Below are 57,671 nucleotides of genomic sequence, written 5' to 3' on the forward strand. Positions count from 1 at the left end.
CATTATATTTTAAAGTTAACAAAAAATAAAGTATTTTGTGACAATTTAATAAATTATAAAGGAACCTCTCTTAGGTTCCCTTATATAATATTTGCTTTTATAATATTTTCATTTTTAGTTAAGCTATAAAGTATATCCGTAGAACTTAAATATCTTGGTATAAGAACAGTGTACAAACACCTTTTTACTAGTTCTTCTTCTACAGTTAAATCATCTTCTTCCACAGGATACTCAATATGTGTTACCTTTATACCTTTTCTAGTAAAATAATCCTCCAAGTATTGCAATGTATTATTTCTATTGGTATAAAGTATCTCGAATTTAATCACTTTATGCTTTTCCACAAATCTCTCTTCAAATTTCTTTAATGATACTAGGATTAGCACTGCACAAGCCCCTGCGGTTAAGCTAAGCATATAGTAACCCATACCTACACCTATTCCAATACAACCTACTACCCAAAGACTAGCAGCTGTAGTCAAGCCTTTAATGGAACCCTTTTCATGCATTATTGTTCCCGCACCTAAAAAGCCTATTCCGCTTACTACTTGTGCCCCCATTCTTCCTATGTCAGCCTTGAATGCACTTTCTAATTGAGGATGCTTTAATATCATGTTAGTTACTTCTTCTACACTATATACTTGTATTAGTGAAATAACTGCAGCTCCTAAACAAACCAATATATGCGTCCTTAGCCCAGCGGGTCTGTTGTTAAATTCTCTTTCATAACCTATAGCACCACCAATTAATACCGCTAATAAAATTCTTAGCACTACTTCATAATACTGCACCTCTCACCCCTCCATAACAACTTCAACTTTTATAACCAAAATTAAAAAATTATTTAATTGGTGAGTTCTTCTCCACAGAAATATTGATTATTTCGTTTTGAAATGCTTTTAATAAAGCTTTTTCTAAGACCTTTTCATTGTCAAAGTTGGCAATATCTCTGCATACAGCAAAGACCTTATTGGTATCACCTTGATGATTTCTATATGTTAAAATCACATTAGGTTTCTCATATTCTACATTAATTATCTTTATCCCCCAGGATATTTGAGCATAATCACCATCATAGTTTAATCCTGTTAAGCTTTTCAGCTTTTCCTTTTCTTCATTGGGATTATGAACTATTATTAATTCCTCTCCAACTTTATATTTACTCATATATATTACCTCCTACAATGCAATTAATATTATTATATATAATTAGATATTAAACTATTATATCACTAAAGTACAGTACCCTTAAATTGACTATGCAAATTCTCAGCATTATAATATAAAGTGATTATCAAGTGATTCTTAGCTTCAGATGGACTTACTTAAAAGGAATAATCTCTCCAGCTGAAGCTTAGAAGAACTTATCCAGGAGCTTAGCGCTCATTATACCACCAATTGAATAAATGGGAGGATTAAGAGCGCTAAGCTATCGGATAAAATGGGGGATTTTTTTTATGAATTTAACTAATAAGCTAGGAAAAAAGTTAAAACATATAGATAATAATTTAAAATACTATACCTATAATGGTATTTTGTTTAGCATTATGATTACCCTCTCTAGAACTTATGCTGTAAAGTTTTTAGATAGATTAGGGGGTAATTCTCTTCATTATTCGTTAATTAGCTCACTACCTGGCTTTATTGCTATATTTACCACTATACCAGGCTTAATTATTATGAATAACAGCTCTCATAAGCAAAAGCTCATGGGAGGCATTTTCATAAGCAGCAGAATATTTAATTTACTATTTGCATTAGTGATATTCTTACCTTTACAGTTCCAACCTATAATATTTGTTTTTCTTTATAGCTTAATGAACTTGCCTGAATCTATATCTGCATCATCCTTGCAAAGCTTTACAGGAGATATTTTTCTCCCTGAACACAGAGCAGACGCAATTTCCCTTAGAAATAAGTTTTCCACCTTTGCTCAAGTAGGAGCAATGTTCTTATTAGGACTTATATTAAGGCTTTCATCCACAAATAAAGGTGCTATATACTTGTATGTAATGTTTTTTATTATATCCTTTGTAATTGGAATTATTGAAATAATAACCTTTTTTAAGTTAAAACCCTTAAATTGTAACTGCAACGCTACAAAAATAGCATTTAATTTACAAAATAACATAAAAGATATACTAAAAAATAAAAAGTACATTATTTTTTTGATATGTTCTATACTATTTCATTTTAGTTGGCAAATGGGTTGGTCTATTTTTAATATATATCAAATTAACTATCTAAAAGCTGATGAACTTTGGCTTACCCTTATCAATGTGTCCTCTAATTTAGTTATGGCATTAAGTTTTAATAGCTGGAATAAAATTATTAAGTCTAAAGGTAACAGTTTAGCAGTAGTAATAGCAACTCTAGGTATGGGTATAACTCCTATTTTATACGTTCTTTCTCCTACTTTATTGATATTAACATTAACCAGCAGTATAAGTGGGTATTTTACAGCTGGTACTACCGTAGTAATACTAAATTCACTGCTAGAAGTATCTGAAGAAAAAGACAGGCTTATTTCTATAGGACTTCATAATACCTTTACTAATATAACTTTAACCATAGGACCCCTTATTTCAAATTATATACTTAATAAAACCAATATCATCCTTACCTTAATTATTATAGCTATTATAAGAATTATTAGCAGCGGTGCTTTTTTAATTAGATATATAAATGAAAAGAAAGCACCTGCATAAGAAAGTTATTTCGCAATTGACTTACTTAATTTTAAGTATGATTATTTCAATATATTTACATTGCTTTATACTTAAGTCTTATAGTATTATTACTAAAGGTGTGAGTTTTATATATTAATATTATGCTCTCTTACTTAAGGGTTTCTTTTAAAGATATCTTCTAAAAATAAGACAGGATTATCCTGTTTATTTTTATGATAAAAAAAAAGAACAGCAAGTCTGTTCTTCAAACAAAAAATGAACATGGGCTTTATTGTTAATTCCTTAACAACTTATTTACTATTTTATCAGATTCTTTAGCTCATTACAAGCATGTAATGTGATTTTTAGTTAAAATTATAACAAATGTGTTAATTTTTTATTATGATTGTGAAAATTATTTTTGACAGTTGATAATATTTATTATATAATATAGCTAACTAAATAATAAGGATGGTGTTTATGGATACGATTACTAGTATTTTTAGAGAAAAAAAACTAAAACTAACTCCTCAAAGAATCGCAGTCTATAAATATCTTCAATCAACAATGGAGCACCCTTCAGCGGAGACTATATATAAAGCACTTCAACCTGAATATCCCACAATGAGCCTTGCAACAGTGTATAAAGCTCTTAAAACTCTTGTTGAAGTTGGTCTTGTGTCTGAAATCAACGTTGGTGAAGGTAATTTTAGATATGATGGTAATTCATCTTGTCATCCACACATACAATGTATGTCTTGTGCAAGAGTAGATGATTTATCTGGAGTATGCTTCACAGAACTAAATGAAACTGCAAAACAGAATTCAAATTATGAAATCATTTCTAACAAAGTATACTTTTACGGAATTTGCAGTGATTGTCAGAAAAAACAAAAAGATATAACTAGTAACTAGTTGATCTTAAATAAAGCCTAAAAGGAAACATTTCCTTTTAGGCTTTATTTATACACTTATTTATATGTATTTTCAATAACCTTTCTCCACTGGTCATTGCTGTAACTTCCACCCAAAACCTTCTCAACTTCATTATTTAATGGCAATATCATTTTTTCAGGTAGATTATAAAAAAATAAAACGTTATTTTCATTTGCATTTTCAAAATGGCTTATTATGTTTTGCAAATACCCTTGAAAATTCTTATTTGCTTCTCTGTTTCCTGTTATATAACCTTCATCCGCAATTTTTTTTTGTACACTATCTTCAATGATAAATTCTAAAAACTTATTAATATCTTCTTGATTTTTAGAATTTGCAGAGGCACATATTATAGCATTAACTATTATTGGAGGGTTGACCTTTACTGATGATAGGCTATAACTACTGAGAATGTTTAATGGAAGATCTCTTAGCTCCTTACTTACATATGACATAGCTATAGCAGCTGGGACACTCCCTTTTTCTACATCCTTAATGGCAGAAGTATCTTTTTTTTCAAAGAATTTATCATCTATACCTGAAGCTTTAACTAAGTTATTTAATTCCGAAAAGAAGTTTTGCATATACGTAATATTATTATATTTTTCTTTTCCTACATCGTAATACTTTTCTAGTTCACCTACATTAATGGTATTATTACCTACAAAACCTGCTACTGCTAGGCTAGGGGTTAATTCTTCATTTAATATAACTGGTATCTTTAAATTCTTTTCTTTCATACGTTTAAATAGCATTTCAGTATCATTTAAATTATCAAGTTTGTTTATGCCAAACTGCTTTATAGATTCCTTATTATAAATAATCTCCAAAGAATAGGGTATTACTGGTATTCCGAAATACTTATCTCCTATCTTTCCATAGGCACACACAGCACTATAAAACTTTTGATTTAAATTTACCTTTTCATATATTGATGATAAATCACTTATAATTCCCTTCTCTTTAAGCTCAAGCATAACATTTCTATTAATAACCACCATATCTATATTATCTGATTTGGCCATGTCTTCATCAATCTTGGATTTTGACATAGAATTCATTATGTTTAATTCAACATTTTTATTTTCCTTTTCAAATTCATCTATAATAATTTTAAATACTTCTTTAGTCTTTTCATCCTTTATATCAACATATATGTTTAATTTTTTATTAGAAGAGCTCTTATTTGAAGAGTTTTTCTTACATCCAGAAAAAATAAAAATAAACAAAAAAGAAATTAGTATAACTAAATATTGCTTTCCTTTCACAATTGACCCCTCCTTACAATATAAATTCATTAAATATATTGTATGTAAATTAATTAAATATATTATTGTCCAATAGAATTTAATTAAAACAAAGTTTTCAAAGGTGAATAGAATTTAGTTTTTAATATGTGTATAGAATTTAGTTTTTAATATGTGCATATAATTTAATTAAGATAAATTATATCATTTATATATTATAGGAAATGTAATAAATTTTTATTAAGGTAATTATTTTTTTATTAATCAAGTGATTCTTAGCTTTAGATGAGTTTGCTTAAAAGGAATACTTACAGCTGAAGCTTAGAAGAACTTATCCAGGAGCTTAGCACCCCTTATTCTACCACTTAAAGAAGTGGTGGAATTATGGGATATTAGCTATGGGATAAAAATAAAAGGGCCGCTGGTGCGGCCCAAAGGGGGATGGGGGTTTTTACTGTTATAAATTGCTTTATAACAGAATAGGAGCTTAGCTCCTTATTACATTTTTAGTATTGCCTTATGATAGTACCTTTATACATTAAAAAATAATTTTTTTGGAGGTATTAATGTTTGAAAAAGATTTAAAAAACGATAGAATTGAAACTTTAATAGGAGAAAAATGTTCAATTAAAGGTAATTTAAAAGGACAAGGTTTATTAAAACTAGATGGGTTAATGGATGGAAATATTGATTGGCAGGAAGACTTAATAATAGGTGCTTCTTGTAAAATAAAAGGCAATATTTCCTGCTGTAATGCCTTTGTTAGCGGCTATGTAGATGGAAATATCATTTGTGCAAATACCCTTATTATAGAGTGTACTGGAAAAGTAAAAGGAGATATCACCGTAAAAAATGTTATTATTAGAGAAGGTGGATGGCTGGATGGAAAATGTAATATGATAGTAGAAAAAAACAGCAAGGAGGTATTTGATAATTGAGAATTTAAAATTTAGAATTGAGAATGAATGAGGAAACTCGAAGAGTTTCTTTGAATATATGAAAAAATAAAATAATTCAAAACAAAAAAACTCCCTAAGGAGTTTTTTGCTTTGTACTAGTTTAAAGAAACTGCGCTAGGAGTTTCTTCCTTCATTTTAAATTCTAAATTCTCAATTGTAAATTTACTTATTCATCAAACTCACCAGATAAGTACATATCTATTATTTTATCTACCATTTTAACCTTATTTGGGGGTACAAATGATTTCAATGAATTAAGAAGCTGTACTGTATTGTCTTTATCAGAGGTTCTACCTTCCACCACTTGATTATTTTGATTTTTAATTCCATCTAAATTCATATTATTTATATTAAATCCATTGGTGTTAAGGGAACCAAGTAATGATGAAAGCTGATTTAAATCTACATTTCCTAGCATGCTCATTAATTGATTTGTATCAAAACCTTGGGGACTTCTATCATCTTCCCTTCTGCCTTTACGTTTTGCCATAAGCTATCCTCCTATAAAATAGTATGTAAGAATATTTTTTTATTGGAGGGCCTAAGCCCTCCAAAACATCATTCTAGTTTAGTTAATATTAGCATCCACACCTTGGGAACGCATTAACTCCACCACATAACCAGAATAATAGTATTAGTATGAAGGTATTATCATCCTTTAATAAGCCTGACTTGCTCAGTATTATTAATAAAGGAAGAATGGTACATACATCAAAAGATCTGCAACAGTTCCTCATTTTATACCCTCCTTTCTCAAATGTAAATCAAAGTTTTTTAAATTTTATTTCTTAAGCTTTTTTTAGTTTATTACTTTTAGCAGCATCTATTTCTGCGTTTTCTACATCCACATAATGGATTAGCATCTACTCCACCGCAAAGCCAGAAAAGTAACAATAGAACAAAGGCATTATTATCTTCAAGTATACGAGTCTTCCCTAATATAATAAGCAGCGGAAGTATGGTACATACATCAAAACTATTACAACATTTTCCTCTTGACATTTTAAACCCCCCTTCCTGGGCCATGGTTTTAATATTTATTGTTTAGAAAGTTTTTTAGCTAATAAATTTTAGTTTATTAAAGTTTTTCTTCTAGTCTTCTTCTTCAAAGCTAACTACTGCATGTGGTGTTTCATGACATCTATTATCATTTCTCTTGTTACATAGTAAAAATATGATTATGAGAATGATTAATATTGGACTACATCCAAATCCGCCTCCGCAGAATCCGCCTCCAAAATTTCCTCTGCAGCAGCAGTCGTCAAAGTCTTCACAGCAACAGTCATCTCTGCGACGTTTATGGTGTTTTCTTCTTCTTCTCCTTCTGCAAGGATCGCAACAATCATCAAAGTTATCATTGCAGCAGCAATTATTGCCACCGCCAAACCCCGAGAAGAGAATCAATAGTATTATTATAAAAAATATACTATTATTCTTGCCGCCAATCCCATCTAGAAGCCCTTTCGTGAATCCTGGTGTACCTTCATCATGGAGAGAGCCAGTTAATTCGCCTAATAGTTTGTTTATATCCACTTTACTTCCTCCTTTCCTATAAATTAACTTTTCTTTAAGTTTTATATTATATACTATTCTCTCATCAATAATTTGACACAAAAAAAGCATACTACTGTAATACAAACAGTAATATGCTTAAAATCTTTTTATTAAATACCTTCAAACAATGTGTTAATTAAATCTTCTTTATTCTCTTTTTTAAGTGAAGAGAAAAACAACAAGTTATCACTTTTATTAAGTTCTAAGGTTTCTCTGATAACTTTTTCACTCTTCTTTAAATCATTTTTTGATAATTTATCACTTTTTGTAGCCACAACCATAACTTCATAACCATAGTGCCTAATCCACTTATACATCAATATATCATCTTCAGTGGGTTTATGCCTGCAATCAACTAAAAGTATAACTCTTTTTAATTGATTTCTGTTGTTTAAGTAATTTTCAATAATACCTCCCCAACTAGCTTTTTCTTTTTTTGAAACCTTAGCATATCCATACCCAGGTAAATCCACTAAATAAAAATCTTCATTAATAATGAAAAAATTTATTAATCTTGTTTTCCCAGGTGTAGAGCTAACCTTAGCCAAGTGCCTTCTGTTGGTGATGGCATTTATAATGGAGGATTTCCCTACGTTGGATCGTCCAACAAATGCAATTTCATGTCTTCCATCCTCAGGATACTGATCTCTTTTAACCGCTGAGGTTACAAATTCTGATGTTTTAATAATCATTTAGTTATCACCTACCAATGCATTTTTTATTACGTCGTTAATATTATCAGTGGCAATAAACTTAAGTTTTGACTTTATAGATTTTGGTATCTTATCAATATCCTTTTCATTGTCTTTAGGTATTATCAAAGTGTCTATCCCTGCTCTAAAAGCGGCCAAAGTCTTTTCTTTTAATCCACCTATAGGCAATACCCTGCCTGTTAAGGTTATTTCTCCAGTCATTGCTACATTATGTTTAACTTTCTTTCCTGAAAGGGATGAAACCATAGCAGTTACCATAGTGATTCCAGCTGAAGGACCATCTTTAGGCACCGCTCCCTCAGGAACATGAATATGAATATCTTTCTTTTTATAGAATTCAGGATCTATAAAGTATTTAGAAGCATTAGAACGAACATAGCTATATCCGGTTCTAGCGGATTCTTTCATAACATCTCCTAGCTTTCCTGTGAGCTCCAGCTTTCCGCTTCCATCCATAATAGATACCTCTACTGGAAGAGTATCTCCACCATAAGCTGTCCAAGCCATACCTGTAACTACTCCTATCTTATCTTCTTTTTCCACTTTATCGTAAGAAAAATATGCAGCTCCCAAGTATTTGTTTATGCTTCCTGCATTTATAACAGCTTTCTCTTTATCCTTTTCTAACATATCTGCAATGGCCTTTCTCACCACACTAGAGAGCTGTCTTTCAAGATTTCTAACTCCTGATTCTCTGGTATAACCTTCTATAAGTGACATTATTGCTCCATCTTGAAATGTTATTTTATCTATCACGTTGTGTTCTTTTAATGTTTTTGGTATAAGATGATTTTTGGCAATATTCAATTTTTCTTCATAGGTATAGCCAGAAACCTCTATAACTTCCATCCTATCTAATAAGGGCCTCGGAATAGTATCTAAAGTGTTTGCTGTGGTAATAAACATTACCTTTGATAGATCCATCTCTAATTCTAAATAATGATCTCTAAAGGTGTTATTTTGCTCCGCATCAAGAACTTCTAGTAAGGCATCTGCTGGATCACCCTTAAAATCGCTACTCATCTTATCAATTTCATCTAATAAGAATAATGGATTTTTAGATTTAGCTTGTTTCATTCCATATATTATCCTACCAGGTATTGACCCTACGTAGGTTCTTCTATGACCTCGAATTTCAGCTTCATCCCTTACTCCACCTAAAGACATCCTAACAAAGTTTCTATTAAGTGCCCTAGCTACAGATTTTGCTATAGAGGTCTTACCCACTCCAGGAGGGCCAACTAAGCATAAAATAGGACTTTTCAAAGAATTACTTATCTTTTTTACAGCTAAAAATTCTATGATTCTATCCTTTACATCTTTAAGCCCATAATGATCCGCTTCTAATACTTCTCTAGCCTTTTTAATATCCAGGTTATCCTTTGTTTCCTTATTCCACGGAAGATCTATCACCCAATCTAAATAGGTTTTAATAATACCTCCCTCTGCGGAATATGCACCGCTAGTTTTCAATCTTTCTAATTCATAAAGAGCTCTTTCCTTAGCTTCCTTTGGAAGTTTTGCTTTAGTTATCTTTTCTTTATATAATTTTAAATCTTTTTGATCTTCATCTTCTTCTCCCAGCTCTTCCTGTATTGCTTTTAGTTGTTCTCTTAAATAATATTCTTTTTGAACCTTATCTATTTTTCTTTTTACTTTGCTTCCAATCTTTTTTTCAACTTTCAATATTTCAATTTCTCTGCTTAATATTACCAATAACTTTTCAATTCTCTCTTCTATGTTAAAGGCTTCAAGGAGTTCTTGACGAGAGTTTTGATTTAATAAAAGAAATGAAGCTATGGTATCAGCCAGTCTTCCGCCATCTTCAATATCATCTATTTCCATAAAGGTCTCTAACTGTGCAGTGCCTGATAAAGCAATATATTCATCAAAACTATTTTTTAATTGTCTAATTAATGCTTCATATTTTACAGTTTCTTGAATGTTTTCGCTTTCTTCCAGCTCCACAGAAGCTTTTATACAGTTTTCAGTTTCTAAAAACTCATTTATCCTTCCCCTTTTTATCCCCTCTACTAGTACCCTTACAGTGTCTCCTGGCAACTTCAAAAGTTGTTTAATTGAACATAAGGTTCCTACATTATATATATCTTCTTCTTTTGGTTCCTCTGTTTTAGCATCTTTTTGTGCAGATAAAAATATTTCAGCATTATTTAACATAGCTTCTTCTAATGCAGCTATGGATTTTTCTCTTCCAACATCAAAGTGTAAAACCATGTAAGGAAATATTGTAATACCCCTTAAAGGAATCAAAGGAAGAACTTTAATTTCTTTTTTCATATTTCTCCCCCTCTTTAATTTTGTATAACTATTATAAGCATTTTTATTTTCAGCGTATATTAGACTAATTTAGTATACACATAATAACCTCAATTTTCAATATTATATTGATAATGACTATTTCAATATTATGCTTATTACTATAATACATTAAAAATCGGAGTATTAACAGAAATTTCCCTTGTATTTATAATGATATTACAAGTTTATTTCCCTAGTTAATGCTTGAGCAGAAAGTATATTAGAACCTGATTTTAATTCAAAGTCTTTTTTACTCATGCTCTCTGAAATAAGTGCTAACCTTAATACCTCCTTTATGTCCTCTACAGGTATTATAGTTATATCTTTTTCTAATTTAAAGGATTCTTGATAGTTCTCTTTTGGGATTATGACTTGGGTAACCCCAGCTTTCTTAGCTGCCAATATTTTAGCTGTTATACCTCCAATAGCCTTAACACTTCCTTGAAGGGATATTTCTCCCGTCATTGCCACTTTATTATCAATGGGTATTTTACTAATTGAGCTGTATATGGCGCAAGCTATAGCTATTCCCGCTGAAGGCCCATCTATAGGTATACCACCTGGAAAATTTAAGTGTATGTCATATTCTTTACAGTTTAAGTTAAAGTTATGTTCTAACACAGTTATAACATTTTCTACAGAACAATATGCCGTTCCTTTTCTTTTTACTCTTTTATTCGAGCTAGTTATAACCTCTTCTTCTATTATTCCAGTAACCTTTAACATACCTTTTCTATATTTTACTTTTCTCGAACTAGCCTCTATTTCCATTATAGTTCCCATATTGGCTCCATATACTGCAAGACCGTTTACGCATCCAATCTGAGGCTCTATAGGTATCTTTTTTTCCAACCTAGGTGTGTATTGGCCATTTTCCACTACCCATTCCACATCTTCAGTGGTTATTTTTTCTCGTTTTTCATTTATGGCCATACCTGAACATAATTGTATTAAATTTACTACTTCTCTACCATTGGTGCAGTACCTGCTTACAAGCTCTAAAGCCATATCTTCAATTTTTAAATTAATTTTATTTATGGAATTAGTAGCTATAATTTTAATTTCTTCTTCTGTTAAAGCTCTAAAAAATATTTCAACACATCTAGACCTTATAGCTGGAGCTATTTCTTCCGGGCTTCTAGTGGTAGCACCAATAAGTCTAAAATCTGCTGGCAAGCCGTTATCAAAGACTTCTTTAATATAAGGCGGCATATTAGGATCTTCAGAACTATAATAAGAACTGTCTAAAAATACCTTTCTATCCTCTAGTACTTTTAAGAGTTTATTAAGTTCAATAGGGTGTAATTCTCCTATTTCATCCATAAATAAGATTCCTCCGTGAGCCTTAGTAACTGCCCCTGGTTTAGGCTGGGGTATGCCAGCTATACCTAATGAACCTGCCCCTTGATAAATAGGATCATGAACAGAGCCTATAAGAGGATCTGCAATACCCCTGTCATCAAATCTTACAGTAGTTGCATCTATCTCTACAAATTTAGCATTTTGCCTAAAGGGTGAGTTCGCTGACTTTTTAGCTTCTTCTAAAACTAAACGAGCTGCAGCTGTCTTCCCTATGCCAGGAGGACCATAAATTATTACATGCTGTGGATTTGGTCCACAAATTGCAGCTTTCAAAGCTAATATCCCTTTTTCCTGACCGATGATTTCCTTAAAGGAAGATGGTCTGCTTTTTTCAGTGAGAGGTTCAGTGAGGCTGATGCTTCTCATTTTTTTAAGATTTTCCATCTCTTTTTTATTTTCTCTATCTATAACAATTTTACTGTTCTGCTGTGATTTTGAGGCATTAAAGGTGTTTAAACCTATTATTATAATAAAAACTAATATAAGTATTAATAGAAAATTTGTCATAATATTTTGCATTTAAGTATAAATGCAATCCTCCCTTCATTTCCATAATTCTATAGCTTTTATTATGAACAACTTACCAGTATTATATTCTAATATTTAGCATATAATAATTATTTAGAAAAAAACTGCTGATAGAAATTTTTCCATCAGCAGTTAAAACTTATTATTTTAATGTTTATGCACTTTCAATGCCTTTTTTCTTTTTTGTTTTCTTAGGCTTTAATTGAGGTCTTTTTTCGCCTTCCGTAGCAATTATTTCAGGCTTTTTAGTAGTAATAGTATCTTTATTCACTATTATTTTTACTATTTCTTCATTAGATGGAACCTCAAACATAATATCTCTCATTATGTCTTCAATAATAGCTCTTAGCCCTCTAGCGCCAGTGTTTCTCTCTATAGCTTCATCTGCTATAGTTTCTAAAGCTTCTTTAGTAAACTCTAGCTCTACATTTTCTAATTCAAACAATTTTTTATATTGTTTAACTAAAGCATTTTTGGGTTCGCTTAATATATTTACTAATACATCCCTACCTAAGGATTCTAAGGTTACTACTATAGGAAGTCTGCCAACAAATTCTGGAATTAATCCATACTTTAAAAGATCTCCAGGCATTATATCATTTAGTATTTTACCAATATCCTTTTCGTTTTTAGATTGTATTTCTGCTCCAAAACCAATAGTGCTCTTTCTTGTTCTCTTTTCAATTATCTTGTCAATGCCATCAAAAGCTCCACCACAAATAAATAATATATTAGTAGTGTTTATTTGAATAAACTCTTGATGTGGATGCTTTCTTCCGCCTTGTGGTGGCACAGAAGCTGTGGTTCCCTCAAGTATTTTAAGCAATGCTTGCTGTACACCTTCTCCAGAAACATCCCTAGTTATAGATGGATTTTCAGACTTTCTTGCTATCTTATCGATCTCATCTATATATATTATTCCTTTTTCCGCTCTTTCAATATCATAATCAGAATTTTGAATAAGCTTTAAAAGTATATTTTCCACATCTTCTCCTACATAACCAGCTTCAGTTAATGTAGTAGCATCTGCAATAGCAAAAGGCACGTTTAAAAATTTTGCTAAAGTCTGTGCTAAAAGTGTCTTACCAGAACCAGTGGGACCTAAAAGTAATATATTACTCTTTTGAAGTTCCACATCTGAATCATCATCGTTAGAGTTGATACGTTTGTAATGATTATAGACAGCTACTGCTAAAGACTTCTTTGCATTGTCCTGTCCTATGACGTATTGATCTAAATAGTTCTTAATTTCTGAAGGCTTTGGCAGGGTAGCTGAATCAAATTGTAGTGATTCTTCAAATTCATCTGCTATGATCTCAGAACATAATTCAATACACTCATCACAAATATAAACCCCTGGGCCAGCAATTAATCTTCTAACTTGATCTTGGTTTTTACCACAAAAGGAACATTTGAGCTGCTTTTTATCGTCATATTTTGCCATTAAATACACCTCACTCAGGGTTTAGAATAATATCTATTCAGATTTTTCCTTAGGATTTACCACGGTATTTTTTTCAATTACTTTGTCTATTAAACCATATTCTTTAGCTTCTGCCGCAGTCATGAAATAATCTCTTTCAACATCTTTATTTATCTTCTCTAGTGGTACTCCTGTTTTTTCACTTAAAATCTTATTAAGTGTTTCTTTAGTTCTTAAAATTCTTCTTGCATGGATATCTATATCTGTAGCTTGACCTTGGAAGCCTCCTAGAGGCTGATGAATCATAATTTCACTATTTGGTAAAGCATACCTTTTCCCCTTTGTACCTGCTGTCAAAAGGAAAGATCCCATGGAAGCAGCCATGCCGATGCATATAGTGCTTACATCTGGCTTTATATACTGCATGGTATCGTAAATAGCCATACCTGATGTAATAGATCCACCTGGGCTGTTTATATAAATATAAATATCCTTATCAGGATCCTCGCTTTCTAAGAATAGCAATTGTGATACTACTAAATTAGCAGTTACGTCATTTATTTCTCCACTGAGCATTATTATTCTATCTTTTAATAATCTAGAGAATATATCATAAGATCTTTCTCCTCTATTAGTTTGCTCAACAACTACTGGTACTAAACTCATAAAACTCCCTCCTTAAAATTGAAACAATTAACACCACATGAATTATTCTATATATAAATATAAGTATTTATACTTAAATTATATATAAAAAGTTGCATTTTGTTAATGCTAAATCTCTAAATTAATTGTAAAATAATTGCCAGAAACATTTCTGGCAATCACTATGATGAATATATTACTCTATTATATTAGCATTTTCAACTAGTATTTTTATAGTTTTTTCTGTTACTACATCTAATTTTATCACTTGCTCTTGAGCTTTAAGCAAAAGATCTGCCATTTTTTCTGGTTCTTTATCACTATATTGCTTAGCAAGCTCTAAAGCTTTAGCTTTTAATTCTTCGTCCTCAGCTTCAATATTTTCTGCTTTTGCTATTTTATCTAAAACAAGGTCTGTTTTAACCTTTCTTTCAGCATTTTCTTTCATATAGTCTCTCATTTTTTCTTCAGTATTATTAGTGAATTCATAATATGACTGAAGATCTAAACCTTGATATTGTAGTCTTGACTCTAGATCTTTTAACATTGCATCTACTTCTTTAGTTACCATAACTTCTGGTATTTCAACTTTTGCATTGTCCACTACTGTATTTATAAGGTTTTCTTCGAATTCTCTCTTTGCTCTTAAATCATTGGATTCACTTATTTTACTTCTAATATCATTTTTTAATTCTTCTAACGTATCAAACTCAGAAACTTCTTGAGCAAATTCATCATCTAATGCTGGAAGCTCTTTAACTTTTATCTCTTTTACAGTAACTTCAAAAGTGGCAGGTTTTCCGTTTAGGTCTTCTTTTCCATAATTTTCAGGGAAAGAAACGGAGATATTTTTCATTTCATTTACTTTTACGCCAACTAATTGATCTTCAAAATCACCAATAAATGTTCCTGAACCTATTTCTAGTGGATAATCTTTTCCTTCTCCACCTTCAAATGCAACTCCATCTATAAATCCTTTAAAGTCTATAACAGCAATATTTCCTTTTTCTACTGAGCCTTCAGACTTAACTTCTACTCTTGCATTTTTTTCACTCATAGCATTTAATTGTTTTTCAACATCTTCTTCTGATACTTCATAAGCTACTTTTTTCACTTCTACGTTTTTGTATTCACCTAATTCAACTTCTGGTACTACTACTACTTTAGCCTTGTAGATAAAATCTTTTCCTTCTTCTACTTCTACTATATCAATTTGTGGATAATCTACAGGTTTAACTGAACTTTCATCTAGTGCTTTAGGATATGTTTCTTCTATAGCAAAATTAATGGCATCTTCATAAAGTACTCCTATACCATAATATTGCTTTACCATATTCATTGGAACTTTACCTTTTCTAAATCCTGGCACATTAAAATTTCTTGCATTTTTATTATATGATTTTTTTAATGCTTCACCAAATTTTTGTGCTTCCACTGTTATTTCTAATTCAACAACATTTGTCTCTATTTTTTGCATTTTTACGTTCATTATAAGACTCCTCCTAAATCCGTTAAGTTAATAAGCAATAAAATTTACTAACTACGTTATTATATCACAATACTTGATTTATTTTCAAATATTATTAAACTTATTTTATTTTATAGAAGATTATTGTTAATTTTTACTCCACTAAAGCACTTTTCCATCCGGGCTTATGGTCTTTTTAGCACCATCCACGGTAACTTCTAAACCTTTATCAGTGATATTGCCAAATATTATCTCCTTACCGCTGATATTTTTTATATAGGTATGAGTATTGGTCTTACTATCTACCATCCAAATATATTTATCTGTTTTAAACCAAGGCATTAAGCTTATATAAGCTATGTTATCCTCACTAATATACTTTGGAGTTCCATGCCATATAAATTGAGGATTCTTAGAAAGTGTCTTATCTTTATATATCTTAGACTTATTTTTGGTGGTGTAAAATTTGTAAGTTAAATCTTTAACTGAGTTATCCACAGATAGTTCAAGCATATCTTGAGTAGTTCCATCTAATATTATCATCTTTCTTCCCGATGGGCTTATATCAAAAGAGGCTTTATCATTTCCAGTTAAAAATTTAAATTTAATGATAGAATCACTCTGCTCATACACAGCTCTAGCATTGGTTCCATCTGGAAGCTTTATTTCAAAATACTTCTCTTCAACCTTCTCTTCAACTTTCTTTTCACTTTCATTATCTTTGTCTTTATTGCTAGATAAAGAGCTCTTATTTTCATTATTCTCTGTTACCGTAGTATTCTGATTATCCTTATATTTTGCTTGTAACTCTTTATATAATTGACTTTCAGTAAAGAATTTAGAAACAGGACTCCAGTATAATAAACTAAAGGATGCAATTACTATGAGAAGAACTAGGAAAGCTATTCTCTTTCTTCTTTGTTTTTTTCTTCTTTCGTATTCCTTACTAAAAATACTAGGCTTACCCACGTTATATCCCTCCTAGCTTTAAATTTTGCACTATTATATATTATAACGTAAAGTTATATGATTTAGTAACTATTTTTGCAAATATATTATTACTAAATTTATTTAAGCAAAGTACACGCAATAAAGTACATACAATAAAGTGATTCTTAGCTTCATATGAAGTTTGCTTAAAAGGAATACGCCTCCATCTGAAGCTTAGAAGAACTTATCCATGAGCTTAGCGCTCATTATTCCGCCATTTGAAGAAGTGAGGGGATTAGGAGCGCTAAGCTCATGGATAAAATACCACCTAATTAATTTTCAGATGGTAATTTAAGCTTAATAGTACCGTCCTTTCCCAGACTATTATTTTGCTTTTTGCAGCATCCTCCTCCATTACCACAACACTTACCTTTTTCACGATATATATTATCAGAATAATCTTCATATTCCGGCGTATCCTTGAGCAAAGACTTTTCATTATACATTTTTATCACATCCTTAACCCTAATTTACCATAGAGTAAATTTCAACACAATATTTTTTAAAAAATAACCCATGTAAAAACATCATCTAAATTCTATGCATTTACATGGGTATTTATACTTTTATTTTATATAATTTAATGGGTTTACTGCATCTCCGTTTATTCTTACCTCAAAATGAAGGTGATCTCCTGTTCCTACTCCGGTATTTCCTACAGTAGCAATAACTTGTCCCTGATTAACTGATTGATTTCTTGATACCAACAAGGAATTGCAATGTGCATATAAAGTTTGATACCCATTGCCATGATTAACTATAACTACATTTCCGTATCCACTCATTACCCCTGCAAAATCTACTACCCCAGACTTAGAGGCTTTAATGGGTGTGCCTTTTGGAGAAGCTAAATCTATACCTTTATGCATTCTCATTTCATTATAAACAGGGTGCATTCTCATACCAAAGGGTGAGGTTAATATTCCATTAGTAGGACGTATAAATCCACTATTTTTATCAGGGGAAGTGGGTTTTTCTATAGGTGGTTTCTCCTTATTAGCATTCTCCTCTTTTTCCCTTTTTTCATTTAATTCATTTATGAATTTATCCATCTGCTTTTGAAGCTCATCATTAATATTATCTAAAGAAGAAATTTCTTTTTGAAGTTTCTTTTCTTCATTGTTTAATGAATTGTACTTAGATTGTTTCTCATTTTCTATTGTTTTAAGCTCCTTGGCTTTAACATCTAAAACTTTCTTCTCATTTAATAAATCCAATTTAGTAGCTTGTACACTATTTTGCTCCATGGAAACCTGAGATTTTTGTGCATTTAAATCCTCTACTTTTTTACTCAGGAGTTCCTTATCTTTATCTAACTCTAGCTGTATACTTTTTACTTTATTAATTAAAGACATATCCGTTTCTACTATTCTGCTAATAGTGGCTGCTCTTGAAATAAGATCTCCTAAGTTTTTGCTATTCAAAAGTATAAGTAAAAATTCATCATAAGGATTATTTTTATACATACTTCTTAATCTTTTACCTAAGAGCTCTTCTTTACTCTTTTTTTCAGCTTCTTTTTCTTCGATATTCTTTTTAATTTCATTTATTTTATTTTCTGTGGTATTAATATTATCTTGAATGACGTCTATCTTATTTTGCATTTCGTTAATTTTAGACTGAATCTGATTTATTTTTGTTTCTGAAGCTGCAATTTGCGAAGCTTTTTCTTCCAACTCATTATTAACTATATCTATTTCACTTTTTACTGCATTTTTATTATTATTAACCTCATTCTTTTGCCCTTCCAGCTGCTTCATCTTCTCTTTATTCTGCTCAATGTTTTTTTGCTTGTCCTCTATGTAATCTGGCGCAGCTTGTACCACGCTTATCTGTGTGCATAATATAATTGATGCTACCATTATGGATAAATATTTTTTACTCATAATATATTTCCCCTTATTTTAAACTTTTTATGGCATAATCACCCAACTCCATTATACTATAAATTTGTCGTAAAATATAAAAAATTTGTAAAAAAATTGAGAATTTAAAATTGAGAATTTAAAATGAAGGAAGAAACTCACAGAGTTTCTTTGAATATATAAAAAAAGAAACTCCGCCAAGAGTTTCCTTTTTGATGCTTATAAAAAAACTTCTGTGGAGTTTTTTTATATATTAAATTTAAAATTTCAACAGGAATTTTTTCCTTCATTCAATTCTAAATTGTGAATTTTAAATTGATGAAGAATTTTAAATTTCTGAATTACTTTTTGCTCTTCTTCCTATATACCTTATAAACGATAAACCCTATTGGTATTATGATTACTAAATATGGTATTAATCCTATTATAAATAGGTATAGTCCTTGTAGTATTGTTCCTAGAGAATTTAGGGATTGTTTAAATACAAGAGCTGTTTTTTGCCATATGGATTTTGGCATACCTTCTACTTTGGTTATTTGGGATACTTCTATGACTTCTATATTTACGGTGGTGAGTTCTACTAAATTATCCATTTTCTTTAGGCTGCCAGTTAAGTTTTCTATTTCATACCTTATATTTGAAAGTTCTTTTTCCAGTTGAAGTACATCTTCAAGTTTTGTAGCTTTTTTTAATAACTCTAGCACCCTTTCTTCTCTAACATTTAGGGTTTTAAGCCTAGCTTCTGTATCGATATATTGACTTGTTATGTCTTCTCCATTTACTTGCTTTTGAAGTATATTACTTATGGTGGATATTTTGTTTAAAAATTCATCAAAGTTCTTTTTTGGAACCCTTATGGTAAAATGTGCTCTTCTACTTTGAAAATTGGTATTACCATATCCTTTTCCCATAAGGTCAGAATTTTCAATGTATCCTCCCATAGTTTCAGATAAGTTAGCTATTCCATTTAAAGTTTCATCATAGCCCACGGTTTCCACTGTAAGACTTGCTCTTTTGATAACTTTTCTTGCACTATCCTGTAAAGGCTTTTCTTTAGAATTCTCAGCATTTTTATTTTCTGTAGAAGCTACAGAACCGTCTTTAATACTAAGTTCTTGTTTTGACTTATCCATGGAACTATTTTTTGCTGCTCCAGGGGAAGCGTCTGATTTTTTACTACAAGCGGAGAAAATAAATAATAGAAACAATAAAGATGCAACAATCCTAATCTTTTTATTCATTTAATACACTCCTCATATTTCCTCTTTAAAATGTATACGATTTCTTGACACAAAAGATTACCTTACATATAAAATAAAAAAAGCCAGCATAAAGCTGACTTTTAAAATGTATCATTACTTAATTTGTTCTAAGGCTTTGGCTATATATCCTTTATTTTCATTTAATATCTTATTAGCTTTTTCTTTGTTTAAACCGCTTTCTAACATAAATATAGCTAACTTAACATTGTAATCTGTTTCTTTTAGTATCTCTTCAGCTTTGTTTTCATCTATGTCAGTGGCTAACATCACAATCCTTTTTGCTCTAACTCTTAGCTTCTCGTTAGAAGGCTGAACATCCACCATAAGATTACCATAAACTTTACCAAGCTTAATCATAGCTCCTGTAGATAGCATATTTAACACTAGCTTTTGCGCTGTACCAGATTTCATTCTTGTAGATCCCATTACCACCTCTGGACCTACCACTACTGATATTGGGCAATGTGCTATCTTTGCCATTTCACTTTCATCATTCATGGTAACGCATAAAACTGCTGCACCTATTTCTTTTGCATATTCCATGCCTCCAATTACATAAGGAGTCCTTCCGGAGGCTGCAATGCCACAAACCACATCATTTTCTGTTAGGTTCTTTGCTTTAAGATCATTTTTCCCTAGTTCCTTGTCATCTTCTGCGCCTTCTACAGCTTTAAATATAGCTGTGTGACCTCCAGCAATAAGGCCTTGAACAAGCTCAAAATCAACCCCATATGTAGGTGGACATTCAGAGGCATCTAAAATACCTAGTCTTCCACTGGTACCAGCCCCCATATATATTAGTCGTCCACCTTTTAAAAGCCTTTCCGCAATAATATCTATTCCTTTAGCTATATCTTCTTTAACATTACCTACAGCCTCAGCAACCTTTTTATCTTCTTCATTAATTATTCTAACCATTTCCAAGGTACTTACACTATCTATATTCATAGTATTAGGGTTTCTTCCCTCTGTAGTCATTTTTGATAATCTTTCAATATTCATAAAAACCTCCATATTTACCACTTTATTTTTGTTTTAATATTATATACTAGAAAATTTAAATTTACCAGTATATATACTAATAATTATTATAGGGCAAATACGTTTTTTTTTAAAGTAAATTACTTAATTTATCTATTTAAAACTATTAATTTTATCTATAACATCGTTGATGCTATTATCAAATTTAATATTATACAATTCTTTAAATATGTTGCTAAGTACTTTTATATCTTCTAAGCATTTAATAATTTCTTCTCTTTTTTTTCTTAAGTTCTTATCATTTCCTTCTTCAAATTCTATACCAGACTTTATTTGCAGACATGATAAATTATACTGTTTTATTAAAAAGTCCAGCTTGTAATAAGCCTTTATAAGCTCCAAGGTACTAGATATTAAATTAGCCTCTGCCTGTGTTAATTCATTATCATTATTTCCTATAACATTTATAAGATCTGAATTCATTTTAGTTAATTTCTTTTGAGTTTTTGAATTTATTAGCAGGGGCTCCTTCTCTACATCATTAAAGGTAACCATGCCATGAGATACTACGGGTTTAAAATCCTTAAATTTATCTAAGCTTTTGTAAACCTCATTTACGCTATCTTTTGAATAGTTCCAAACATTATCCCTTACATCTGAAGGTTTAGGTCTAATGTCACATCCCATATAAGAAATCAATAGTATAAGAATAAAGAATAAAAAAACAACTATTATTAAAAATTTTTTATTAATATACATAAATAAAATCACCAAATATATTTTACTTATACATATGCATATTAAAATAAATTAAGAATTATTTTGCTATACAAAGTAAGTTTAAACTTTAAAAATTGCACGCATTTACTGTATGCGTGTAATTTTATTATCAGATTATATTTTCACAAGAAAATTTCAAAAATTATTGCAGACTTCCACTAAAGATGTTAGAATATTTATATAAATATTGAATATTTAATTAATTAGTTAACCCTTATAATATTTACCATAAATCAATTCCTTAATATTTACCGAAAGATCCCCTTCATATGAAGGGGATCTTTTATTATTGTTATATTCAATTATTAAATTACGTTAATGCCATAAAATATTTCAGTCATTTCAATGTCTAATTTTTCCACAATCTCTTCATACTCTTTTAAGGAAAGATCTTCTTCTTTAAGCTCAAATAAATAGTTAGGTAGATCTAATTCCTTAACCTTCATTTTTGTATGAAATATATTGGATTGATATATATTCATATCAATGAGATTATACTTTGATTTGGTATCCTCTGCTATAAAGTTTTGTATAGAATTAATATCATGATCTATAAAATGTTTTTTACCATCTATATCTCTAGTAAAACCCCTAACTCTATAATCTATGGTTATTATATCGGAATCAAAAGAGCCTATAAGATAATTTAAGGCTTTTAATGGTGATATGGTACCACAAGTAGAAACATCAATATCAACTCTAAAGGTGCTGATATTGTTTTGAGGATGGCTTTCAGGATAAGTGTGTACCGTTACATGGCTTTTGTCTAAATGGGCCACCACGTTTTCTCTAGTAGGGGTAATAATACCTCTATTACAGGATGGGTCTATTACATAGAGAGGCACCTCTTCTTCAGAAATAAGTAGTGTAACGCTGGCTCCCTGTGGGTCATAATCCTGCTTGGCAATATTTAGTACACTTGCTCCAATTATGTTGGTAACGTCAGTAAGTATTTTAGTAAGCCTTTCAGAATTATACTGCTCATCAATATACTCAATATATCTCTTTCTATCTTCCTCGCTCTTTGTATAACAAATATCATATATATTAAAACTTAAAGATTTGGTTAAATTGTTAAAACCATATAGTTTTAGTTTATTTGTGTTTATGTCTTTTTCCAATTTCATTCCTCTTTTCATATAGCCTTAATAAGATTTAAATTAAAATTATACAAACTTATTTAAGTTTATTGATCAAGTGATTCTTAGCTCCAGACGGACTTACTTAAAAGGAATACTTACTCCAGCTGAGGCTTAGAAGACCTTATCCAGGAGCTTAGCGCCTATTAACCCACCCTTTAAAGAAGTGGGGGTATTAGGGGAGGTTAGCCATCGAATAAACATCCTAGATTACTTATACCAAAGTATATAATTATATTCAAGGATAATTTTTTATTTAGTCTTTATTATTTATATTAATTTACCATAAGCTTTTTGATATAATGTTTTTAATAGTTGAGAAAGGAAGATGACTTTGAAGAATATAAAAGAATATTTACATAACTTTTATTTTAAAATAAAAAATCATATAATTAAATACCCTTATTTAAAATACTTAATAATTTTTGTGTTATTTATAGTAATTATTGCTACATTTGGTTTTTACCTAGGAATTTTAAATTCCAATAAAAACTATACTATAAACAATTTTGAAAAAGCTCTAATAAATAATAATGCTAAAAATATATCTAAGTATTTAGTATTTAATGATAACAATATTAAAGTTACAGAGGATAATATTAGACCTTTTGTAGAATATTTAAATTCCGGTGATAATAGAAAAAAAGCCCTTATAGACTCCCTTAAGACTTCAGAAGCACAAGGTGATGGAGAAATGGCAAAAATGCGTTTTATAAAAAAGGGGCTATTTAAACATTGGAAAATAGAACTTCAGCCAGTTTATATTTCATTTTCAACCAGCTTTAAAGATAGCAAAGTATTTATAAATAACCGCCTTTATGCCACTAGCAATGAAGATGGTTATAGTGAAAAGCTGGGTCCTTTTATACCAGGAAAGTATGATGTAAAAGTTTTATTATCCAACGAATTTGGTAGCAGCGAAGTGGATAAGCCTATACAGCTTCTTTATGGCTTAGTGCCTTTTTCTCTTTCACCTCCTGCCCTAAAATTAACCATACAAAGCAATTTTACCGATTCAGAAGTGTTTATTAATGAAAAATCTACAAATTTAACTGTTAATGAATTTAAAAATATAGGACCTGTACCTATGAATAGCCAGTCCTATGTTTATGCAAAGAAGAATTTCCCCTGGGGAGAAGTTATAAGTGATAAAAAAAATATAACGGATCTACCTGAGATAAGACTGGATATTAACCCACTTACTGAGGATTTAAGAAAATCTTTAGAAGAAATATATAAAGAATTCTATGAAAGTTTTTTTATGGCACTGAATAAAAATGATATATCCTTAATAAAGCATTCCTCGGAGAAAATAGTAAAACCAATATTTAATAAATATAAAAATTCTGCTTTGATAATCAAAGACTCTTATAAGATGAAAAATATACAGTGGGAGCAAAATGCTATAGCTATTAAAATGGAAAATGGCTTATTTAAATCTAATGCTATAGTTAACTTAGAGTACGATAAACAAAAAAATCTATGGGGCTTCCCTTTATTATCCCGGCCTGAGTCATTATCCTTTCAAAGTATATTATCTTATGATGAAAAGAATAACACTTGGGTAGTATCAGAAATAAATGAGATATCCAAATAAAATAGCGGAGAAGCCTCCGCTATTTTTTTATAATTAATATCTCTTGTGGTTTTAAATTTAACGTACTCTTGGTTTTAATTTTTTTATCTTTTCTTCCATTGGAATACAGAACTTTATAATTACCTTCTTCCAATGTTATATTTGCCTCAGCATCCGTGGAATTAATTATAACAAAAGCTGTTTCTTTCGCATATTTCCTACCCATTATAAATACTTTTGATTCTTTGTTTTCTACAGGTATAATATCTCCATATTTTAAAACATCATTATTCTTTCTAAGGTTAATTATATCTTTATAAAAGCTATAAATGGAATTTTTATCATCTTTTTGTAAGTTATATCCTACTTTTTCCTTGTCATTGATAGAATCTATCCACTTTGTATTTTTAGAGTCATCCTTACTGTCCCAAATAAAAGGCTCCCTTATCCTCTCGTCAGGTTTCTCTCCTGTCATTCCTAATTCTTCACCATAATATACATAAGGTGTGCCTGGAAGTGTTAAATATATAGCTGCTGCTTCCTTTAGTTTTCTCTCATCATTTAAAATACTCATCACCCTATTTTGATCATGATTTGTTAGAAAAGGTGCAGGTACAAAATCTTTGTTTTCTTCTGTTAATAATTCATAATTATCCTTTAAGTTTGAAGCTAATCCATTAAAGGAAGATTCGCTAACAGATTTAATTATCTCTTCTCCTGCAGAAAAATTAAAAAAACTATCTAAAACATTTTGATAGGGACTCATAGCAAATATATTATCCCAGACTTCCCCTACTAATACCGCCTTAGGATTAACGCTTTTAACATAATCATCATATTCTTTCCACCATTTTAAGTTGCTGCCTGCATCATTATAAATCCACTTTGCAGCATCCAGTCTAAAGCCATCCACTCCCATATCTAGATAATACTTAGCAATTTTTTTCATCTCATCCTTAACTTCATTATTATGGAAGTTTAGATCTGGCATCTCCTTCCAAAATAAAGCATAATAATATTCTTCTTTATGAGCATTTTTAATCCACGGATTGTCCCCTCCCATAGGAGAAGATTCCATAGCCTTATTTTCATCTTTAGTCCATAAATACCAATCTCTATATTTACTATTTTCATTAGAAGAAGCATCCATAAACCAAGAATTCTTTGAACTGGTATGATTAATTACCATATCCATTATTACCATAATCCCTCTCTTATGGGCCTCATCTAATAGTCTTTTAAAGTCCTCCATAGTACCGTAATCTTCATTGATAGCATAATAGTCTATTACATCATATCCATGATAACTAGGCGATTTATTAATAGGCATTAGCCATATTCCCTCTATTCCCATTTCTTTCATATAATCAAGCTCTTCAGTAACCCCATTTATGTCACCAATACCATCTCCATCACTATCATTAAAAGCTCTTACAAAAACCTCATAAAATACCCTTCCATTATAGTCCTTAGTGCTTTGTGCAACCGGTTGCGTATCACAGCCAAAAAAAAGTGTTATGCTTATGAATACTCCTAAAAATAAACTAACAATCTTTTTCACATCATACCTCCATAAAATTTAGTCATAACATAATCATAACTAATGATGTTAAGGTTTTCAAGACTGCTTCATTAAAAATATGAGTTTAGGTAAGAGTTTAGGTAAGAAGTAAGAGGTAAGAGCTAAGAGTTAAGGATAAAACTCACAGAGTTTTTTTTAAATTAACTATACCTCTTACTTCTTACTTATTTATTTATAAATTGTATTCTTCTACACCTTCAATTGCCCTATCTATTAATGCATTAACATCCAGCTTAGCTTCAGAGTTTAGTATCTCCTTCAATCTTGGCTTAGTTTTAGGATGTTTTGGGGTAAATATAGTGCAGCAATCCTCATAAGGCAATATAGAGGTTTCATAAGTTCCAATTTCTCTTGAAATATCCATAATATCATTTTTATCAAAGGCTATTAATGGCCTAAATACAGGTCTATCTGCCGCATCATTACTAACTATTAACCCTTCCATAGTCTGACTTGCCACCTGACCTATGCTTTCTCCTGTGGTTACAGAGTTAATATCATACTTATCTGCTAACTTACAGGCTACATGCATCATGAATCTTCTCATTATTATAGTAAGCTCATCTTCTCTGCACTTTTCCATAATCTCCATTTGAATTTCAGTAAAAGGAATCACATACATCTTTATTTTACCAGTGTAACTTGAAAGTATCTTAGCCAAATCTATAACCTTATCCTTAGCTCTTTCACTAGTATATGGGTGGCTGTGATAATAAACACAAGAAAGCTCTACCCCTCTTCTAGCCATCATATACCCTGCTACAGGTGAATCTATTCCTCCTGATAACATTAGCATAGTACTTCCATTCATGCCATAAGGAAGTCCTCCTACAGCATTTATCTTGTTGTATTCAGTATATACATAAGCTTTTTTCCTTATTTCCACTATTATTTTACATTGAGGTTTAACCACATTGACTTTAGCATTTTCTGTATTTTGAAGTATGTAAGCTCCAACTTCTCTACTTACATCAATAGATTTTAAAGGAAAGTCCTTGTTTGCTCTATTGGTTTCTATTTTAAAATCTATTGGATTAACTTCATTATATAAATTTAAGGCAGTTTCTTTTATTAAATCCATGTTAGCTTCAATTTCATTTACAATACATATTTCTTTGATTCCAAATACACCCTTAACCCTGTTAGCTAATTCATCTATGTTTTCCCCATAAATAAACCATCTGTTTTGATCTATAAAAAATTCATATTCCATTCCTTTTAAAACATTTCTAATATTATCTTTTAATTTTTTCTCAAATTTGTTTCTATTAAGCCCTTTCAGAAATATTTCTGAAGCATACTTAATCAATATAAGTTTTCTCATTTTTTCATTCTCCTTAAAAATATTAGAGATTTTTTTAGTTCCTCTATAACTATATCCACTTCTTCTGTAGTATTATAAGGGTTAAAACTAAATCTTAAAGAGCTTAATACATCTTCATGATTAAGTCCTAGCGCTTTAAGTACATGGCTATCCTTAGAGCTTTTAGAAGAACAGGCAGCTCCAGCAGAAGCATATATCTCTTTATCCTCAAGCATTCTTAGCAGTATTTCTCCCCTAACATCCTTAAATTGAACATTTAATATATAAGGAGAAAAACTTTCCTTAAGAGGACTATTAACCTTGGCCTCTGGAACTTCTTTTAGTTTTTCAATAAAATATTCTTTTATGCCCCAGACCTTGTTATAATTGCTGTCTATATTTTTATGCATAATACCAGCAGCCACTGCAAAACCTGAAGCAGCAGGTACATTTACAGTGCCAGCTCTTAATCCTGCTTCTTGGGCTCCTCCATGAATCAAAGGCTTTGGATGTATATTCTTTTTTATATAGCATAGTCCTATTCCCTTTGGACCATGTATCTTGTGGGCACTAGCAGACAAAAAATCTATATTAAGATCTTTTACATCAATACTTAACTTTCCAAAGCTTTGTACGGCATCCACGTGAAATTTAGCTCTGCTGCTTCTAGACTTTATTATACTTGAAATCTCTTTTAGATTCTGTAGGCTGCCTATTTCATTATTAACATGCATTATGCTCACTAAAACAGTTTCTTTATTAATAGATTTTTCAAGTTCTTCTAAGTTTATGTTACCTAAAGAATCCACAGACAGATATGTTAATTTAACTCCAACTTCTTCAAGAAACCTACAGCTTTCTATTATGCTGGCATGTTCTATTTTTGTAGTTATAATGTGGACACCAGGCTTAGCCATGGAATTTAAAATAAAGTTATTGCTTTCACTGCCACCAGAAGTAAATACAATCTCATCCTCAGAGCAGTTTATCACTTTACCCAAAATCCTTCTAGATTTTTGTAGTTCTTCATAGGCCTTTAGTCCTAATCTATGTATGGAAGAAGAATTAGCATAATTATTTTCCATTATATCTATCATAACATCTATAACTTCTCTAAAAGGTTTTGTGGTAGCGCTGTTATCAAAGTAAACAGTCATTAGCTCACCTTCTTAATATGATTTGTTTTCCTTATTAATATTATTAATTTATCATACTAAAAACAAATTAACAATATTACGTATTATTATAACTTTGTATTATTATAGTATATTTTGATTAATTATGGGGTTATATTTATAAAAGAAACAATTCCCTTTAATGGTAATATAAGTTATACTTTTATTTACAAGTATAACTTATAAAGAGGTAAACTTATGGGTAACAGTATGAATATTAGAAGTATGAATAAAGAAATAGATATGAGAAAAGAGATCATCGAATTAAAAGAAGAACTGGCTTCTTTTAATATAACCTTTAAAGATTTGGTTTCCTATTCACCTAATAATACATACACAAAGGAAGTTCTGTTAGATTTAGCTTATGCTTTAGTAAAAGATGATGTTATTACCTCATCAATAAATGATAATAAGCTTCTAAATGTAAAGTTAATATCATTAAGATATGGCACTAAGAAAAGGGTTATAAAAAAATGGAAAATATATATTACTGCCTTAATATTAATACTTCAACGAGATAAATATATCTATATAAAATCTTTTCTTCGAAGTTTAGAGGAGGATTATGATGAATAAAGAAGGTATAGTAATGGAAATACAAAAAGACAAGGTGGGCATATTAACCTGTGAATATGAATTCATTTATGTTAGCTATAGCAGCTTCCCCCCATCTTTAGGTTCATATTACACTGGTAAGATAATTAAAAAAAACCTTTTTGATAAATTGAAGAGATTATTGATTATAGCATTTATGTTAGTATTTTTAATGGTTCTATCCATAATAACATATTACTATCCTTAATGGATTTTCTTATATTTATAACCGCTAATCTCTGAAACCTTTTCCAAAAAAAAGTTTACATCATGAACTATTTTATCTTTTTCAGAAGGGTTAAGCTTTCCTCTTCCTAATCTATCGCTTATGGTTAACAATGAGAGTTCTTCTATATCTATTTCTTCTATCATTTCGCCTATACTTGCAAAAGGAAGGTCATTAATTACAAATAATGCCTGCATATGCCACCTAGTCATAGAAGAAACACCTTTAATGAGCTTTTCCTTTGTGCAGTTTAAAGCATTAAAAAACTCCATCACCATTTTTGCCCCTACTTTATCATGATCATAAGAAGTCCATCTATTTTTTCTTTTTTTAGTAGTAGGTTTTTTCCCTATGTCATGAAGTAGGGAAGACCACATGAGAATATCTTTTTCTTTACTTAGGGATCTTCTTCTTGCTGCTTCATCTACCACCATCATTACATGAACTAATACATTGCCCTCTGGATGATGCTTTGGTTCCTGTGGCACATCTTGTAAATCACTTATCATGGTAAAGGGATATATAAAATTATCCTTATTCTCCATGAAAAATTCCTTTAGAAAAATTGAAGGTTTTTCATCGTTAAGAAGATGTCTTTCAATTTCATTAAAAATTTGTTGCTTTTTTATAACTTCTCCTTCATTCATTTTAATTCCCCTCCATGAATTTATTCATTAATACATTATAGTATGACTTAAAACAACTAAAAAAATTAATTATTTTGCTACATAAAGTTTAAAATAAATTTTTATAAAATATTGATTTATTTATATAACATGCTAAAATTACATTGTCGGTATTCTTATGAAACCGAACATTAAAATTTTCCAAGGTTTGCCCGAATTATATCCTTTTGGAATAAGAACGGAGGTTTTTTTTATGGAAAGAGAATTGAAAAATCCAATTCATCTTAATACTAGGCAGATGGCAGTAGTGGGCATGCTATCTGGAGTAACTATCTTTTTAGGTATTTCAGGGTTAGGATTCATTCCTTTACCTAATGGAGTAAAAGCTACCATAATGCATTTACCTGTGATTATAGGTGCTATTATTGAGGGTCCTATAGTGGGAAGTATCATAGGACTAGCTTTTGGCTTATTTAGTATGTATCAAGCCTTTACCGCACCAACTCCTCTATCCTTCTGGTTCTGGAATCCTATCATAGCTTTGGTACCTAGAATACTAATAGCAATTACATCCTACTACATCTATAGCTTATTTAAAAATAAGTATAAATCTTTTGGTATTGGAGCTGCTGCCATTGTAGGGACACTTACTAATACCGTAGGAGTTTTAGGTCTTTCATATGCTTTTTATTTAGAAAGAATATCTAAGATCATAAACACATCCACATCTGAAGAAGTATTAAAATATATTATAGTAATAGGTTTAGCTAATGGTGTGCCTGAAGCAGCAATTTCTCTACTTATCACTATTCCAGTGGTAAGGGCAATATTAAAAATGAAAAAATAATATTAACCCAGTTTAGTTTACTAAACTGGGTTCTTTAATATAAAGGAGTTTAATTATGAAGGAAATTAATTTATGTGATATTGAAGATATTAAAATAGGTCATATGGAAAACTATGATGCTGGTACAGGTTGTTCAGTAGTAATTTGTAAGGAGGGTGCTTCTGCAGGTGTGGATGTTAGAGGTGGAGCTCCAGGCACTAGAGAAACAGACCTTCTAAACCCCATGGAAATGGTGCAAAAAATACATGCAGTTGTACTTTCTGGTGGAAGTGCCTTTGGCCTTGATGCTTCTTCTGGAGTAATGAAATATCTTGAAGAGAGATCTATAGGCTTTGATGTAGGCGTTACTAAGGTTCCCATAGTATGTCAAGCAGTGCTTTTTGATTTAAGCATAGGTGACTCTAATATACGACCAGATGCAGGTATGGGTTATGAAGCTTGTAAAAACTCTGAAAGCCCTTTAGAAGATAAAAACGGTAATTATGGCGCAGGTACTGGAGCCTCCGTAGGAAAAGTCCTTGGACCAAAATATTCTATGAAAGGTGGATTAGGTTCCTATGCCTTACAAGTAGGAGAGTTAAAGGTTGGAGCTTTAGTTGCTGTCAACTGCTTAGGAGACGTGGTTTCTTCTAGTACTGGTGACATAATAGCGGGAGGTCTAAAGGAAGATCTTAAAACATTTTTAAATACCGAAGAATACATGATCGCAAATTATGAAGAAATGAATAATGTATTTAATGGAAATACCACCATTGGGGTAATAATTACCAATGCAAAAATTTCTAAATCCCAAGCTAACAAAATAGCTTCTATGGCTCATAACGGATATGCAAGGGCTATAAGACCTGCTCATACCATGTTTGATGGAGACACCATATTTACCATGGGTACTAATAAAATCCAAGCAGATATAAATGTAATAGGAATGCTTTCAGCAAGAGTAATGGAGCAAGCCATAATAAATGCAGTATCTAATGCTAAAGGAAGTTACGGTTTAAAATCCTTTAAAGACTTAAATAATTAAAAAATTGGATTGAAATACATTTAAATAGCAAAATTACCTGAATTACTAATAGTTTTATAGTTTAATAACATAAAAAAAACACACAATATTATTACATCAACAAATTACTACTATATTTCTTAAAAGGAGGAAAAAACAATGGCATACAATAGAAAATTAGTTCCTGAAGCAAAGAGTGGTTTAAACAGGTTTAAACAAGAAGTTGCTAATGAGATGGGGGTAAATTTCACAGACTATAATGGAGAACTTACTTCTAGACAATGTGGTAGTGTTGGCGGAGAAATGGTTAAGAGAATGGTTCATCAATACGAAAATAACTTAAAATAGGTTATTTAATTTAAAATTTAGAATTTAAAATTAAGAATGAAGGGGGAAACTCGAAGAGTTTCTTCCAAATATATAAAAAAGAAGCTTCATCTGAAGCTTCTTTTTTAAGTAGTTCAAAACCAAGAACTCCCCTCAGGAGTTCTTGGTTTTATATTAATTAAAAGAAACTCCGCCAGGAGTTTCCTCCTTCATTTTAAATTCTCAATTGTCAATTCTAAATTACTATGTTTACATTTTCTTTTCTTCTGATAAAGCTAACATAAAGTATTTTAATGCGTCTCTTGACTCTCCCAGCTCATAATACATGGATCCCATATCTAAATATCTTTTATATCTATCTTCCTTACCGCCAAATTTTAAAAGTGCATCTAAAGATAGATTCATATACATTTCAGATTGAGAATACTGCCCTTGCTTTTGAAGTATTAAAGACTTCAGATAATATGCCTTCTCAATATACTTTATGTCATTACACTTAATTGCCTTATCTAGAGCTGTTTCACTTATTTTTTCTGCATATTCATAACAATCATTTTCAACAAGTTTTTCTACACAACTTATGTGAAATATTGCACTTAGTTTATCTTGTTCATTAGGTAAGATCTCTAGACCTTCTTTAATATATTCTAATGCTTTATCCTTCTCACCACACCTAAACATGGCATCTGCAAATCTTAGATAGCTTTTTGCCTTGCTTTTTGGATTATCCTTAAAAAGCTTTAAAGCTTTTTTTTCATATTCTTCAAACTTATCATTATTTAATCTTGCATTAAGTACAGCTAACATTTCATATACTGCACCTTTTTTTTCTTCACTCTTAAGATAATCTATAAGCTTCATATTATCATTAATTAATTTCATTGCCATATCATACTTTTTTAACATTAAGTAGCAAGAGGCTACATTAAATGTAGCTACAGCTATTCCTTGTTTATCCTTTTGTAGGTTTTCAGCTAGATGAGTCCTTATCTTATCATAGTAAATAAGAGCTTCGGAATATTCTTCATTAACATAAAAATATCTAGCTACATCAGAACAATAAATAAGAGTTCTATCTGTTGACCAAGATTTTTGAAGAAAATTATGATACTCAGAAATTTTTACTTGTATGCTTTCATATTTATCTCTAGAAAGATAATTAATAAAAAGCAAATGCATGAGTTCAAATGCTAAGTCGTAAAACTCATATTGTATGGCAAAATCCAAAGAGTATAATATATCATTTTCTATTTCTTCTTGATTTTTTGACACCTTTAACTTCTCTATATTGCTTTCGATTTGTTCATAAACATCCTGTTTAAGGTATTGAATATCTATATTAAGCTTGTTAGAAACCTCTTTCAATATCCAATCTTCTGCTTTTACCTTTCCATTTTCTATACAGCTCATTTTGGAAATTGAAATTTTATCTTCACATAGTTCTTTTAAAGTTATTCCCTTATATATTCGGGCTCTTTTAATCTTTTCCCCAGTTGACAATATTTCCATAAATTCCACCTATTTCAATCTATTTTCTTATTATTCCAGTCTTTCTAAATAAGCTAACTCCTTCATCAAGGAATTTAGCAGCTTCAGTATCATTTTTTCTGTCCATATAGAACTTACCAAGAATAATGGCTATTTCTGCAGCTTCTTTAAAACAATCCATACTTTTTGCATAGTTAAAAGCCAAATGCAAGGTTGTCTCTGCTTCTGAAATATCATCTTTTAATAGACTTACTCTATATTTAAGCAAATAATACTCAATCATATCTGAAACATTATTATCTTCTATATTATCTAATATCTCACCTAATACTTTATTACAACTATCTATGTCCTTTAGCTTTATATGATTTTCACAAATATTTATTAATGTTTCTATAAGCCTGCTATCTTTACATTGACTCCTTATTTCACGGGCTTTTTCGTAATGATTAAAGGACTCTTCTATGTTATCAAACTCATAAAATAACTTTCCTAAACTATTTTCTATATTAGACATTTTGTCCATGTCTTCTAACTCTTTATATATTTCTAATGCATTAGTAGAATAGTCTATAGCTTTGTCCAAATCACCTTTTTTACTATTCTCCTCAGAGATTAGCAGTAGTGACCTGGCATATTCCTTCTTATTACCAATTTGCATAAACTTCTCTTTTGCCAAATAAGAATAATTAATAGCCTTGTCTAAATTATCTAATTTAAAAAAGGTATTGGCAATATAAAAATATATTTTTCCAAGTAGAAAGTCATTGCCGATATTATTATCTATAAAAACCTTTTCTGCTTGTTGTAAATAACTATTAGAAGAATGATAGGCCTTTAATTTATATGTTATTTTAGCAAGAGAAAGGAAGGTTTCTATAACTTCTTCATTTTTATTATTCTTAATAAAGATGACATTCGCAGATAAAAAGAATTGCTGAGCCAAGGAATAATCACCTTTACTCATGTAAATTTTCGCCCTTAAAAATAAGTTTCTTGCTTTTCTATATTCTAGGTTATATTTTTCTGCATAATAAAGAGCTGTTTCTATTTTCTTTTCTGCGGAAATTAAATCACCACTAACAATATAAGCCTCGGATATCTGTTCAAAGAAAGTGCATATTTTCTCCGCTTGTGTTTCTTCAGATTCCATTAAATATTCTACTGTAGTTTTTAAGTTTTCAGCTAAATATTCTAAAAGATCCATAGAAGGATTAGATTTACCAGACTCTACTAAGCTAATTTGTCCTGGTGTTATTCTATCTCCAGCTAAATCCTTTAACGTCATATTTAATTCTTTTCTTTTGCACTTAATTTTTTCCCCTAAAGATAAAATCTCCATAAATAACTCATCCTTTACGTCTCTCTGTGTTTTATAAATATTAATAGCTATGTTACAAATTTTTACTATATTATAACATATTTTTTAGTGAAGAAACAATTTTAAATTAATTTATGTATAAAATTTAAATTAATTAAAAAGATTTTTTGTAAAAGCACTAAAAAAAGTCGGGAACACCCCGACTTGAAAATCTATTAGTTTAATTATTTCATCCAATGCATCATTCCATCATAAGTATCACTCATGGAATTAATCATTTTTTTACCTGTTCTTCTTATCATTCTTTGAGTTTTTCTATCCATTTGAGAAATAATAACTGTGCCCACAGCTGCTCCAACTAATGCTCCTGCAGTCATTCCAGACATAAATTTACCCATTTATCTCACTCCTTCTAAATTAAAGTATCTTTATGTCATTAGAATATGCAGTTTTTGTTTAAATAAACATTGTAATTATTGGTTTATATTATTCTTCCAAAGCTGATTTAGCTAAGCTATCTGCTAAATCATTATATTCATCTCCAGAATGACCTTTTACTTTTACAAAGCTAATTTTAATTTTTTTCATTTTATCCTGCATAAACTCATGGTATCCTTGAGTTATTATGTTATTTCTTTTCCATGTTCCCAAAGCCCAACTTTCTATGCCTTGATAGTCAAAATATATAGCTATTTCACTATAATCATTATTAATGGCAAACTCTACCGCTTTCATAGCTCCTAGCACTTCACCAGAAACATTTCTTAAGGCTGCCGCTTCTTCATTTTCACCTTTTCCCTTATCTTTAAATATAACCTCATTATTTTTAACCGCAGCTAATCCATAGGAAAATTCATTTTTAGAAGCACTATAGCTTCCATCCACATAAATTCTAAGCATATTATCCTCTTCTTCTAAGCTTTTAAAAGAATTTATTGGTGAATTTTCATGAAGGTTTAAATAATTTTCTGCATCTTGTAAAGTGGAAAAGCTTTTATAAAGTGCTCCCTTAAATCCTATCACTTCCTTTTTACAAGCTTCCCAGCTGGTTAAAATACTAGGTTTCCCGCTGGCACCCTTTGCCACTGCATAATATTTTGTCATTTCTATGCTCCTTTAAACGGTTATAATATCATCCATAAAGTTATATACCTTTTCTATTTTAGCCCCTGTAGTAAATCTCATCAAATAGGTTAAAGAGCTTTCCAATACCATTAAAATAGTATTATCTCCTTCCCAATTGGATAAAATTATTTCTTTTGGCACATCTTCAATAACTCTGCTTAATCCAAACACAGCTACTCCAATGTCATCAAGCTTACCTATAAAAGGTACCTTGTCCGGTATTATTTCATAAGGAGAAGTAATGTATGCTATGCAAAGTGCCAAGGTTACTTTAGTTCTTAGTTTAACCCTTTTGTCTTTAAATAATCTTATTAAGAGTGCTAATATATCTGGTATTACAAAAGCATAATCCGTTATATTTTCATATTTTTCAGGAATCTTTGCAGCTATATTATTTCTTACCTCGGTATATACATCAGAGGTTTTTTCAATGCTGTAACAAATAACCTCTTCACTATTATCCTTAGATTCTATAATCTCTTCATAGCTTGTTTCTCCAGTGGTGTCTGCTACGGTGTGGCTTTTTGATAAGAGTTCTCCTAAGGAAATATTTATATCATCTACCTTTACCTTCATAGCTCCTGGTTCCATTAATAACGAACTTATATCTAAAGATATGTATGGGATACTTTTCAATAGCTTGTCTACATCAATAATAATAAATTTATTTTCAAACTTAATGCCATCCTTATTTAACTTCTTTAAAGCAAATTTTATGGCCATATTTCTAATAAAGGATAAAACTCCTAACTTCCACAGTTTTATAGAATTAATTTTTAATTTAATAAGGTTTCCTTTAAATTCATAAATATTCACATCCACCTTAAAGTTAAGGTTTATAAGTGATTTGTAAGTGCCCTTTAAAATTATACTATTATTTAGAGTAATACTTTTTATGTTTAAATTATCCACCTTAACAAAATCATTAATAATACTTAATATATCTTTTTCTGTTAGTTTTACCTCCAGATTACTAATATGCACAGTGGTACATCCCCCTCCATAGAAAAATAAACTATTTAGTCAAGTTTTACTTCATAATTTAGTATACATTATATTCCTTTTATTATCCATACAAGGTTTCTACAAATTCTTCACTATACTCCCATAACTTACATTGGCAAATATTATGACTTTTATTAGACTTTAAAATATCAGTTATTATAATAGTAGATGTGGAACATATACACTTAATAACATTAAGTTAATGGAGGTTTAGAAATTAATGAATATACTTAAAAATAAAATATTACTAATACCCATTATAACTTCTTTATTGTGTATATCTTATCTTATTTATGATAATTATATTGTAAAAAAAGATACTCATGTAAATTATAGTGAATTTTTAAAGGATATGAACAATAATGAAATTTCTCAAGTAACCATAAAGGATAATAACACCTTAAAAGTATCTTTAAAAAATGGACATGCATACTCTACAGATAATCCTAATAGCTTAACTTTAAAAGAAAATTTATTAAAAGCTGGAGCTTTAGTTAAGGAGACTAATGGTACCCCCTTAAACAAAACAATACCTTCTACTTTGTTAGTTATTTCTGTACTTTCTATTATTTTTATGGCCTCTAAAGGCTTTAATGTATCTACTTCTCTATCTTCTATGGAAGTAACAGATAGTAAAGATAATATAAAAAGTAAATTTAATTTTACCTCTGTAGCTGGTAATGAAGAAGCAAAAGAAAGTCTTAAAGATATAGTAGATTTTTTAAAAAATCCAGAAAAATACAAAAACTATGGTGCTAGAATGCCTAAAGGTGTGATATTGTATGGAGATCCAGGAACAGGAAAAACCCTGCTAGCTAAAGCTGTGGCAGGTGAAGCTCATGTACCTTTTTATGCTGTATCCGGTTCAGACTTTGTTCAAGTGTATGTAGGAGTAGGCGCTGCTCGTATAAGAAGCTTGTTTAAAAAAGCAAAAGCCCAAGGAAAAGCCGTTATTTTTATTGATGAAATAGATGCTATAGGTAAAAAAAGGGATTCCGGGAAGTCTGGAGGTTCTGATGAAAGAGATCAAACCCTTAATGCTTTACTAACTGAAATGTCTGGCTTTCAAGATAGTGAGGGTATAATAGTGATAGCAGCTACTAATAGGCTAGATGTTTTAGATTCTGCACTATTAAGACCCGGCAGATTTGATCGTCATGTAGAAGTATCTCTTCCTGATACCGCAGCTAGAGAAAAAATAATCAATTTATATCTTAAGAATAAGCCTCATAAAGGTATAAACATTAAAAATACAGCTTATAAAACTACCTATTTTTCTGGTGCTATGCTAGAAAATCTTATAAATGAAGCTGCTATATTAGCTGCTAAAGATAATTCAGGTTTTATAGATGAACATCATATGGAAAAGGCTTTTTCTACAGTTATTGCAGGAAGTAATAAGATTGTAAGAGATTCTATAAAGGAAGAAGATAGAAAAATAACAGCCTATCACGAAGCTGGACATGCTTTGATTTCCATGCTTAAACTCCCAGAGGATGAAGTTACAAAGGTTACTATAATCCCCACCTCTAAAGGTGCTGGAGGATATACCCTAAGTATTCCTAAAGACTCTGCTTATCAAAATATGCAGTATTTAAAAAATAAAATTATGGTGCTTCTAGGCGGAAGAGCCTCAGAGGAGATAATATTTGGTGAAAATATGATAACCACTGGTGCTTATAGCGACCTAAACCAAAGCACAAAAATAATAACCACCATGGTTACAGAGTATGGAATGGGTAGCTCGCTAGGTTTATTAAGAAAATCTGCTATGGGTAGCTTGGGAGATGTTAATTCTAACGAAGTAATAGAAGAATGCAAGTCTACACTGGAAGAACTTTATAATGAGGTGAAGGTATCCTTAATGAATAATCTCACCAAATTAGAAAGAATGGCCAATGAGCTTTTAGAAAAAGAGACCTTATATGCTTCAGATATAAATAAAATATTAAAAAATAATTAAAGCAAAAGCGCTAAAGTTACTTAACCTTAGCGCTTTTATCATTACTTTAAAAATATTTAAAATCTCATTCAATATGAAACTAATTCCTAGGATATAAAATCACAGCAATTATAATTCCACCAATTAGGCCTCCTATGTGACCAAAATTATCTATGTTGGAAATAGAAAGGCCTAAAACTACGTTTACCACAATTACTGAAAGTATACTTCTTAAAAAATCCTTACCTATATGGTTTCTTTCTTTGTAGCCATAAACTAATGCAGCTCCTAGAAGTCCAAAAATAGCCCCTGAAGCTCCAATGGATAACGAAGTGGATAATCTGTAGCTTAAATAGCTAGAAGCTATGGCAGATAGTAAGTAAATAGCTATATATTTTATCTTTCCATATATCCTTTCTATAAGGTCTCCCAGCATATATAGAGCATACATGTTAAGGGTAATATGCATTAATCCTCCGTGAAGGAATGCCGCTGTGAGCAATCGATAATACTCTCCATGGGCTATGGAGAAATTTTCTTTTGCACCAAACCTGTATAAAACCATGGCATCTATATCTAAAATACTTCTAGATACAAAAGCAGTTATTAAGAAAATAATCACATTAATGCTAATTAAAATTAAAGTAAGATTTGAGGATCTTTTAATCCTTACTTTCTTTTTATTATCATCTTCTTTTAATAAGTTTACAATAAACTCCGTACCTTCATTATACTTTAATATAATATTGCTATGCTCATGCACTATTATTTTGCTGTAGCCTTGATTTTCTGAGGAATACTCTTGTGGATTATTGGTATAAATTACTGCATTTATATAGTAAGGCTGATTTTTTTCATTTAAAAATCTTGTTAAACTCATTATGTTAGTGTCTTCGTTATATGCATCAATGCAAACTATCGCGATAACACCTTGTTCAGTATACTTTAATGCAGCCCAAGATGAGTTATTGCTATTAAGGTCTGCATATTCTTCTATAGCAAATCCATAACTTTTTATAAGCTTATTAAATAATCTTTTTTCTTGTTCTTCTCTCATGCTCTCACCTTTTACTAATAATATTTGTCATATTTATTATATTATAGATGATGAACTTATTAAAAACAATTAAAAAGGAGCTAATGCACAATTAACTAATATAATTTTTGCGCATTAGCTCCTAACTTTTTAAATATTCTCTAACATATCTAAAAGCTCACTAAATCTTTTCATAGTTGCTTCTAAAGGTGCAGATGTTAACATATCCACTCCGCTATTTTTTAATATAGCTATTGGATAATGGGAGCCTCCGCTCTTTAAGAACTTTTTAAGGTCCTTAACTCCCTTTTCATTGTCTTTAAGTATAGCTCCTGCAAAGGCTGAAGCTGCAGAATATCCGGTAGCATATTGGTACACATAGAAATCTCTATAGAAATGAGGTATTCTTGCCCATTCTATATCTATCTCTTCGTCTACCACCATATCTTCTCCAAAGAATCTCACATTGATTTCATGCCATATTTCAGAATATTCCTTAGCTGTTAAGGACTGACCTGCTTCCAGCATCTCGTGGGTCTTCTTTTCAAATTCTGCAAACATCAATTGTCTAAATACTGTGGTTCTAATTTGTTCTAACTCTTGATTTATTAAATATAACTTCTTGTTAGGATCTTTTTCATTATCTATTAGGTAGTGAATAAGCAATATTTCATTGGTGGTGGAAGCCACTTCTGCACAGAACAATGTGTAATGAGAATATACATAAGGCTGTTCTAATCTTGAGTAATAAGAATGCAATGAGTGCCCCATTTCATGAGCTAAGGTAGAAACATCGTTTAGGGTATGATTATAGTTTAATAAAACATAAGGCATAGTATCATAAGTACCCCAAGAGTAAGCCCCTCCACGCTTGCCTTTACTTTCAAAAACGTCTATCCATCCATTTTTAACTCCATGGTCAAATATACCTAAATACTCTTCTCCTAGAGGCTTAAGTGCAGTCTTAACTATTTCTACCCCTTCTTCAAAAGGAATATCTTCCTGTTTAATATCTATAAGAGGCACATATAAATCATACATATGCATTTCTTCTAACCTTAAGAATTTCTTTTTTAATTTTACATACCTATGAAGCAGATTTACATTATCATTTATAGTTTTTAAAGCATTTTCATATACAGCTAAAGGTATATTATTAGGCTTTAATGAAGATTCTAAGGCAGAAGAATATTTCCTAACTTTAGATTCAAATATAAAAGCTTTCATAGAAGAGCTTAAAGAAGTGCCTAAAGTGTTTTTAAATTTTTTATAGGTGTTAAATAAACCTTCAAAAGCTTCTTTTCTTACTCTTCTATCCTTGCTTTTAATAAAGGTACTGTAGTTTCCTTCAGTCAATTCTACTTTATTTCCCTTTTCATCAATGATTATAGGGAAAGTCATATCTGCATTGGTAAGCATATTAAATATATTTTGAGGTGCTTCTAGATTATCTGAAACGGAAGCAAGTAATTCCTCTTCATTTTTAGATAATACATGAGGCTTAGATTTAATAAGATCCTTTAAGAAAAAGTCATAAAGTTTTAAATCTTCTACTTTTTCTATGGCTTCAAAGATATATTCTTCACTTAAAGATAGTATTTCTGGTACAAAAAAAGCATTTATACTATTAAGCTCTGCAAGGTAACTATCAATATTTCCCTTAAGAGCTTGATATGTGGTATTAGAAGTATCCTCGTCAGATTTTAAATGAGCATATACCATAAGCTTTTCAGCTAATCTTCCTAACTCTTCGCTTTCTTTAAGATAATTAACCAAATTTTCAGGTGTGTGTAACTTTCCTTGATATTCTTTAATAGAAGGAGCTTTTTCTTTTAAGGCTTTAAAATCTTTTTCCCATTCTTCATTATTGCTATAAATCTTTTCAATATTCCATTTGTACTTTTGTGGTATTTCTTCTCTTTTAGGCAATGTTTTTGTTTCAGCCATTTTACTACTCTCCTTTTACTTATATTCTTCTTCTTTTCCTAATATTTCTTTATAAGCATCCTTAAGGCTGCTTTCAATGATTTCTCCAATTAAATCTAAGTTTTTTTGTATTTCTTCCCTATCCTCGGTGTAAGGAAAGCTTACAATCCAGCTAGGATTATATTCATCATCCTTATCTTCTATTTTATAACCATTATTTGCAAAAGCCTCTTTAGAAAACACATAGAAAATAGCGCTGTATTCCCAATCTTCTACATCTCTATCCGTTTGAAAGTTAATAAAAATATCACTACCATCACAATAAAATTTAGTTATGTATTCAGCTCCCTGTGAAACTTCATAACTTCCCAGTTCTCTAAGGAACTTTTTATCTTTTGGATCTACTTCCATTAATACCAGTGATGAAAAATCCATCTTATACCTCCTTTTTAATTATTCATTATATTTTAAGTTTAACTAAGTATATATTTATATATTACCATAATTTTAATGTTTTTTATTCCTTATGTTATTGCAAATAATTTGCATGTCACAGTATAATTATAATATACTTATTTTATGTTAATAATCATAATTATATAGTCCGTAGGAGTTGATACCTTGATCCAAATAAATAATATAAGTTTTTCTTATACTGGAAAGACTCCTTATCTTCTCCAAGATATAGATCTTAATATACCTAAAGGTGCATATGTATCTATATTAGGAGAAAATGGGAGCAGTAAAACCACATTAATAAAATTAATACTAGGAATACTTAAACCTGTTAAAGGAGATATTAATATTTCCACAAAAAAAATTGGTTATGTGCCTCAAAAATTTGAAGGCTTTAACTCTCAATTTCCCCTTACAGTTAATGAACTTTTAAAAATTCATATGAAAACTAAAAATATAAAAGATGATAATATCTTGCAAAGCACTTTAGATTTAGTGGACATGGCCCCTTATAAGAATAAGCTAATTGGCAATCTTTCAGGAGGTCAGCAACAAAAAATATTCATAAGCAGAGCTCTAATGGGTAATCCTGAACTTTTGATAATGGATGAACTATCCACTGGAGTAGATGTTAAAAGCCAAAAGGAAATATACTCCATAATAAAAGATTTAAACATCAAAAAAAATATTACTGTCATTGCTGTAGAACATAACTTAAATGCTGCTTTAAAATATTCTACACATATATTAGATTTAGGTGAAGATATAAAATTATATTCCATAGATGAATATATTAACAAATTTAATAATGACAATATCTTTGCCATTAGAAAGGTAGAATAATATGCTAGAATTAGAATTTATGAAAAACGCACTTATGGCTGGATTTCTTGTGGCACTATTGTGCCCTGCAGTAGGAATTTTTATAGTGCTAAAAAGATACTCTATGATAGGTGACACCCTATCTCATTCCACTTTTGCTGGTGTAGCTATAGGTTTAGTGCTAGGGTATAATCCATTGCTAACAGCTTTTATTTATACTTCACTTTGCGCCATAGTAATAGAATTTTTAAGAAATTATTACAAGAGATACGCAGAAATGGTTATGTCCATCATACTTACTTTTAGCTTAGGTATAGCTATTATGCTGGTGAGCAGTGGAAAAGCTCCTGCTAATATTAATTCCTATTTGTTCGGCAGTATACTTACTGTTTCAAAACAGGACCTATATATGATACTCATAGTTACTGTTATATGCTTTGCTATTATAGGTACTTTATATAATAAGTTAATTTATGTAACCTTTGATGAAGAGGGAGCAAGCACTGTAGGTATTAGGGTAAAATTATTAAATTATGTATTTACATTAATGGTAGGAGCAGCCATATCTGTGTCCATAAGGGTTATGGGCATATTGGTAATATCCTCCATAATAGTGGTGCCGATAGCTACTGCTTTACAGTTTAAAAAGGGCTTTAAATCTAGTTTTTTCATCTCTATGGCTGTAGGGCTTATAGATATAATGTCAGGGCTTATCATATCTTATTATATAGATACTGCCCCAGGGGGTACTATAGCTGTGGTGTCAGTAATAGTACTTATACTCTCCATAATATTGTCTAATATTAATAAGAAGTCATAGCTTATAAGCTATGACTTCTTATTTTTACACTCCTCACAAATCCCTTTTAATATAAGGTGATGCTCTGTGAGAGTAAATCCTGTTTTATTTTTTACCAGCTCTTCTACCTGATGCATTGGACAAGGTACATCTATTTCTTTATTACATAATGAACATCTTAAAGTATGCATATGTGAGTTTTTCTTAATACAATAAGTATATCTTCCTTCACCTAAGTCAAACTTATCCACTATTTCTTTTTCTTCAAATAGTTCTAAGGTCCTGTAAACAGTAGATAAATTAATATCCTCGCCGGTTTCTACACAAGCATTATATATAAATTCAGCACTTATGCTATTTTCACTGTTCAAAATAATATTAAAAATAGTTCTTCTAGCCTTGGTAACTTTAATGCTATTTTGTCTAAGAACATTTTCTATATTCACAAACATTTCCCCTTAAACAAAACTAAAATTTATTTATGATTGTATTATATCACAAATAAAAATAAATTTCAGAATTATAAAATTATCATTTTTATTCCAAACACTATTAAAACAAATCCTCCTATATAATCAGCATATTTACATATAAATTCCACTTTCTTTAATGATCTAGCCAGAACATATGCTAGTCCACAAAATAAGAAGGTAATTACTCCTATGGTTATAGCAATATAGATAAGAAGATATAGATTAGCTATGGAGTTCAATGCTGTAAATCCTACTACCAAAGCATCTATACTAACTGAAATTCCTAAAATCAAGTACATACCTTTTTGTAATAGAAAGCCTCCTTCTTTCTTTTCCATGCCCTCTTTTATCATCATTATTCCAACTATTGAAACTATTACTCCCCCTACTATGCTAGGAATACAAACTACATACTTATTAAAAAGAAAGCCTGATATTCCTCCTAATAAAGCAAAAATAAATTGAAAGAAAGAAAAAGAAAAGCAAAAAATAATCTTATTGTATATTCTAACACTTCTATTTAATCCTATGCTTAAGGATACAGCAAAGGCATCCATAGCTACAGCCACCCCAATTATAATCCCTTGAATAAATCCCATTAATATCATTCCTTCGATATAAAAATTATCATATACCTATCTATAATCTCTTATAAAATATTTTATGCCACTTATATAATATATATAATTATTAAAATTATTTTTTTATAATATACTTTTAAAAATGCTTTTTTTATTATATAGTATTAAATAGTGTTAACTATTGTCCTATTTGTATATCATATTGTGATTTTGGAGGAGATTTATGATGTCTAATTGCATAATTGCTCAATCTGGGGGTCCTACCTCAGTAATAAACTCAAGTGTTGCAGGTTTAGTAGCCAGCAACTTAAAATACAAGATTTATGATAAAGTATATGCTGGCTTAAACGGAGTAGAAGGAATACTTAATGAAAAGATATTCGATATTTCAGCTTGTAAGGAAGATGACCTAAATACCTTTAAGTTTACCCCTTCTTCTGGCTTAGGTTCTTGTAGGTATAAGCTAAAAGATTTTAAAGAGGATGAAAGCGAATATAAAAAATTAATAGAGATATGTAAGAAGTATGATATAACTTCATTTTTCTACATAGGTGGTAATGATTCCATGGACACAGTGGCAAAACTATCAGCCTATGCAGAAAAAAATTCCTTGGCTATTAAGTTTATTGGTATACCGAAAACCATTGATAATGATCTCCCTATAACAGATCATACTCCTGGCTTTGGAAGCGCTGCAAAATTCATATCCACTGTAGCTCTAGAGACATACCTTGATGCTTCAGTTTATAAAAATAATGGTATATTTATCTTAGAAACCATGGGAAGAGATACCGGCTGGCTAGCAGCTAGCGCTTGCTTGGCAAAACTTAACGGACAACCTGTTGTAGATTTTATTTATCTTCCTGAAATTGAATTTGATACTGACAAATTCTTAAAAGAAATAAAAGAAAGATTTAATAAAAATAACCAAGTATATATTGTGGTATCAGAAGGTATAAAGAATAGTAGTGGTAGATTTATTTCTGAACTTACAGCCTATCAATCTCATGATAGCTTTGGACACTCCCAGTTAGGTGGAGTAGGCACAGTACTTAAAAACTTAATTATTGAAGAAGGCATAACCAAAAGAGTTAAATGCTTAGAACTCGGTGTTTTACAACGCTCAGCCATGCACTGTGCTTCTCAATTAGATATAGATGAAGCTTTTAAAGTAGGTTATGATGCTTTAAAACATTCCTTAGATAATTACAGCGGATGTATGGTGGCTATTAAAAGAGACAGTAATAACCCCTACAGCTCATCAAGCATTTTCGTAAAAGCAAAAGACGTTGCTAACCATGTAAAATATGTTCCTAAAAATTGGATAAACTCTCAATGTAACGGTGTAACTACTGAAATGGAAGAATATATAGCCCCCCTTATAGAAGGTATACCTAATATGGTTTATGAAAATAGCCTGCCTAAGTTCAAAGTTTTTAATAAGTAAGGACAAACTAATGGCATTCATATAAAGTAGTTGATAATTTAAAATTGAGAATTTAGAATTTAAAATGAAGGAGAAACTCATTCCATAATTTAAAATTGAGAATTTAAAATTGAGAATTAAGGAAAAAACTCACAGAGTTTCTTAGAATATATGAGAATAGAAAGAAGCTTCATCTGAAGCTTCTTTTTTGAAAAAAATACAAAATTAAAATTTTAATAAATTTTCTAGAAACACTAGAAAATACTTCAAAACAAAAAACTCTATTAGGAGTTTTTTGTTTTGTACCACTTTACAGAAACTCCTCATGGAGTTTCATCTTTTCTATATTAATTTGTAAGTTTTTCTGATTCTTTTTCAGAAAAACTATCCTTAATTCTACATTTTAAATTCTAAATTAAATTCTCTATTCTAAATTCTAAATTTTTTTATTCCTTACTATTTGTTCTATAGCATTTAAAAAATCATTAATTTCTCTCTTATTGTTATATAAACCTAGGCTTACTCTTACCATGCCAGGTTTACCTCTTTCTGGATGCTTTATATATTCTTCTATATCTTTATCTGATAGATTTAATAGTCTCTTCACATAAGGTCCAGCACAAAAACATCCATTTCTTACGGAAATACCATAGTCTTCTGAAAGTATCTCAGCCACTTCATTATGATACATGCCTTCTATATTAAAGGTTATAATACCTAACCTATCTTTTATATTTAAATTATCTCCATATATTTTAATGCCATTTATTTTTTTAAGCTCATGGCTTAAATAAGAAGTTAGTTCATCTTCCCAAAGGCTTACTTTATCCAAGCTTATTGAACTTAACTCCTTTATAGCGGAAAGTAAGGCTACTATACCCATAACATTAGGTGTTCCAGCTTCTTCTTTATGAGGTGGATCATCCCATATTACTCCATAGTCTGTAACAAATTTAACTGTACCTCCTCCTTTACATTCTGGCTCTCCTTTGTAAAAACAGTCTTTAGGTGTTATTACTACACCTATGCCAAAAGGTGCATACATTTTATGGGCAGAAAATACTAGATAATCAAGATAATCATTCTCGAAGGTTCCATCCATAATTACCCTTCTATGTGGTACTAATTGAGCTCCATCTACTAATATTTTGCAATTATAGGAATGGCAAATACATGCTATTAAGTGTATATCATTTACATAACCAGTAACATTGGAGGCTCCTGTCAATGTTAGTAACTTGATCTTTCCTCCACCCTGTTGAAGCTTTTGTATAAGATGTTCTATGGACAATCTTCCATTCTCATCTACTTCTACATACTGAACCTTACATTTATCCCTCCAAGGCAAGTCATTGGAATGATGTTCCATTCTGGTAGATAAAACTATTACGTCTTTACAATCTATAAGTCTATAAGCTAATTTGTTTATTCCCTCAGTTGTGTTTTTTACAAATATTACATTATACCTATCTCTGCTAGCGCCCACAAATTTCAAAATCGTATCTCTTGATTTTTCATAAAACTCATCACATATTTTTGATTTATACCCTTTTCCACGGTGTATTGAAGAATACCAGCTGGAAAATTCCACAATATTATTTATAACACTTTTAAAAGCAGGAGTAGTGGCTGCATTATCAAAATTTATTCCCATAACACTTTTTCCATTACTTAACGGTACAAGCTCTTCAATACCCATAAACATGTCTCTACAGTGTATAAGCTCTTCATACATATAAAAAACCTCCCTGCTATATATTATTAAAATTAATATAAATAGTGAAAATTCCTTTAATGGTATATTTTTATCTTTAGGAATTATTTACATATAATACAATATAATATAGTAACGTTATTAATGATGGAGGTTATTTATGGAGCAAGAAAATCACTACTTACAAGATTATGAAGATATTAGTTTCCAGCCCTTTACAACCTCTCCAGAGTACATACCCTATGGAGAAAGAGAAGGTTATAATTTTTATTATGAGCCACCTATGTACCCTATTCAAAGTGCTGCAACAATGCCCATGGTCAATGCCTTTAACCCTACTTTTAATATGTCAGGCTCTTTACCCATGCCTATACCTATACCTATTTACCCATGTAATGAATACCCTTTTAGACCTAACTTGGCAGTACCTATGCCTGGTTCTATAAATACTCCAAATTTAAACAGCTTAAATGATGGTAAAGGTACCGATGCAAATGAAGAAGATCTTACTTCAGAACTCTTTAAAGAATTGAATTTAAACATAGACGAAGATTACTATCCTTCAGAGGAAAGTAGAAATATAGAAAATGAAGTTAACAGTATACTAGAAAAAATTGAAAATAATAATATTTCTATTTTAAATACTCTAAAAGCTTATAAAGTTCCTTATCCTATAGCTAGACTATTAGTTAGAAGAATTGTTAGATTAACATTAATATATTCTAATAATCTATCTTATAAAGATTAAAGCATGCAGCAAAGGCTGCATGCTTTTATTATTCATATCTAAGCGCATCTATTGGATTTAATTTTGCTGCTTTCCTTGCAGGATATATTCCAAAGAATATGCCTACAGCAGAAGAGAAAATAATAACCATTATGACATCTTTAAAGGATACAGAGGGGGTTATCTTAGCAAAGCTGCCTATAACTGAAGCTCCTACAATGCCAAGTATCATACCTATAATTCCCCCCATAAGCGAGATTATTACAGATTCAGTTAAAAACTGAAGAAGTATTGCATTAGTAGTAGCGCCTATGGCTTTTCTAATACCAATTTCTCTAGTTCTTTCAGTAACTGATACAAGCATTATATTCATAACGCCTATTCCTCCAACTAACAAGGATATTGCTGCCACCGCCCCTATAAAAGCAGTGAAAATATCCATTACTTGATTAATTTGATCAAGTTGTTTCATTAAATTTTCAGCTTTATAAACTTCTCTTCCTCTATTTCCATGCCTGCTTTCCAATATGTTTAATGCTTCATTTCCGGCTTGTTCTATCTTTTCTTTGCTAGTAGCAGATATGGTAATATTGTCTATAACAAAATCGTTAGGGTAAAGTTGCATTAAAAAAGTTATTGGTGTCATTACGAAAACTGGCATGTTTTCATTGCCCCCAAACATTAAATCAGAACTTTTAGAAACTCCTATTATCTCCACCTTTTTTGAAGAGTTTCTATTGCCTAAATTTATACTTTTCCCTACCACATCTTTGTAACCAAATAAATCTTTTGCAGCTATTTCATCTATAACTATAACTGGCTTGCCTTCTGCATATTCTCTTTCATTAAAAAATCTTCCATAAAGAATTTCGGTATTTTGTATATATTTTAAATCTACCGATCCACCTGTTATCACAGCTCTCTTAGCTTTACTCTGAGAAGTTGCATTTCCTTGCTTGTTTACACCAGGAGATACATACTTTATACTGCTGCCTCTTTCTGTTAAGGTTCTTACATCCTCTAAGGTAAAGTAGTCAGAATTACTTGCTTTTTGAGGATCTATCTTAAGACTTAAGGTGGAAGCTCCTATCTTTTCAAACTCTCCAGTAATAGTGTTCTTTCCTCCTGCTCCTAGAGCAAGTATGGTTATTACAGAGCTTATACCTATTATTATTCCCAGCATGGTAAGAAAGGATCTCATCTTGTTGGATCTTATGCTATCTAAAGCCATTTTAAAATTTTCTAATAAAGTCATAGTGTTCTCCTTTCCTACTCATAGTCAGGGGATATTTCTACTTCATTTAAAATAATTCTATTACTTACCTCGTCATCCTCTGTAATTTTACCATCTCTTACTTTAATAATTCTCTTAGAATAAAGAGCGATGTCCGGTTCATGAGTTACCATTATTATAGTTGCCCCTTCATCATTTAACTTTTGAAACACCTTCATCACTTCTAAGGAAACCTGAGAATCTAAGTTTCCTGTAGGCTCATCTGCCATAATAACAGAAGGATTATTTACTATAGCTCTTGCTATAGCCACCCTCTGCTTTTGCCCCCCAGAAATTTCATTAGGTTTATGCTTAATCCAATTTAATAATCCTACTTTATCTAAAGAAGCCAAGGCTCTCTCTCTTCTCTCTTTAAAGCTTACCCCTGAATATACCATTGGTAGTTCAACATTTTCAAGTATAGTCATCCTAGGTAGAAGATTAAAATTTTGAAACACAAAGCCTATTTCCTTATTTCTAATAAAGGCTAACTGATTGTCTGAAAGGCTAGACACATTTTCTCCATTTAAGATATATTCTCCACCATCTATTCTATCCAGGCATCCTAAAATATTCATAAGAGTACTTTTACCTGAGCCTGAAGGTCCCATAATGGTGGTAAATTCCCCTTCATGCACCCTTAAGGATACACCTTTAAGAGCCTTAAAGCTTATTTCACCAGTGACATAGGTTTTAATTACCTCTTTTAATTCAATCATTACTTGCTTACCTCCCCGGTATCCTCCTTAACAGATACATCATTCTTTAATGAGGCACTAGGATTAAGTATTACCTTTTCTCCTTCTGTTAATCCAGAGATAATCTCCACGTTTAAATCTGACTGCAATCCTATTTCTACTTTCTTTTCCTTAGCTTTTCCATTCTCTACCACAAAAACTGAGGTATTACCGTTTTTATCGCTCTTTATACTTTCAGCTGGTACTTGAAGCACTGCATTTTTTTCACCAAGAAGTATTTCCACATCCGCATCAAAATCCACTTTTAAATTAACGCCCTTATTAGCTATATCAATATCTGCATTAAGGGTTGTATCCCCTGCAGCTCCTGGTATCGAAGATTTTTTTGCCACTGGATCTATGAAGGATATCTTTCCATTATATTTTTCGCCATTAGCAGATATAAAGGCATCTTGTCCTACCTTTAACTTAGGAGAATCAAATTTACCTACAGACACTACTGCTTTTAAATCACTGATATCTTGAAGCACTATGGCAGGCTGAGCCATATTGCCCACAGCTCCTTCACTTACATTAACCTGAGTAACCACTCCATCAAAATCAGCATATATAGCATCTTTATTGGAATTTTGTTTCTGCTTAGCAGAATCTAATCCTACCTTTGCTAAAGAAACTTGGTTTTCAGCTTGCTTGATTTTCTCACCAGAAATCCCAGGCATAGATCCTTTTGAAGTTTTTAGTTGGGATATCTGTGTTTGAAGTTGCTGAGCTCTCACTGGGTCTTTTGTTACTTCCAGCTCTTTTTCTAAATCTTTTATCTGTTTATCCGCATCGCTTGCTTTCTTTTCAGCTTCATTCTTTTGATTCACTAAATCTTGTTTTTGAAGCACTGCGTTATTATATTGTATCTCTGCCTGTTTTATGGAATTTGTTATATCTGAACCATCATATTTAACTAACAAATCACCTTTTTTAACACTATCTCCCACCTTAACATTAACCTTGGTTATCTTAAGTTGGGCTCCAAAGTATTCCTTGGAGTTTTTGGATTTTATCACTGCAGTAGTGCTTAAAAATGCTTTTACATCACCTTTTGATGCAGTAGATGTCTTTACTGAAATCTCCTTAGAACTACTCTTACCTCTTATCTTTATAAACCCTATTGCTCCTAAAATCACCACTCCTACAAGTACTATGGAAACAATCTTCTTTTTACTCATAATTATCCCTATTTAGGTACACTTCCTTTCTCTAGTTGTCTATTATAAAATTATAAAATAATTATACCACTATAACTAAATAAATAAAGAAAAATATTTAAGACCTCATTATTTAAAATGAGGTCTTAATAATTTAGTGTATACCTGGTCTTTCAGCATCTTTACCTAACTTTCTAGACTCTTTTGAATAACCTACTTCATTAGCTGTTTCCACTTTCATCTTCTCCACTTCTTTTCTAGTCTTTTGTCCAGATTTCTTGTTATCTTTACTGTTTTTATTATTCTTATGAGCCATGATCATCACCTCGTAATTTAATTTATAACATTACAAATATATTATTATATTTAAATGAATTCTTAATACCTGTTATTTAATGGTGCAGTCAAAAGCATAGTGGTATGCACTACAAAATTCTTTAACATTATAGTATAATAAAGTAGCTATTAACCTTTGGGTAGTAAAGGCGGTAATATTATGATTGTTTTAAGTTGTAAAAATATCACTAAAAGCTATGGAATACATGAAGTTTTAAAAGATGTAACCTTCAATATAAATGAAGGTGATAAAATAGGATTAATTGGAGCTAATGGAGAAGGTAAATCTACTCTTTTTAAAATTTTAATAAAAGAATTGTCTTATGATGGCGGAGATATATTTATAGATAAGGGTTATAATCTAGGTTATCTTTCTCAAAAGCTTGATCTCGAATCTGAAAATTCTATTTATAATGAGATGTTAGAAGTATTTCATGATTTAATAAACCTTGAAATGAAAATTCATAATCTAGAAGAAAAAATGAATACTCCTTATACAGAGGAAAACAAAGCATTTCATGAAAAAATTATAAAAGATTATACCACTTGCCAAGAATTATATTCCCACAGAGGCGGCTACACTTTTAGAGGTGAGATATCTAGAGTTTTAAAAGGCCTAGGCTTTGAAGAAACGGATTATGATTCCGTTATAAAAAATTTAAGCGGAGGGCAAAAAACTCGTGTAGCTCTATGTAAGCTTTTATTAAAAAAGCCTGAACTGCTACTGTTAGATGAGCCCACAAACCACCTTGATTTAAATGCTATAGAATGGCTAGAAGATTATCTTAAAAGCTATAAAGGCACTGTACTTTTAATATCCCATGATAGGTATTTTTTAGATAGTATAACTAACCGTACCTTTGAACTTATAAATGGACATGTTAACTGTTATAATACCAATTATTCTAAATATATAGAGCTTAAGAAACAGAATTATGAAGTGCAGCTTAAAGCCTATAAGCTTCAACAAGCTGAAATTAAAAGACAAGAAGACATTATAGAAAAATTTAGATCTTTTAATAGAGAAAAAAGCATAAGAGCTGCAGAAAGCAGAGAAAAAGCACTGGATAAAATACAAAGGCTTGACTCTCCAGATGAGGACCCAAAAGGTTCTAGAATACAGTTTCATACTGAAATTAAAAGTGGTAACGATGTACTTTTAGTCCAAGACTTAAAAAAGAGCTATGGAGATAAACTTTTATTTGACAATGTAAATATGGACATTAAAAAAGGTAATAAAATAGCCTTAATAGGGGAAAATGGCAGAGGTAAAACCACTCTTTTTAAAATAATACTTGGAAATGTAGAAGCTGATAAAGGTTCCATTAATTTAGGCAGAAACGTAATTACTGGCTATTATGATCAGGAACAATCTGATTTGGATCCTACTAATGAAATAATAAATGAAGTATGGAACGAGTTTCCTAAACTTACCACTACTGAAATAAGAAACGCCTTAGCTTCTTTCCTTTTTACAGGAGATTCAGTGTTTAAAACCATCGATCTCTTGAGTGGTGGTGAAAAGTGTAGAATCAATTTATTGAAACTTATGCTATCCAAATCAAATTTACTACTTCTAGATGAGCCTACTAATCACTTGGACATCATGTCAAGAGAAGCCTTAGAAGATGCAATACTGGACTATGATGGTACCATGCTTATAATCTCTCATGACAGATACTTTTTAAACAAAGTAATAGATAAAATCTACGAGCTAGAAGAAGATGGTATTAAAACCTATTTAGGAAACTATAACTATTATGTAGAAAAAAAGAAAAACCCTCATAGATATGAAGGTATTGAAGAAGTTGTAGAGACTAAAACAAAAACTCAGCTTCAAGAGGAAAGACGAAAAAAACGAGAAGCGGAAAAAGAAGCAAAAGCAGCAGCTCAAAGGCTTAAAGACATTGAAAAAGAGATTTCTGACACAGAAGTAGAAATTTCTAAGCTTAATAATCTCTTATGCCTAGAAGAGGTATATTCAAACCCCCAAAAAGCTCAAGAGACCCAACAAAACATCACTGCCCTTGAAAGTAAACTTGAAAAGCTCTATGAAAAGTGGGAAGAGAATGTATAAAATTAATTTTTTTATTTTGCTTTAAGATAATCCTATAAAAAATAAATTGGCGGTGAAGTGGAAATATTCCACATCACCGCCATATTAAATAAGGGGGTATCTATATTAAATTATTCTGATAGCTTAATTTCTAGGGTGGTATCTTTTCCATCTCGTGTTATATCAACCTTTACCGCGTCTCCAGCCTTATGAGTTTCTTTAATCCTATTGATTTCTTCTACGGTTTTTACCTTTTGGCCATCAAATTTAGTTATCATATCTCCAGGCTTAAGACCTGCCTTTTCAGCTGGGCTGAACTCTTGAACATCTACAATAAGTACATATTCACCTTGTGGTAAATTATTCTTTTTTGCTATATCCTGTGTAATATCTCTACCTGCTATACCAATTCTTAATATTGGTTTAGAAAGTGCTGTTAGTCTTGATTTTACATTGTTTATAGGAATGGAGAAACCAATACCTTCTACACCTTCAGTCTTTATCTTAGCTGTATTAATTCCAATTACCTGACCTCTAGAATTTAATAATGGTCCTCCACTATTTCCTGGATTAATAGCAGCATCTGTCTGCAGATATTTAATGCTTTTACCTTCAATAGAGATTTCTCTGTTTAATGCACTTATTACTCCAGTAGTAACACTACCTAAGAATTCTTTTCCTAATGGATTACCAATGGCTACTACCTGTTCACCCGCTTGAAGACTATCTGAATCTCCCAGCTCTACCACTCCTGGAACTTTTACATTGTCAGTTATCTTTACTACTGCTAAATCCTGTTGTGCATCATAATTTACCACCTTAGCATTAACCTCAGTTCCATCTGAAAGTATTACCTTTACTGACTGAGCACCTTGAATAACGTGAAAATTAGTGAGCACGTAACCTTCATTGCTTATTATAAATCCTGAGCCTATACCACCTGGTATACCTTCACTAAACATACCATAATTCACTTTATTCATGGTAGACACTCCCACTACCGCTGGTGCGACTTTCTTTACTACTTCAGTAACTGATAGAGCTTCTTTATCAGTTTTAAAAGTAGGTGGATTATAATTTAGATACTGACCATATTTTTTGTTTATTTCATTAACTACATTATTTGTATTATTCATTACTATACTTGCACCTATAGCTCCTCCTACCATGGTGAAGGCTAGAGCTAAGGCTGTAAATCCAAGAAATTTCAAAAGCTTTCTCTTTTTCTTAGGTTTTTCTTCATAAGCATTATATACATATGGATTGGATGGTTTATTATCTTCACTGACAACAAAATCAGGCTTATTAGCTGGTTTATCATCCTCACTGATAACAAAATCAGGCTTATATTCATTGTTTTCATTATAATTATCAGACATTATTCATTCCTCCTCTTATACTTATGTTTCCCATTGACTATATATTAAAACATTAATGTGTCAATTTCGTGACAAAAAAAATAATTAGCTATAAATAACTAATTATTTTCTGCACTTTTACTTTCACTTTTTTTGGTAATAAACTTTAAAGCTTCATGCACCTTACTATATTCTTCAAGAGGAATTACCCCACTTTCGGGTTTTACTCCTTCTATAGAAGTTATTTCTTCATTAGATAGATTAGCTAGTTCCTTTTGGTTTTCTACATCTCCATTTTCATTGATTAAAATAGCCAAAGGCTTGTTACCTAGCATACCTTGACCCTGTGAGTCGCTATCTCCATTAATTAGAACCTTGGTTTCATTCCATATAGCTGTAGTATGATTGGTGGAAATCCTATGAACCTTTATATCATTAGCATAATTATCAGACACCTTGTCCAATAATCCTTTAGGATATCGCACTAGTCCAAAGCTATCTAATACCCTAGTTAATCCTACATAAGAACCTATTTGCTCTACCTTCTTAAAAGTCTTGCCTTTAGACACTTCCTTTACAAAAGAAGGAGATTTCATTCCTTTTTCATTTATAGGATTTATAAGTATCATTCCAGCCACATCATTAGGATATATTTTAGCAAAATTACTCATTACAAGGCTTCCGTATCCATCTCCTACCAGAATATAAGGTCCTTCCATACCTAATTTTCTAAAAAATAGATGAAGATCCCTAGCCTGTGCTTCAGGATTCTTATAATCGCTCTTATCGCTATATCCATACCCTGCCCTATCATAAGTAAAGGTACTAACCTCAAGATTTTTAGGCATATTCTTTATGACCTTTTCCCACTCATAAGATGTATAACCTAAATCTGATTCAAAAACTACAGTGTATTTTCCACTGCCTGCTGTGCTATAATGAATCTTATTGCCATTTAAGGTAGCATACTTGGATTTAGTTTTTAAAGAAGCGATATCTTTTGAATAACTTACTTTTTCATAAATAAAGCCCGCAGAAATAATAGCAATGAGTAAAATTATAACGAGCTTTATACACTTTTTTGGCTTTATTTCTCTTTTAAGTTTTACTTTATGCAAAGAATTAGAATTGGTCAGTAATTTCAACGGCCTCACCTTTTTATAATTATTATTTTTGTCCTAATTTCAAATTAGGTTTTGCATTTAAATCCATATCCGCAAAGTCCTCTTTAATAAACTGAAAAAAAGCAGCACTTCCTATCATAGCAGCATTATCAGTACATAAAATTGGAGAAGGAAATAATACTTTTATATTTAGTTTTTCTCCTTCTTTTATAAGGGTCTTCCTTAAGGCAGAATTAGAAGCTACCCCACCAGCTATAGCAATTTTATCTACATTGTATCTTTTACAAGTAGTGATAACATTATCTGTTAGAACATCTACCACCGCTTTCTGAAAAGAAGCAGCTACATCAGCATTATTTATAGTTTCGCCAGTCATATTAGCTTTGTTTAAATAATTTAAAACTGATGACTTTAATCCACTAAAGGAAAAGTCTAGAGAATCATCGTGAAAATTAGCTCTTGGAAATTTAATGGCCTCTTCATTTCCTTCCAATGCTAGTTTATCTATTTTAGGTCCTCCAGGATATCCAAGACCTATGGAGCGGGCAACCTTATCATAAGCTTCTCCCGCCGCATCATCTCTTGTCTCTCCTATAACTTCATAAGTAGAATGATCCTTTACATGAACTATAAAGGTATGACCTCCAGAAACTACTAAACAGACAAAAGGAGGTTTAAGATCTTTGT

57 protein-coding genes (1 of these 57 only partly in view) are annotated in these 57,671 nt (G+C 30.8%); 15 read left to right on the forward strand and 42 right to left on the reverse strand.

Annotated elements, in window-relative coordinates:
- Positions 1–80 precede the first annotated feature (80 nt).
- Both BUA82_RS17160 and BUA82_RS17165 read right to left on the reverse strand, forming a co-directional pair.
- On the reverse strand, positions 81–791 hold the full coding sequence (locus BUA82_RS17160) for an MgtC/SapB family protein (protein WP_073011214.1): 711 nt from the start codon (positions 789–791) through the stop codon (positions 81–83).
- 49 nt (positions 792–840) lie between these two features.
- Entirely contained in the window at positions 841–1,167 is a 327-nt protein-coding gene (locus BUA82_RS17165) for a hypothetical protein (protein WP_073011217.1), read from the reverse strand.
- A 290-nt stretch (positions 1,168–1,457) separates the two neighbouring features.
- Here BUA82_RS17165 and BUA82_RS17170 point away from each other — a divergent pair, with 290 nt between their 5' ends.
- Complete coding sequence (locus BUA82_RS17170; RefSeq protein ID WP_073011220.1) at positions 1,458–2,708, forward strand: MFS transporter; 1,251 nt, start codon at positions 1,458–1,460, stop codon at positions 2,706–2,708.
- A 441-nt stretch (positions 2,709–3,149) separates the two neighbouring features.
- Positions 3,150–3,584: a transcriptional regulator PerR gene (gene perR, locus BUA82_RS17175; protein ID WP_073011223.1), complete on the forward strand. Its 435-nt coding sequence runs from the start codon at positions 3,150–3,152 to the stop codon at positions 3,582–3,584.
- 56 nt (positions 3,585–3,640) lie between these two features.
- On the opposite strand, the gene BUA82_RS17180 is transcribed toward perR, so the two are convergent.
- On the reverse strand, positions 3,641–4,873 hold the full coding sequence (locus BUA82_RS17180; protein ID WP_073011226.1) for an ABC transporter substrate-binding protein: 1,233 nt from the start codon (positions 4,871–4,873) through the stop codon (positions 3,641–3,643).
- Between the two features lie 545 nt (positions 4,874–5,418).
- Here BUA82_RS17180 and BUA82_RS17185 point away from each other — a divergent pair.
- Positions 5,419–5,790 (forward strand): bactofilin family protein, encoded by a 372-nt coding sequence (locus tag BUA82_RS17185; RefSeq protein WP_073011229.1) that lies wholly within the window; start codon positions 5,419–5,421, stop codon positions 5,788–5,790.
- 187 nt (positions 5,791–5,977) lie between these two features.
- Here BUA82_RS17185 and BUA82_RS17190 read toward each other — a convergent pair whose 3' ends face one another.
- From BUA82_RS17190 to speD, 17 genes are all read right to left on the reverse strand, one after another.
- Positions 5,978–6,301, reverse strand: a complete 324-nt coding sequence (locus BUA82_RS17190) for a hypothetical protein (protein ID WP_073011232.1) — start codon at positions 6,299–6,301, stop codon at positions 5,978–5,980.
- Positions 6,302–6,389: 88 nt separating this feature from the next.
- A complete protein-coding gene (locus BUA82_RS20830) occupies positions 6,390–6,548 on the reverse strand; it encodes a hypothetical protein (protein WP_178140771.1) in 159 nt (52 codons plus the stop codon).
- A gap of 76 nt (positions 6,549–6,624) precedes the next feature.
- Entirely contained in the window at positions 6,625–6,813 is a 189-nt protein-coding gene (locus BUA82_RS17195; RefSeq protein WP_073011236.1) for a hypothetical protein, read from the reverse strand.
- 90 nt (positions 6,814–6,903) lie between these two features.
- Positions 6,904–7,425 (reverse strand): hypothetical protein, encoded by a 522-nt coding sequence (locus tag BUA82_RS20520; RefSeq protein WP_143148656.1) that lies wholly within the window; start codon positions 7,423–7,425, stop codon positions 6,904–6,906.
- Between the two features lie 50 nt (positions 7,426–7,475).
- Complete coding sequence (gene yihA, locus BUA82_RS17205) at positions 7,476–8,057, reverse strand: ribosome biogenesis GTP-binding protein YihA/YsxC (protein WP_073011242.1); 582 nt, start codon at positions 8,055–8,057, stop codon at positions 7,476–7,478.
- The gene (gene lon / locus BUA82_RS17210; RefSeq protein WP_073011245.1) at positions 8,058–10,376 is read right to left on the reverse strand and encodes an endopeptidase La; all 2,319 of its coding nucleotides are present in this window, start codon (positions 10,374–10,376) and stop codon (positions 8,058–8,060) included.
- 198 nt (positions 10,377–10,574) lie between these two features.
- Entirely contained in the window at positions 10,575–12,266 is a 1,692-nt protein-coding gene (lonB, locus tag BUA82_RS17215; RefSeq protein WP_073011248.1) for an ATP-dependent protease LonB, read from the reverse strand.
- Positions 12,267–12,441: 175 nt separating this feature from the next.
- Positions 12,442–13,731, reverse strand: a complete 1,290-nt coding sequence (clpX, locus tag BUA82_RS17220) for an ATP-dependent Clp protease ATP-binding subunit ClpX (protein ID WP_073011252.1) — start codon at positions 13,729–13,731, stop codon at positions 12,442–12,444.
- Between the two features lie 33 nt (positions 13,732–13,764).
- Positions 13,765–14,376: an ATP-dependent Clp endopeptidase proteolytic subunit ClpP gene (clpP, locus tag BUA82_RS17225; protein WP_073011255.1), complete on the reverse strand. Its 612-nt coding sequence runs from the start codon at positions 14,374–14,376 to the stop codon at positions 13,765–13,767.
- 175 nt (positions 14,377–14,551) lie between these two features.
- Positions 14,552–15,844, reverse strand: coding sequence for a trigger factor (tig, locus tag BUA82_RS17230; protein WP_073011258.1), 1,293 nt, complete (start codon positions 15,842–15,844; stop codon positions 14,552–14,554).
- A gap of 141 nt (positions 15,845–15,985) precedes the next feature.
- Entirely contained in the window at positions 15,986–16,792 is an 807-nt protein-coding gene (locus tag BUA82_RS17235) for a hypothetical protein (protein ID WP_073011261.1), read from the reverse strand.
- 293 nt (positions 16,793–17,085) lie between these two features.
- Positions 17,086–17,259, reverse strand: coding sequence for a hypothetical protein (locus BUA82_RS20525; RefSeq protein WP_242948999.1), 174 nt, complete (start codon positions 17,257–17,259; stop codon positions 17,086–17,088).
- 120 nt (positions 17,260–17,379) lie between these two features.
- The gene (locus tag BUA82_RS17240) at positions 17,380–18,699 is read right to left on the reverse strand and encodes a murein hydrolase activator EnvC family protein (protein WP_073011264.1); all 1,320 of its coding nucleotides are present in this window, start codon (positions 18,697–18,699) and stop codon (positions 17,380–17,382) included.
- A gap of 320 nt (positions 18,700–19,019) precedes the next feature.
- On the reverse strand, positions 19,020–19,919 hold the full coding sequence (locus BUA82_RS17245) for a DUF4349 domain-containing protein (RefSeq protein ID WP_073011266.1): 900 nt from the start codon (positions 19,917–19,919) through the stop codon (positions 19,020–19,022).
- A 114-nt stretch (positions 19,920–20,033) separates the two neighbouring features.
- Positions 20,034–20,942: an N-acetylmuramic acid 6-phosphate etherase gene (gene murQ / locus BUA82_RS17250; RefSeq protein WP_073011268.1), complete on the reverse strand. Its 909-nt coding sequence runs from the start codon at positions 20,940–20,942 to the stop codon at positions 20,034–20,036.
- A 132-nt stretch (positions 20,943–21,074) separates the two neighbouring features.
- A complete protein-coding gene (locus tag BUA82_RS17255) occupies positions 21,075–21,680 on the reverse strand; it encodes a hypothetical protein (protein WP_073011269.1) in 606 nt (201 codons plus the stop codon).
- 326 nt (positions 21,681–22,006) lie between these two features.
- Positions 22,007–22,810, reverse strand: coding sequence for an adenosylmethionine decarboxylase (speD, locus tag BUA82_RS17260; RefSeq protein WP_423230462.1), 804 nt, complete (start codon positions 22,808–22,810; stop codon positions 22,007–22,009).
- 364 nt (positions 22,811–23,174) lie between these two features.
- Between speD and BUA82_RS17265 the strand changes: the two genes are divergently transcribed.
- Positions 23,175–24,437, forward strand: a complete 1,263-nt coding sequence (locus tag BUA82_RS17265) for a TcaA 3rd/4th domain-containing protein (RefSeq protein WP_073011273.1) — start codon at positions 23,175–23,177, stop codon at positions 24,435–24,437.
- Positions 24,438–24,456: 19 nt separating this feature from the next.
- Here BUA82_RS17265 and BUA82_RS17270 read toward each other — a convergent pair whose 3' ends face one another.
- The 3 genes from BUA82_RS17270 to BUA82_RS17280 form a co-directional block, all read right to left on the reverse strand.
- The gene (locus tag BUA82_RS17270; protein ID WP_073011276.1) at positions 24,457–25,977 is read right to left on the reverse strand and encodes an alpha-amylase family glycosyl hydrolase; all 1,521 of its coding nucleotides are present in this window, start codon (positions 25,975–25,977) and stop codon (positions 24,457–24,459) included.
- A 193-nt stretch (positions 25,978–26,170) separates the two neighbouring features.
- Positions 26,171–27,322 carry a tRNA uracil 4-sulfurtransferase ThiI gene (gene thiI / locus BUA82_RS17275; protein WP_073011279.1) on the reverse strand — a complete coding sequence of 384 codons (1,152 nt, stop codon included), beginning with the start codon at positions 27,320–27,322 and terminating at the stop codon, positions 26,171–26,173.
- Complete coding sequence (locus BUA82_RS17280; RefSeq protein WP_073011281.1) at positions 27,319–28,458, reverse strand: cysteine desulfurase family protein; 1,140 nt, start codon at positions 28,456–28,458, stop codon at positions 27,319–27,321. The genes thiI and BUA82_RS17280 overlap by 4 nt, the downstream gene beginning before the upstream one ends.
- Before the next feature lie 216 nt (positions 28,459–28,674).
- Here BUA82_RS17280 and BUA82_RS17285 point away from each other — a divergent pair, with 216 nt between their 5' ends.
- Positions 28,675–29,052: a hypothetical protein gene (locus tag BUA82_RS17285; RefSeq protein WP_073011283.1), complete on the forward strand. Its 378-nt coding sequence runs from the start codon at positions 28,675–28,677 to the stop codon at positions 29,050–29,052.
- Complete coding sequence (locus BUA82_RS17290; protein ID WP_073011287.1) at positions 29,045–29,278, forward strand: anti-sigma factor domain-containing protein; 234 nt, start codon at positions 29,045–29,047, stop codon at positions 29,276–29,278. The genes BUA82_RS17285 and BUA82_RS17290 overlap by 8 nt, the downstream gene beginning before the upstream one ends.
- On the opposite strand, the gene BUA82_RS17295 is transcribed toward BUA82_RS17290, so the two are convergent.
- The gene (locus BUA82_RS17295) at positions 29,275–29,943 is read right to left on the reverse strand and encodes an HD domain-containing protein (RefSeq protein ID WP_073011289.1); all 669 of its coding nucleotides are present in this window, start codon (positions 29,941–29,943) and stop codon (positions 29,275–29,277) included. The genes BUA82_RS17290 and BUA82_RS17295 overlap by 4 nt on opposite strands.
- Positions 29,944–30,175: 232 nt before the next feature.
- Here BUA82_RS17295 and BUA82_RS17300 point away from each other — a divergent pair, with 232 nt between their 5' ends.
- From BUA82_RS17300 to BUA82_RS17310, 3 genes are all read left to right on the forward strand, one after another.
- A complete protein-coding gene (locus tag BUA82_RS17300) occupies positions 30,176–30,769 on the forward strand; it encodes an ECF transporter S component (protein WP_073011291.1) in 594 nt (197 codons plus the stop codon).
- Between the two features lie 55 nt (positions 30,770–30,824).
- Positions 30,825–31,793 (forward strand): P1 family peptidase, encoded by a 969-nt coding sequence (locus tag BUA82_RS17305; protein ID WP_073011293.1) that lies wholly within the window; start codon positions 30,825–30,827, stop codon positions 31,791–31,793.
- A 138-nt stretch (positions 31,794–31,931) separates the two neighbouring features.
- On the forward strand, positions 31,932–32,120 hold the full coding sequence (locus BUA82_RS17310; protein ID WP_073011295.1) for an alpha/beta-type small acid-soluble spore protein: 189 nt from the start codon (positions 31,932–31,934) through the stop codon (positions 32,118–32,120).
- Between the two features lie 228 nt (positions 32,121–32,348).
- On the opposite strand, the gene BUA82_RS17315 is transcribed toward BUA82_RS17310, so the two are convergent.
- The 5 genes from BUA82_RS17315 to BUA82_RS17330 all read right to left on the reverse strand — a co-directional run bounded on the left by BUA82_RS17315 (position 32,349) and on the right by BUA82_RS17330 (position 37,017).
- The gene (locus tag BUA82_RS17315; protein ID WP_073011297.1) at positions 32,349–33,608 is read right to left on the reverse strand and encodes a transcriptional regulator; all 1,260 of its coding nucleotides are present in this window, start codon (positions 33,606–33,608) and stop codon (positions 32,349–32,351) included.
- 19 nt (positions 33,609–33,627) lie between these two features.
- On the reverse strand, positions 33,628–34,929 hold the full coding sequence (locus tag BUA82_RS17320; RefSeq protein ID WP_073011299.1) for a helix-turn-helix domain-containing protein: 1,302 nt from the start codon (positions 34,927–34,929) through the stop codon (positions 33,628–33,630).
- 203 nt (positions 34,930–35,132) lie between these two features.
- On the reverse strand, positions 35,133–35,306 hold the full coding sequence (locus BUA82_RS20835; protein WP_178140772.1) for a hypothetical protein: 174 nt from the start codon (positions 35,304–35,306) through the stop codon (positions 35,133–35,135).
- Between the two features lie 88 nt (positions 35,307–35,394).
- Positions 35,395–36,012 (reverse strand): ribonuclease H1 domain-containing protein, encoded by a 618-nt coding sequence (locus BUA82_RS17325; protein ID WP_073011301.1) that lies wholly within the window; start codon positions 36,010–36,012, stop codon positions 35,395–35,397.
- A gap of 12 nt (positions 36,013–36,024) precedes the next feature.
- Entirely contained in the window at positions 36,025–37,017 is a 993-nt protein-coding gene (locus tag BUA82_RS17330; protein ID WP_073011304.1) for a YkvA family protein, read from the reverse strand.
- Between the two features lie 241 nt (positions 37,018–37,258).
- Here BUA82_RS17330 and BUA82_RS17335 point away from each other — a divergent pair, with 241 nt between their 5' ends.
- Positions 37,259–39,001: an ATP-dependent metallopeptidase FtsH/Yme1/Tma family protein gene (locus tag BUA82_RS17335; protein ID WP_073011307.1), complete on the forward strand. Its 1,743-nt coding sequence runs from the start codon at positions 37,259–37,261 to the stop codon at positions 38,999–39,001.
- Between the two features lie 79 nt (positions 39,002–39,080).
- Here BUA82_RS17335 and BUA82_RS17340 read toward each other — a convergent pair whose 3' ends face one another.
- From BUA82_RS17340 to BUA82_RS17350, 3 genes are all read right to left on the reverse strand, one after another.
- Positions 39,081–40,037 carry a rhomboid family intramembrane serine protease gene (locus BUA82_RS17340; RefSeq protein ID WP_073011311.1) on the reverse strand — a complete coding sequence of 319 codons (957 nt, stop codon included), beginning with the start codon at positions 40,035–40,037 and terminating at the stop codon, positions 39,081–39,083.
- A gap of 129 nt (positions 40,038–40,166) precedes the next feature.
- A complete protein-coding gene (pepF, locus tag BUA82_RS17345) occupies positions 40,167–41,963 on the reverse strand; it encodes an oligoendopeptidase F (protein WP_073011314.1) in 1,797 nt (598 codons plus the stop codon).
- Between the two features lie 15 nt (positions 41,964–41,978).
- Positions 41,979–42,377 carry a DUF6762 family protein gene (locus tag BUA82_RS17350; RefSeq protein WP_073011317.1) on the reverse strand — a complete coding sequence of 133 codons (399 nt, stop codon included), beginning with the start codon at positions 42,375–42,377 and terminating at the stop codon, positions 41,979–41,981.
- A 186-nt stretch (positions 42,378–42,563) separates the two neighbouring features.
- Here BUA82_RS17350 and BUA82_RS17355 point away from each other — a divergent pair, with 186 nt between their 5' ends.
- Both BUA82_RS17355 and BUA82_RS17360 read left to right on the forward strand, forming a co-directional pair.
- Complete coding sequence (locus BUA82_RS17355) at positions 42,564–43,241, forward strand: metal ABC transporter ATP-binding protein (protein WP_073011320.1); 678 nt, start codon at positions 42,564–42,566, stop codon at positions 43,239–43,241.
- 1 nt (position 43,242) lies between these two features.
- Entirely contained in the window at positions 43,243–44,040 is a 798-nt protein-coding gene (locus BUA82_RS17360; protein ID WP_073011324.1) for a metal ABC transporter permease, read from the forward strand.
- 8 nt (positions 44,041–44,048) lie between these two features.
- On the opposite strand, the gene BUA82_RS17365 is transcribed toward BUA82_RS17360, so the two are convergent.
- Positions 44,049–44,465, reverse strand: coding sequence for a Fur family transcriptional regulator (locus tag BUA82_RS17365; protein WP_178140773.1), 417 nt, complete (start codon positions 44,463–44,465; stop codon positions 44,049–44,051).
- A 74-nt stretch (positions 44,466–44,539) separates the two neighbouring features.
- Positions 44,540–45,091 carry a manganese efflux pump MntP gene (locus BUA82_RS17370; protein ID WP_073011331.1) on the reverse strand — a complete coding sequence of 184 codons (552 nt, stop codon included), beginning with the start codon at positions 45,089–45,091 and terminating at the stop codon, positions 44,540–44,542.
- Positions 45,092–45,299: 208 nt separating this feature from the next.
- Between BUA82_RS17370 and BUA82_RS17375 the strand changes: the two genes are divergently transcribed.
- The gene (locus BUA82_RS17375; RefSeq protein WP_073011414.1) at positions 45,300–46,520 is read left to right on the forward strand and encodes a 6-phosphofructokinase; all 1,221 of its coding nucleotides are present in this window, start codon (positions 45,300–45,302) and stop codon (positions 46,518–46,520) included.
- Positions 46,521–46,935: 415 nt separating this feature from the next.
- Here BUA82_RS17375 and BUA82_RS17380 read toward each other — a convergent pair whose 3' ends face one another.
- Positions 46,936–48,234 (reverse strand): aminotransferase class V-fold PLP-dependent enzyme, encoded by a 1,299-nt coding sequence (locus BUA82_RS17380; protein ID WP_073011334.1) that lies wholly within the window; start codon positions 48,232–48,234, stop codon positions 46,936–46,938.
- Between the two features lie 139 nt (positions 48,235–48,373).
- On the opposite strand from BUA82_RS17380, the gene BUA82_RS17385 reads away from it, so the two are divergent.
- Positions 48,374–48,961 carry a hypothetical protein gene (locus tag BUA82_RS17385; protein WP_073011337.1) on the forward strand — a complete coding sequence of 196 codons (588 nt, stop codon included), beginning with the start codon at positions 48,374–48,376 and terminating at the stop codon, positions 48,959–48,961.
- A 28-nt stretch (positions 48,962–48,989) separates the two neighbouring features.
- Here the strand turns inward: BUA82_RS17385 and BUA82_RS17390 are convergent, their stop codons facing one another.
- From BUA82_RS17390 to BUA82_RS17405, 4 genes are all read right to left on the reverse strand, one after another.
- On the reverse strand, positions 48,990–50,195 hold the full coding sequence (locus BUA82_RS17390) for an ABC transporter permease (RefSeq protein WP_073011340.1): 1,206 nt from the start codon (positions 50,193–50,195) through the stop codon (positions 48,990–48,992).
- A gap of 14 nt (positions 50,196–50,209) precedes the next feature.
- Positions 50,210–50,932 carry an ABC transporter ATP-binding protein gene (locus tag BUA82_RS17395; RefSeq protein WP_073011343.1) on the reverse strand — a complete coding sequence of 241 codons (723 nt, stop codon included), beginning with the start codon at positions 50,930–50,932 and terminating at the stop codon, positions 50,210–50,212.
- Positions 50,932–52,131 carry an efflux RND transporter periplasmic adaptor subunit gene (locus BUA82_RS17400; protein WP_073011346.1) on the reverse strand — a complete coding sequence of 400 codons (1,200 nt, stop codon included), beginning with the start codon at positions 52,129–52,131 and terminating at the stop codon, positions 50,932–50,934. Before BUA82_RS17400 ends, BUA82_RS17395 begins: the two co-directional genes overlap by 1 nt.
- Positions 52,132–52,264: 133 nt before the next feature.
- Complete coding sequence (locus BUA82_RS17405) at positions 52,265–52,426, reverse strand: small, acid-soluble spore protein, alpha/beta type (protein ID WP_073011350.1); 162 nt, start codon at positions 52,424–52,426, stop codon at positions 52,265–52,267.
- 180 nt (positions 52,427–52,606) lie between these two features.
- On the opposite strand from BUA82_RS17405, the gene BUA82_RS17410 reads away from it, so the two are divergent.
- The gene (locus BUA82_RS17410; protein ID WP_073011353.1) at positions 52,607–54,523 is read left to right on the forward strand and encodes an ABC-F family ATP-binding cassette domain-containing protein; all 1,917 of its coding nucleotides are present in this window, start codon (positions 52,607–52,609) and stop codon (positions 54,521–54,523) included.
- A gap of 110 nt (positions 54,524–54,633) precedes the next feature.
- On the opposite strand, the gene BUA82_RS17415 is transcribed toward BUA82_RS17410, so the two are convergent.
- The 3 genes from BUA82_RS17415 to tsaD all read right to left on the reverse strand — a co-directional run.
- Positions 54,634–55,881 carry a S1C family serine protease gene (locus BUA82_RS17415; RefSeq protein ID WP_083600008.1) on the reverse strand — a complete coding sequence of 416 codons (1,248 nt, stop codon included), beginning with the start codon at positions 55,879–55,881 and terminating at the stop codon, positions 54,634–54,636.
- Positions 55,882–55,979: 98 nt separating this feature from the next.
- The gene (locus tag BUA82_RS17420) at positions 55,980–57,005 is read right to left on the reverse strand and encodes an alpha/beta hydrolase (RefSeq protein WP_073011356.1); all 1,026 of its coding nucleotides are present in this window, start codon (positions 57,003–57,005) and stop codon (positions 55,980–55,982) included.
- A 22-nt stretch (positions 57,006–57,027) separates the two neighbouring features.
- Positions 57,028–57,671: the 3' portion of a tRNA (adenosine(37)-N6)-threonylcarbamoyltransferase complex transferase subunit TsaD gene (gene tsaD / locus BUA82_RS17425; RefSeq protein ID WP_073011359.1), read on the reverse strand. The gene runs 379 nt beyond the window's last position; the window shows 644 of its 1,023 coding nt (coding positions 380–1,023); its start codon lies off the right edge, out of view — the gene reads right to left on this strand; the stop codon is at positions 57,028–57,030.

It is taken from the genome of Clostridium amylolyticum (genome assembly GCF_900142075.1).
Taxonomy (GTDB): Bacteria; Bacillota; Clostridia; order Clostridiales; family Clostridiaceae; genus Clostridium_AA; species Clostridium_AA amylolyticum.

Excerpts from the sequence above, each read along its gene's own strand:
- BUA82_RS17165 (WP_073011217.1), bottom strand. The coding sequence starts at position 1,167 with ATGAGTAAATATAAAGTTGGAGAGGAATTAATAATAGTTCATAATCCC.
- BUA82_RS17170 (WP_073011220.1), top strand. The coding sequence starts at position 1,458 with ATGAATTTAACTAATAAGCTAGGAAAAAAGTTAAAACATATAGATAAT.
- perR (WP_073011223.1), top strand. The coding sequence starts at position 3,150 with ATGGATACGATTACTAGTATTTTTAGAGAAAAAAAACTAAAACTAACT.
- BUA82_RS17185 (WP_073011229.1), top strand. The coding sequence starts at position 5,419 with ATGTTTGAAAAAGATTTAAAAAACGATAGAATTGAAACTTTAATAGGA.
- BUA82_RS17190 (WP_073011232.1), bottom strand. The coding sequence starts at position 6,301 with ATGGCAAAACGTAAAGGCAGAAGGGAAGATGATAGAAGTCCCCAAGGT.
- BUA82_RS20830 (WP_178140771.1), bottom strand. The coding sequence starts at position 6,548 with ATGAGGAACTGTTGCAGATCTTTTGATGTATGTACCATTCTTCCTTTA.
- BUA82_RS17195 (WP_073011236.1), bottom strand. The coding sequence starts at position 6,813 with ATGTCAAGAGGAAAATGTTGTAATAGTTTTGATGTATGTACCATACTT.
- yihA (WP_073011242.1), bottom strand. The coding sequence starts at position 8,057 with ATGATTATTAAAACATCAGAATTTGTAACCTCAGCGGTTAAAAGAGAT.
- lon (WP_073011245.1), bottom strand. The coding sequence starts at position 10,376 with ATGAAAAAAGAAATTAAAGTTCTTCCTTTGATTCCTTTAAGGGGTATT.
- lonB (WP_073011248.1), bottom strand. The coding sequence starts at position 12,266 with ATGACAAATTTTCTATTAATACTTATATTAGTTTTTATTATAATAATA.
- clpX (WP_073011252.1), bottom strand. The coding sequence starts at position 13,731 with ATGGCAAAATATGACGATAAAAAGCAGCTCAAATGTTCCTTTTGTGGT.
- clpP (WP_073011255.1), bottom strand. The coding sequence starts at position 14,376 with ATGAGTTTAGTACCAGTAGTTGTTGAGCAAACTAATAGAGGAGAAAGA.
- tig (WP_073011258.1), bottom strand. The coding sequence starts at position 15,844 with ATGAACGTAAAAATGCAAAAAATAGAGACAAATGTTGTTGAATTAGAA.
- BUA82_RS20525 (WP_242948999.1), bottom strand. The coding sequence starts at position 17,259 with ATGTATAATGAAAAGTCTTTGCTCAAGGATACGCCGGAATATGAAGAT.
- BUA82_RS17240 (WP_073011264.1), bottom strand. The coding sequence starts at position 18,699 with ATGAGTAAAAAATATTTATCCATAATGGTAGCATCAATTATATTATGC.
- BUA82_RS17245 (WP_073011266.1), bottom strand. The coding sequence starts at position 19,919 with ATGAATAAAAAGATTAGGATTGTTGCATCTTTATTGTTTCTATTATTT.
- murQ (WP_073011268.1), bottom strand. The coding sequence starts at position 20,942 with ATGAATATTGAAAGATTATCAAAAATGACTACAGAGGGAAGAAACCCT.
- BUA82_RS17255 (WP_073011269.1), bottom strand. The coding sequence starts at position 21,680 with ATGTATATTAATAAAAAATTTTTAATAATAGTTGTTTTTTTATTCTTT.
- thiI (WP_073011279.1), bottom strand. The coding sequence starts at position 27,322 with ATGAGAAAACTTATATTGATTAAGTATGCTTCAGAAATATTTCTGAAA.
- BUA82_RS17280 (WP_073011281.1), bottom strand. The coding sequence starts at position 28,458 with ATGACTGTTTACTTTGATAACAGCGCTACCACAAAACCTTTTAGAGAA.
- BUA82_RS17285 (WP_073011283.1), top strand. The coding sequence starts at position 28,675 with ATGGGTAACAGTATGAATATTAGAAGTATGAATAAAGAAATAGATATG.
- BUA82_RS17290 (WP_073011287.1), top strand. The coding sequence starts at position 29,045 with ATGAATAAAGAAGGTATAGTAATGGAAATACAAAAAGACAAGGTGGGC.
- BUA82_RS17295 (WP_073011289.1), bottom strand. The coding sequence starts at position 29,943 with ATGAATGAAGGAGAAGTTATAAAAAAGCAACAAATTTTTAATGAAATT.
- BUA82_RS17300 (WP_073011291.1), top strand. The coding sequence starts at position 30,176 with ATGGAAAGAGAATTGAAAAATCCAATTCATCTTAATACTAGGCAGATG.
- BUA82_RS17305 (WP_073011293.1), top strand. The coding sequence starts at position 30,825 with ATGAAGGAAATTAATTTATGTGATATTGAAGATATTAAAATAGGTCAT.
- BUA82_RS17310 (WP_073011295.1), top strand. The coding sequence starts at position 31,932 with ATGGCATACAATAGAAAATTAGTTCCTGAAGCAAAGAGTGGTTTAAAC.
- BUA82_RS17315 (WP_073011297.1), bottom strand. The coding sequence starts at position 33,608 with ATGGAAATATTGTCAACTGGGGAAAAGATTAAAAGAGCCCGAATATAT.
- BUA82_RS17320 (WP_073011299.1), bottom strand. The coding sequence starts at position 34,929 with ATGGAGATTTTATCTTTAGGGGAAAAAATTAAGTGCAAAAGAAAAGAA.
- BUA82_RS20835 (WP_178140772.1), bottom strand. The coding sequence starts at position 35,306 with ATGGGTAAATTTATGTCTGGAATGACTGCAGGAGCATTAGTTGGAGCA.
- BUA82_RS17325 (WP_073011301.1), bottom strand. The coding sequence starts at position 36,012 with ATGACAAAATATTATGCAGTGGCAAAGGGTGCCAGCGGGAAACCTAGT.
- BUA82_RS17335 (WP_073011307.1), top strand. The coding sequence starts at position 37,259 with ATGAATATACTTAAAAATAAAATATTACTAATACCCATTATAACTTCT.
- BUA82_RS17340 (WP_073011311.1), bottom strand. The coding sequence starts at position 40,037 with ATGAGAGAAGAACAAGAAAAAAGATTATTTAATAAGCTTATAAAAAGT.
- pepF (WP_073011314.1), bottom strand. The coding sequence starts at position 41,963 with ATGGCTGAAACAAAAACATTGCCTAAAAGAGAAGAAATACCACAAAAG.
- BUA82_RS17350 (WP_073011317.1), bottom strand. The coding sequence starts at position 42,377 with ATGGATTTTTCATCACTGGTATTAATGGAAGTAGATCCAAAAGATAAA.
- BUA82_RS17360 (WP_073011324.1), top strand. The coding sequence starts at position 43,243 with ATGCTAGAATTAGAATTTATGAAAAACGCACTTATGGCTGGATTTCTT.
- BUA82_RS17370 (WP_073011331.1), bottom strand. The coding sequence starts at position 45,091 with ATGGGATTTATTCAAGGGATTATAATTGGGGTGGCTGTAGCTATGGAT.
- BUA82_RS17375 (WP_073011414.1), top strand. The coding sequence starts at position 45,300 with ATGTCTAATTGCATAATTGCTCAATCTGGGGGTCCTACCTCAGTAATA.
- BUA82_RS17380 (WP_073011334.1), bottom strand. The coding sequence starts at position 48,234 with ATGTATGAAGAGCTTATACACTGTAGAGACATGTTTATGGGTATTGAA.
- BUA82_RS17385 (WP_073011337.1), top strand. The coding sequence starts at position 48,374 with ATGGAGCAAGAAAATCACTACTTACAAGATTATGAAGATATTAGTTTC.
- BUA82_RS17390 (WP_073011340.1), bottom strand. The coding sequence starts at position 50,195 with ATGACTTTATTAGAAAATTTTAAAATGGCTTTAGATAGCATAAGATCC.
- BUA82_RS17395 (WP_073011343.1), bottom strand. The coding sequence starts at position 50,932 with ATGATTGAATTAAAAGAGGTAATTAAAACCTATGTCACTGGTGAAATA.
- BUA82_RS17400 (WP_073011346.1), bottom strand. The coding sequence starts at position 52,131 with ATGAGTAAAAAGAAGATTGTTTCCATAGTACTTGTAGGAGTGGTGATT.
- BUA82_RS17405 (WP_073011350.1), bottom strand. The coding sequence starts at position 52,426 with ATGGCTCATAAGAATAATAAAAACAGTAAAGATAACAAGAAATCTGGA.
- BUA82_RS17410 (WP_073011353.1), top strand. The coding sequence starts at position 52,607 with ATGATTGTTTTAAGTTGTAAAAATATCACTAAAAGCTATGGAATACAT.
- BUA82_RS17415 (WP_083600008.1), bottom strand. The coding sequence starts at position 55,881 with ATGTCTGATAATTATAATGAAAACAATGAATATAAGCCTGATTTTGTT.